This window comes from Arthrobacter sp. CAN_A6, assembly GCF_015751715.1.
In the GTDB taxonomy this organism is placed as follows: Bacteria; Actinomycetota; Actinomycetes; order Actinomycetales; family Micrococcaceae; genus Arthrobacter_D.
Window position 1 is genome coordinate 1 of sequence record NZ_JADOUV010000007.1, and the last position, 57671, is coordinate 57671.

Below are 57671 nucleotides of genomic sequence, written 5' to 3' on the forward strand. Positions count from 1 at the left end.
GTACTGCACCCGAGAGAGTGTGGGAGAGTAGGACACCGCCGGACAACCATTACAGGCCAGAGGCCCCACCACCGGTGGGGCCTCTGCCCCTTTAAACACCACACCGCGGCCCGCGATCTAACCTGCGTTCGGAATGAAATTGCATGACGAGCGGGCATCAGAAGGCCGGCTCTCGTGTGGTGGCCTCCGGGTTGCCGGCATCGGATTGCGTGGTACCCGCCGATCCGTAGAAGAATGACCCATAGAACAATAGTGAAGAGCAGGCGCACCACGCCCGCTGCCAATGAGAGGAACCGCGCCGCCATGGCTGAGCAGGATCGAAATTCCGAAACCGGTGACGAGGCTCAGAGGCCGGCACAGCAGGGCACAGGCTCGAGCGGCGGGCAGGGCGGGCGCCGACATTCCTGGGGATCGAAGAGCGTTACCTCTGTGCCGTCACGCGATCAACAGCGTTCCGCAGAAATCGCCGGCTCCGCGGAGGAAGGCTTCTCCAAGGAAGGCCGGGAGCGCAACGCCGCGCGCGAGACGAGGGAAGATCGCGGCGGAGAACGCGCCACCGGCAGTCCCGTCAGTGGGGGCGAACGCGTCGCCCGCAGCCCCGCCGGTGCTGACGACAGGCAAGATGATCGTGCCCCCCGGGACCGCGACGGCAGTAGTGGAAGGCCCGACCGTGACAGGGGTGCCCCCAGGGAGCGGGACAGGGCCGATCGCGACGGACGCGGAAGCGATAGGCGCGATCGTGACAGGGGCGCAGGCAGCAGGAGTGATGAGCGCGGTGATCGGCTCCGGGGCGCGGTTTCCCGCGGTGGATCCGCATCAGGATCGGACTCCGGACGTCCACGGACGGGCGGTGGAGCCCCGCGCAGCAGCACCAGCAGCACATCGGGCGACCGCCCCTGGAGTAAACGTCCGGCGGCAGGCGCAGGGTCGTCCAGTGAGCGTCGGTTCCCAGCCGCATCAACGAACGAGAAACGCTCAGGGGTCCGGGAAGACCGCACCAGGGACAACCGCCGTCCCGTCGACGGCGGGCGTGGCGACCGTCCCGAGCGAAGGGGCGAAGGAGCCGACAGCGGGGGTGCCCGGCCCCACAACGCCCGGGATCTGAGGAGCGCCAATCGGCCCGACAGGGAACGGTCACCCGAGATCGACGAGGACGTCAAGGGCGATGAGCTGGATCGGGTGACACGTGCCCAGATCAGGAACCTCGAAGAGCGAAGCGCGCTCTGGGTGGCAAAGCATCTGGTGATGGCGGGTCGTCTCATCGACGACGATCCGGAACTCGCATTCCAGCATGCGCTTGCGGCCAGCAGGCGCGGCGGACGTCTCGCAGCAGTACGTGAGGCGGTCGGCATTACTGCGTATGCGGCAGGGCACTATGGCGAGGCGCTGCGCGAGTTCCGAACGTTCCGTCGTATCAGCGGCTCGAATGTCCACCTCCCGGTGATGGCGGATTGTGAGCGTGGCCTGGGGAGACCCGACAGGGCCCTCGACCTTGCCCGGGGAGAGGAAGCAGAAACCCTCGATTCGGCAGGTAAAGCCGAGTTGGCCATGGTCGTGTCAGGTGCAAGGGCGGACCTCGGTCAGCTCGATGCTGCGGTCGCGGCGCTCGAGATCCCCCAGCTCGACCTTCACCGCGCTTTCTCATTCACGCCGAGGCTTTTCCGCGCGTATGGTGACGCGCTCGACGCGGTCGGCAGGACGGCGGAGTCCGGTACCTGGCGCAAGCAGGCCCGGGTGGCCGAGACCGCCCTGGGTCTGGACGACCCGACGGAGCCCGACATCATCGATCTCGGGGGCGATGAGGACGACGACGTCATACCGGTCCGTGTACCGAGGGTCTCCGAGGTGATCGGGAGCGCGAGCAACGGGGTCCCTGATGAACCTGAGTCCGAGTCCGAGACCGTAGTCGGGGCCTCAGACCCCGCTGCCGACCGGGCCGATGGAGCAGCGGAGCCGGGCGTCGCCCCGGCTCGGACGGGCACCGGAAGCGACGACTCCATGACGGGGGTCGAACCTGCCGCCGCCCATCAGACCGGCGGGGAGTCCGAAGGGCAGGAACCTGCTGCGCGACAGGTAGCTTCCGAACAGGCGGAAGAGGACCGTATTGATGACTGAGGGCCGGCTGATCGACGGGTTCGACGCAGTCCTGGCCGACCTCGATGGAGTGGTGTACGCGGGGCAGCATGCCATCCCGGGCGCAGCCGAAGCGCTTGAATCCCTGGCCGCATTGGACGTTGCCCTGGCCTATGTCACGAACAACGCGTCGCGGTCCGCGGACGTCGTGGCGGCGCATCTCCGAAGCCTCGGCGCTCCGGCGCGAGCTGACCAGGTTTTCGGCTCGGCGCTGGCAGGCGCCGAATTACTGGCGGCCCGGGTTCCCGAAGCTTCCCGGGTGCTGGTCGTCGGCAGCAGCACCCTTGCCGACCTGGTGCGGGCTCAGGGGCTTGAAGTCGTCCGGTCAGCGGAGGATTCCCCCGACGCCGTCATCCAGGGGTTCTCGCCCGAACTCGGCTGGAAGGATCTCGCGGAGGCCGCCTACGCGGTAGCCGCGGGCGCGGTCTGGGTGGCAACCAACACCGATATGTCGATCCCTCAGGCCCGGGGGATCGCGCCGGGCAACGGATCGCTCGTGGCAGCTGTTGCGGCAGCAACCGGCAAGCAGCCGGTGGTGGCAGGCAAGCCCGAAGCTGCCCTTTTCGAGACAGCGGCCCGCCACGTGGGAGCACGGAAAGCCCTCGTCGTCGGAGACCGGCTGGATACCGACATTCTGGGCGGGAACCGTGCAGGGATGAAGACCGCGCTGGTCCTCACCGGAGTGGATACGCTCCGGACTGCTCTCGCCGCGGTGCACGACGAGCGCCCGGACTACCTCATCCCGTCGCTCACTGCGTTCTATGAACCGTACCCGGTAGCCCGAGCGGTGAGCGGCGTGCACCACCGTGGGCAGGCGTCCGCCCGTGTAGACGGGGAATCCGTGTTGGTGGAGGGCGCGGAAACCGATCTCGATGCGTGGCGGGCGGCATGTTCTGCGTGGTGGACGGCGCATCCGCTGCAGGACAGGGTTTTCCTCCCGCGGCTGCAGTTCACCCCCGAGCGGCCTTGACTGCAGTAAGTGAAATACGAAGGACGAGACAGGCACGGAATGAAGGAAGCGACGACGCGGGAAGAGGGACGGCATGAGTGATGTGCGCGATCCCGACGAATCCTCCAGCGGCAGCGCCGGCGCCGGCTCGTCGTGGCCGTTCGATGAGTTCACGTCGGGAAATACCGACGTCGACGCCGTCCTGTCACGCCTTGCACTGCTCACCGACACGCCCGTTGCGGAGCAGCCGGAACTGTATTCGGACATTTCCGACAGCCTGCTCGCCGAGCTCAACCAGGGACGCCAGGTATGACGCGACTGGACCAGGAACTCGTGAAGCGCGGGCTCGCGCGCTCACGCTCCCATGCGGCGCAGCTCATCGTCTCCGGCAGGGTGCTCCTTGACGGCGCGCCCGCCGGCAAAGCGTCCCTGCAGGTGGCCGGTGACCGGCTCCTCGAGGTGGAAATGACGGGTGAGGATTACGTGAGCCGTGCCGGCCATAAACTAGCCGGTGCGCTCCGGTTCTTCCCGGCCCTTGCGGCGGACGGCCGGCGGTGCCTGGACGCCGGCGCTTCGACCGGAGGCTTCACCGAGGTTCTCCTGACGAGGGGAGCGCGGGAGGTGATCGCCGTCGACGTGGGACACGGACAGCTCGCCGGCAAGCTTCGGACCGATCCGCGGGTCTCCGTTTTCGAGGGCATGAACGTCCGCTACCTGCAACCCGGTGAGATCGGCGGGCAGGTCGACCTCACCGTCGCTGACCTGTCCTTCATCTCACTGCGGCTCGTGCTCGAAGCCCTCGCGCGGTCCACACGCCCCGGCGGGAACATGTTGCTGCTGATCAAGCCGCAGTTCGAAGTGGGCCGGAGCGGGCTCAACGGCCAGGGAGTGGTGAGCTCGGATGTGGTGCGGCGCCGTGGGGTCCATGGAGTGCTTCGGGAAGCACTGGTGCTCGGGCTGGAAATCGGCGGGCTCGCACCAAGCGACCTCCCCGGCCAGGACGGGAACCGCGAGTACTTCGTGTGGATAAAGGTGCCTGAATCGACATTGGTGCCTAGGATCGAGGGGGAACCGGATCTGCTGACACATCAGGTGCTCGACGCGAGCGGTGTGTTTGCGGAAGAGGCCGGTTCCTCGACTTTCGATGGAGCTTGATGACTAGACGAGTACTGGTGCTCGCCCACACGGGCCGCCACGACGCGATGGCTGCCGCCCAGGAGGCCTGCACGCGCCTCCATGCCCTGGGACTGACTCCGGTCATGCGGCCGGAGGAACTCGCCGACCTCCAGGATGAGTACGGGGGACTGACGGCGCCCACCGAGACGCTGGGCCAGGACATCCACCTCGACGGCGTGGAGCTCGTCATGGTGCTCGGCGGCGATGGGACGATCCTCCGCGCGGCGGAGCTCGTGCGGGGTACCGAGGTTCCCCTGCTCGGCGTCAACCTCGGTCACGTGGGTTTCCTCGCGGAGAGTGAACGCGCCGACCTCGAGGAAACGGTGCGGTGGGTTGCCGACAGGGACTACTCCGTCGAGGAACGCATGACGATCGAGGTAGCGGTGTGGCAACGGGATACCCTCCTGTCCCGCAACTGGGCGCTGAACGAGGCTGCCGTGGAGAAGGCTGACCGGGAGCGGATGATCGAGGTGGTGATGGAGGTCGACGGCCTGCCCGTCAGCGCCTTCGGGTGCGACGGCGTGGTACTGGCAACGCCCACGGGTTCCACCGCTTATGCCTTCTCGGCCAGCGGCCCGGTGGTGTGGCCCGAGGTCGAAGCACTGCTGATGGTCCCGATCAGTGCGCACGCCCTGTTCGCGAAACCGCTGGTGGTGGCGCCGTCGTCGGTCCTTGCCGTGGAACTGCTGTCCCGGACCGGCGCGAGGGGCGTGCTCTGGTGCGACGGCCGCCGGAGTGTCGACCTCCCCCCTGGCGCGCGCATCGAGGTGAGGCGTTCGCCGATCCCCGTGCGTCTCGCCCGCACCGCACAGACCCCGTTCTCCGAACGCCTCGTCCGAAAATTCGAGTTGCCCATCCAGGGCTGGCGCGGCCCCGTCGCAGCAATAGGGAGCCGGTCGAAATGATCGAGGAAATGCGCATCCGCGACCTCGGCGTCATCGCTGATGCCACCCTCACGCTGGGACCCGGCCTCACCGTCGTGACCGGGGAGACCGGCGCGGGAAAGACCATGGTGATCACCGCCCTCGGGCTGCTCCGCGGAGCGCGGTCCGACGCCGGAGCGGTGCGGCTGGGCGCGAAGTCCGCGTCCGCCGAGGCGATCCTCCGCCTTGAACCGAACAGCGCCGTCGCCGCTCGCGCAGCAGAGGCCGGGGCGGCCCTCGAGGAGTACGACGGCGCGGCCGAGCTCATCCTCGCCCGCACCGTCACCAGCGAGGGCCGCAGCAGGGCCTACGTGGGCGGCAGGTCCGCCCCGGTGGGAGTGCTCGCGGAGCTCGGCGAGCAGTTGGTGGTGGTGCATGGCCAGTCCGATCAGCTCCGGCTCAAGGGCGCGGCTGCCCAACGCGCGGCACTGGACAAATTCGGGGGAGCGCCGCTTGCCGCGGAGCTTGGAACCTACGGCGACGCGTACGGTCGCTGGAGGGACGCCCTGGCGGAGCGGGACCGCCTCCGCGCCGAAGCACGCGAGCGCGTGCGGGAAGCTGAGAGCCTCGAGGCGGCCTTGGCCGAGATCGAGGCCGTGGAGCCACAGCCCGGCGAGGACGCTGCGTTGAAGGCGGAATCGATGCGGCTCGGCAACGTGGAGGAGCTACGCACCGCCGCCGTCGTCGCGCATTCCGCGCTGGTCTCGGAGGATTTCGGCTCGAGCTCGGACGCCGTCTCGCTCGTCGATGAAGCCAAGAGGCAACTCGAAGCGGTGGCGGAGCATGATGCCGACCTCGAGTCGCTCGCAGGTCGCGTTGCCGAGGTGGGCTACCTCCTTGCGGACATCTCGGGTGAGCTTGCGGCCTACGGGGCGGCGCTGGACGGCGAAGGCCCGGGCCGCCTCGCGGAGGTGGAGTCGCGCCGTGCGGAACTCGCAGTACTCGTGCGCAAATACGCTCCCACCATCGACGAGGTACTCCAGTGGCGGGAGCAGGGTGCGCGGAGGCTCGAGGAGCTGAGCGGTGATTCGAGCAGGGTGGACGAACTGGGCGCGGTCATCGAGGAACTCGACCGCGAGGTGCACGAGCACGCGGAGCGCCTCTCGGAGCTCCGCCGCGCCGCGGCCGAGACCCTCGCCGGCCGGGTCAGCGAGGAGCTGAGTGCCCTGGCGATGCCCGATGCGAACCTGCTCATCGAGGTCACCGCAGCAGGGTCCCTCACGCCGCATGGCCAGGACGACATCTCCTTCAACCTCCAGCCCCACCCGGGATCAGCGCCGCGGCCGCTGGGCAAGGGTGCTTCGGGCGGTGAACTTTCCCGTGTGATGCTGGCCATCGAGGTGGTGCTTGCCGCCGTCGACCCTGTGCCGACCTTCGTGTTCGACGAGGTCGACGCCGGGGTGGGCGGAAAAGCCGCCGTCGAGATCGGAAGGCGGCTCGCCATGCTCGCTGAGCATGTCCAGGTCATCGTGGTGACCCACCTGCCCCAGGTGGCCGCTTTCGCGGAGCGCCACATCCGCGTCACCAAGAATGTTTCCCGCGCGCCGTCCTCGGACGACGACGGCGGATTCACCGCCAGCGACGTCGAGGTCCTCCCCGACGCCGAGCGCGTGCGCGAACTGGCCCGCATGCTTGCGGGCCAGGAAGACTCAGCATCCGCGCGGGCCCACGCCGAGGAACTCCTCGCCGATGCGGCGCGGACCTCCTCCAAGTGATAGGCTCCAACCCCGTGGTGCAGCAAATAAACTCCCGGTTCCAGAAGTCCGCCAAGACGACCAAACACATCTTCGTGACTGGTGGCGTCGCCTCCTCCCTCGGCAAGGGACTGACGGCCTCGAGCCTTGGTCACCTGCTCCGGGCACGCGGTCTCTCCGTCACGATGCAGAAGCTCGATCCCTACCTCAACGTCGATCCCGGCACCATGAACCCGTTCCAGCACGGGGAGGTCTTCGTCACCGAGGACGGCGCCGAGACCGATCTCGACATCGGCCACTACGAGCGGTTCCTCGACGAGAACCTCGATGGTTCAGCCAACGTCACCACGGGCCAGGTCTACTCCACCGTCATCGCGAAGGAGCGGCGCGGCGAGTACCTCGGCGACACCGTCCAGGTCATTCCACACATCACCGACGAGATCAAGCGGAGGATGCGGCTTCCCGCGGACCCGGCAGGTCCGAAGCGGGCGCCGGATGTCATCATCACCGAGATCGGCGGAACCGTCGGCGATATCGAGTCGCAGCCGTTCCTCGAATCGGCCCGGCAGGTCCGGCAGGACGTCGGCCGCAACAATGTCTTCTTCGTCCATGTCTCACTGGTCCCGTACATCGGCCCCTCGCAGGAGCTGAAGACCAAGCCGACACAGCACTCGGTGGCGATGCTGCGCTCGATCGGCATCCAGCCCGATGCGATCGTCATCCGCTCCGACCGCGAGGTGCCCCTGGCCATGCGGGAGAAGATCGGCCGCATGTGCGACGTCGACCTCGACGCCGTCGTCAACGCAGCCGATGCCGCGAGCATCTACGACATCCCCAAGGTCCTGCACGCGCAGGGGCTCGACGCGTATATCGTCCAGGCCCTCGACCTGAAGTTCAAGGACGTCAACTGGACCAAGTGGAACAAGCTCCTCGACGTCGTCCACAATCCCAAGCACCACGTCGAGGTGGCGCTGGTCGGCAAGTACATCGATCTGCCCGATGCCTACCTCTCGGTCACGGAGGCGCTGCGCGCCGGCGGATTCGCCAACAAGACGAAGGTGGACATCAAGTGGGTGCCGTCCGATGATTGCGAGACCCCCGAGGGCGCCCGCAACGCCCTCAGCGGCGTGGATGCCATCTGCGTGCCCGGCGGATTCGGGATCCGGGGCCTCGAGGGCAAGCTCGGCGCCCTGACGTATGCGAGGGAGAATCGGATTCCGACGCTGGGTCTATGCCTCGGCCTGCAGTGCATGGTCATCGAGTACGCGCGCAACGTCGTGGGACTCGAGGGCGCCTCCTCGAGCGAATTCGAGCCCGAAACCAAATACCCCGTGATCGCCACCATGGCGGAGCAGCTCCACATCGTGGCAGGAGAGGGCGACATGGGCGGTTCCATGCGGCTCGGCCTGTGGGAAGCGAAGCTCACCGAGGGGTCGGTGGTCGCAGCAACCTACGGGAAGACGACCGTTTCGGAGCGCCACCGCCACCGCTATGAGGTGAACAACGAGTTCCGCAAGCAGATCAGTGACAGCGGGCTCGTCTTCTCGGGCACGACGACGGACGGCGAGCTGGTGGAGTTCGCCGAGCTTCCCCGGGACGTGCACCCGTACTATGTCTCCACCCAGGCGCACCCCGAGCTCAGTTCACGGCCCACCCGCCCCCACCCGCTGTTCGCGGGGCTCGTTCGGGCAGCGCTTGACCGCCGTGGGGCCAAAGCATAGCCGTGGGTGAGCTGCCGGCACCCGGAGTGCACAGCCCTGCAGGATTCGGGGACGAGCAAAGCCCGAGGAGGCTGCACACCTCCGCCGCTGTGTATCAGGGGCGGATCTGGGATGTCGTGAGGGACGAGTTCTCGCTGACCGAGGGTGGCGAGCGTATCGCCCGTGACTATATCCGGCACCCGGGTGCAGTGGCGGTCCTCGTTCTGAACGAGAAGGACCAGGTGCTGCTCATCCGCCAGTACCGCCATCCGGTGCGGATGCTCCTCTGGGAGATCCCCGCCGGGCTGCTCGACGAGGAGGGCGAGGACTTCCTCGACGCCGCCGCGCGGGAACTCGCCGAGGAGGCCGACCTCACGGCGACCAGGTGGAACGTGCTCATCGACCTGTTCCTCTCACCGGGTTCCTCCTCCGAGGCGCTGCGCGTCTACCTGGCGCGCGGCATCGGCCCGGTGCCGGAGCACGAACTCCACCTCCGCACGCACGAGGAGGCCGAGATCGAACCGCTCTGGGTGGACCTCGACGACGCAGTGGCCGCCGTGCTCGAGGGGCGCATCCACAGTCCTTCCGCAGCCGCGGCGGTCCTGGCCGCCCGGGTCGCCCGCGAGCGGGGCTTCGACGGCCTCCGCCCTGCCTCGTCGCCCTGGCCCGAGCACCCGAGCAGGCACTCGACCTGGCCCAACGGTGCAGTATTGCGGGGCTGACCATGCCTGCCTCAGCGGGGAAGACGGTAACCGACGAGCTCCTGGAGTCCGGGCCGGGCCGTCTGATGACCGAGTACCTCCAGCACATGGCGGTGGAGCGCGGCCTGTCAGTGAACACTCTCTCGGCCTACCGCCGCGACCTCCTCCGCTACCACCGCTTCCTGATGGCCCGCGGGATCAGCGACGCCGCTGCCATCACTCGGCACGACGTCACTGCCTTCGCGCAGGCAGTGGCCACCGGATCCGACGGGCAGTCCCCGCTCAGCCCGCGCTCCACCGCACGCACGGTGGTGGCAGTGCGGGGGCTCCACCGTTTCTGGGCCCTGGAGGGAGTGACTTCCGCGGATCCGGCCCGGGACGTGCACCCGCCCCTGGCCGGGCAACGGCTGCCGAAGGCGATCTCGGTCGACGACGTGGTGCGGATCCTCGAGGCGGTGGACACCGAAACGCCGTCGGGTCAGCGGGACCGGGCCCTGCTCGAATTCCTGTACTCGACCGGGGCGCGGATCAGTGAAGCGGTGGGGCTCGACGTCGACGACGTCCTGGACCGGCACGGAACCGGCCCCGCGATCGTGCGGCTGTTCGGCAAGGGGTCGAAGGAGCGCCTCGTCCCGCTCGGTTCCTACGCGGCGAAGGCCATTGATTCCTATCTGGTGCGGGGCCGGCCGGTTCTGGCAGGAGGCGGCACGGGAAGCCCGGCGCTGTTCCTCAACATGCGGGGTGGGAGGCTCAGCCGTCAGAGCGCCTGGTCCATCCTCAAGTCGGCGGCCCAGAAAGCGGGGGTCACCCGGGAGGTCTCTCCGCACACCCTGCGGCACTCCTTCGCCACCCACCTCCTCGAGGGTGGAGCCGATGTTCGTGTGGTGCAGGAGCTGCTGGGCCACGCGTCGGTGACCACAACACAGGTATACACGCTCGTCACGGCCGACACTGTGCGGGAAGTGTATGCCGCGGCGCACCCCCGGGCACTCGGCTAGGGGCGGGCGACACGCCATGGCGTCGGACGGACTTCCCGAACCCAGCGGAGGCTTCTTCCGCCCGGTGGCCCTGTGCTTTCTTTTCGACTCTTTCCCCGCGGGCGCCCCCGGCGCTATCGGGCCCGACGCCCGACCCGTCCGCCGCGTGCTCCTGGGGCTCAAGAAGACGGGTTTCGGGACCGGGCGCATCGTCGCTCTGGGCGGGAAGCTGGAACCGGGCGAATCGGCCGCCCAGGCAGCCGCACGCGAGGTGTTCGAGGAAGCGGGCCTCCGTGTGGAAGGCGGGGACCTCACCTTCCTCGGCACGGTCACGTGGGACTTCCCCGCCCGCCCCGACTTCAACATGATCGGCTCCATCTTCACGGCGGAGCGCTACACGGGCACCCTTGATGCCAGCGACGAGGTGGACCCCGAGTGGTTCCCCGAGGACGCCCTGCCGTGGGATGGCATGTGGGAGGACGCCGCTTCCTGGGTGCCCCTCGTGGTGGAGGGCGAGCCCTTCACCGCCTCCATCACCCTGAGGGACGACAACGAGGGCGTGGAAACCGCCGTCGTGAGGACCAGCCGTTAGCTGAGGTGCCGCTCGTCCGGACCGTTGTAGGCACTCAGCGGGCGGATCAGGGAGTTCGACGCCACCTGCTCCATGATGTGGGCCGTCCAGCCGGTGATGCGTGCGGCAATGAACAGCGGCGTGAACATTTCCGTATCGAAACCCATGAGGTGATAGGTGGGGCCGGCGGGATAGTCGAGGTTCGGCTTGATGTTCTTCGCCTCGTCCATGGCGTGTTCCAGTCCGCTGTAGAGCCCGAGGATCTCGTCGCGGCCGTAATAGGCGATCATGGCGTCGAGGGCGGCCTTCATCGTGGGAACGCGTGAATCGCCGTTCTTGTACACGCGGTGTCCGAAGCCCATGACCTTCTTCTTCTGTGCGAGGGCGTCCTCCATCCACGCTTTGGCCCGGGCTGCGGCCTCTTCCTCGGACTCGTCCTTCCGGATGCCGATCTCCTCGAACGTGTGCATCACTGCCTCATTGGCCCCACCGTGCAGCGGGCCCTTCAGTGCTCCGATCGCGCCCGTCACGGCCGAGTGGAGGTCCGCGAGGGTGGAGGTGATGACGCGGGCAGTGAACGTCGAGGCATTGAAGGAGTGCTCCGCGTAGAGGATCATCGACACGTTGAAGGCGTCCACCACTTCCTCGGGGGCTTCCTCGCCGAAGGTCATCCACAGGAAGTTCGCGGCATAACCGAGATCTGCCCGCGGCTCGACGAGCGGCTGGTTCCGGCGGCGGCGCTGGTCGTAGGCGACGACGGCGGGAAAGGCGGCGAACAGCGAGGTCGCCTTCTCCAGGTTGGCCTCGACGGAGCTGTCGGAGGCCAGCGGGTGACAGGCGCCCATCACGGAGACCGCGGTCCGCCCGACGTCCATGGGGTGGCTGGTGAGCGGCAGCAGGTCGATGGCCGCGACAATGTTCTCCGGCAGGTTGCGGTGGCTGCGTTCGTACCCGGTGAACTCGGCGAGTTGGGCGGCGGTGGGCAGTTCACCGTTCCACAGCAGGTAGGCCACCTCCTCGAAGGAACACCGGGCAGCGAGTTCCTGCACGGGGTAACCCCGGTACAGCAGCGAGTTGCTGTCGGGGTTCACCTTGGAGACGGCCGTGTAGTCGACCGTCACGCCGGCAAGGCCCTTGTGGATCTGTGGTTCGGTCACGGGGAACTCCTTCGTGGTGCATTCGTCGCGAGGAAATACTCGGGTGGGCGAGCGGTGCCGGGCCTGGTGCTCAACGGCCGTCCGGCACCCGGAAGTTGAAGACCGAGGAGTCGAACCGGTTGTACGACTCGTAGTCCACCAGCTCGTAGAGGCGGGCCCTGGTCTGCATGTCGGGCACCGCGTGCTGCTGGGTTCCATTGGCTTTGATCGAGTCCAGCGTACGCTCCGCGGCGCCCATGGCGCTGCGGAGGAGGGTGACCGGGTAGATCACCACATTCACGCCGGCCTCCTGGAGCTGCCGGGTCGTGAACAGGCTGCTCTTTCCGAACTCGGTCATGTTGGCCAGGATCGGCACCGACACGGCGTCCCGCATGGCCTGGAATTCGGACAGATCGCGCATCGCCTCCGGGAATATCGCGTCGGCTCCGGCATCCACGAGCGCCCGGGCCCGGTCCTGTGCGGCTTCCAGGGAGTCGGTGCCGCGGATATCGGTGCGTGCCATGATGAGGAAGTTCGGGTCACGCCGGGCATCGGCCGCGGCGCGGATGCGCTTCACCGCCGTCTCCAGATCCACCACGTTCTTGCCGTCCAGGTGGCCGCAGCGCTTCGGATTGAACTGGTCCTCGATGTGGCACCCCGCGAGTCCGGCGTTCTCCAGTTCCTGGACGGACCGCGCGACGTTCATCGGCTCGCCGAAGCCGGTGTCGGCGTCGACTATCGCCGGGAGGTCGGTCATGCGGGCGATCTGCCCGGCGCGCTGCGCCACCTCCGTCAGCGTCGTCAGGCCGATGTCCGGAAGGCCCAGGTCATTGGCCAGCACCGCCCCCGAGATGTAGACGCCGTCGAAGCCCTTGTCCTCGATGAGACGGGCCGAGAGCGGGTTGAAGGCCCCGGGAAACTGCTGGAGGGTCCCGGACGCCAGGCCGTCGCGCAGTGCGATGCGCTTCTGTTCGGGTGGAATCGATGAGTACAGCATCCTGTTGCCTTCCTAGAAGAGCCCGAGCGGAGCCGCGGACGGGGTGATGTACCCGTCCCGGGCAGTGATGTTGAGCTGGTCGAGGCTTCCTGCCTCAAGTTCGGGAAGCCGCTCGACGGCGGCGAGGAACCGCTCGATTTCGGTGTCCTCGACGACGCCGTCCGCAAGCGTGCGCAGCTTCGCCACGTACTGTTCCCGGGTGAAGGGCCGGGCTCCGAGCGGGTGGGCGTCGGCCACGGCGATCTCGTCGGTGAGGACGGTGCCGTCTGCGAGGGTGATTTCCACCCGGCCCCCGAAGGCCTTCTCGGCGATGTCCAGTGAGTGGTAGCGGCGCGTCCACTCAGGATCCTCGACGGTGGTGACCTTCTGCCACAGGGCCACAGTATCGGGCCGTGCAGCCCTCTCGGGTGCGTAGGAGTCGACGTGGTGCCAGCGGCCATCCTGCAGCGCCACAGTGAAGATGTACGGAATCGAGTGGTCAAGGGTCTCGCGGGAGGCCGTCGGATCGTATTTCTGCGGATCGTTGGCGCCGGAGCCGATCACATAATGCGTGTGGTGCGAGGTGTGGATGACGATGCTCTGGACCTCGGAGGGATCGGTGAGCTCGGGGTGAGCGCCGTGCAGCCTGCGGGCGAGGTCGATCCACGCCTGGGCCTGGTATTCGGCGGAGTGCTCCTTGGTGTAGGTGTCGAGGATGGCGCGTTTGGGCTCATTCGCGGCGGGCAGCGGAACCTCGTAGCGTGCCTCGGGCCCGTCGAGCAGCCAGGCGATCACGCCGTCCTCGCCCTCGTAGATGGGCGTGGGGGACGTCTGGCCGCGCATCGCCCGGTCCACGGCCTCGACGGCCATCTTGCCGGCGAAGGCCGGCGCGTGCGCTTTCCAGGTCGAGATTTCACCCTTGCGCGACTGCCGGGTGGCCGTCGTCGTATGGAGGGCCTGTCCGACGGCGTGGAAGATGGTTTCCGGGGGCAGCCCCAGGAGGGTACCGATGCCGGCGGCCGCCGATGGCCCGAGGTGCGCCACATGGTCGATCTTGTGTTCGTGGAGGCAGATGGCTTTCACGAGGTCGACCTGGATCTCGTAGCCCGTCGCGATGCCGCGGATGAGGTCGCGCCCGGAACCGCCCGTGTGCTGGGCAACGGCGAGGATCGGGGGGATGTTGTCTCCGGGGTGGGAGTAATCTGCGGCGAGGAACGTGTCATGGTAGTCGAGTTCACGCACCGCGACGCCGTTGGCCCAGGCCGCCCATTCGGGCGAGGTGGGAGCTTCCACTCCGAAGACCGCCGCGCCGGATCCGTTGGCCGACACCGGATGGCTTCCCGCCTGTGCCCGTGCGGCGACGACCGGAGCGCGGTTGAGCGAGGCGAGCGCCACCGAGGCGTTGTCGATGATGCGGTTGATCACCATCTCCGTCACCTCCGGGGTGACCTCGACAGGATCGGTCGCCACCTCGGCGATCCGGTAGGCGAGTTGGCCGGCGCGGCCGAGATTCTCGTCACTGCGGTGGACACGGACGGGGTGGAGCTCAACCATGGTGTTCCTTTCGAAGGTGCGGCTGTTCGGCGCCGTCGGAATCGTTGTCGGTTCTTGCTGCCAGCAGGTGCTGGAGGCTGTTGTGCAGGTGCACCTGCATGGCCGCGGAGGCGAGCTCTCCATTACCGGCGCTGATCGCGGAGGCGATCTGCGCGTGCTCGCCTGCGGAGGCATGGAGCCGTTTCCGGTTGTCGCGGGCGAGGCGCCGGATCCGCACGAGCTGGGTTCGCAGGTGGCGCTGGGCCTGCAGGAGATAGGGATTGCCTGCTGCCTGGTCCACCGCCGCGTCGAGTTCGGCAACCAGCGCGTAGTAGCGGTCCCGGCCGGAATCGCCGGCATCGATCAGCGGTCCCGCCCGGGTGAAGCGTTCGCCGAGAAGAGTGAATGCCATCGGGTCGCTGTGCAGGGCGGCGAGCCGGACAGCGGTGCATTCAAGGGGAATCCGGACGGCGAAGAGATCGGCCACGAGTCCGAGGGAAATGTCGGTCACGACGACGCCGCGTCCGCTGGACGGAGCCGCCAGTCCTTCGGAGATGAGCCGCGACAGTGCCTCGCGCAGCGGCGTCCGTGAGACGCCCAGCCGCGCTGACTGTTCAACCTCCGCCAGGACGAAACCCGGCGGAAGCCGCCAGCCGATGATGTCGGAACGGAGGGACTCATAGGCGCGGTCGCTGGCCCGCATATCGTCCTCCTCCGCCGTCATTCTGAACGTCCTCGTGTCCAATGTATACATCGGTGGCGAAACGGGCAAGAAATTTAGGGAAAATGCCAACGCGAGCCGCGCTTCTGTATACACGGCGTTTAAATTGTGTCTGGAGGAATAGCATCGGGAGCCGTAGCATGAGCTGCATTCCATCCTCTCTCCGTAAGGATCGCCGTGGACTCCGGACAAAGCAGGCAGCCTCCTGGTACTCCTGATGTTTCGCCGTCCTTCGCGGGGGATCCGGCCGTGGAGGGGTACAGGGCCCTCCACCGGGAGAGTATCGAGGACCCGGCTGCTTTCTGGCTCAAGGCCGCCAAGGCCGTTTCGTGGACCACCGCGCCCGGGCAGGCGCTGGACAGCAGCCGTGCGCCGCTCTACCGGTGGTTTCCGGGAGCCCGGCTCAACACGTCCTTCAACGCCCTGGACCGCCATGTCCTGGCCGGACGAGGAGACACCACGGCGCTCGTCTACGACTCCGCGATGCTCGGCACCCAACAGCATTTCACCTACGCGCAGTTGCGGGACGAGGTGGCGCAGTTCGCCGGCGCGCTCCGCCACCAGGGCGTGACCAAGGGGGACCGGGTCCTCATCTACCTGCCCATGGTTCCCGAAGCCGTTATCGCCATGCTCGCCGTGGCACGGCTCGGAGCCGTGCACTCAGTGGTGTTCGGAGGATTCGCCCCGGCCGAGCTCGCCTCACGGATCCGGGATGCGGCTCCGAAGATCATCCTCACCGCGACCGGCGGCCTTGAACCGTCCCGGCGCGTCGAATACCTTCCGGCAGTAGCCGAGGCCCTGGACCTCGCCGGTGCCGGAGGTTGCCCGGTGATCGTCAAGCACCGCGACGGGTTCACCGCCGCAGCGGCGGACTACGACCAGCCCTCCCGCCGCTGGCTCGACTGGGACGAAGCCGCCGCCGGAGCCACGCCGTTGGACCCGGTGGACGTCGAAGCCACCGATCCCCTGTACATCCTCTACACCTCCGGAACCACGGGGTCACCCAAGGGCGTGGTCCGTGACAACGGCGGCCATGCCGTGGCGCTCACCTGGTCGATGAGGAACATCTTCGACGTCGGGCCGGGAGATGTGATGCTGACGGCGTCCGACGTCGGTTGGGTGGTGGGGCACTCCTACATCGTGTACGGCCCGCTGCTGGCGGGAGCCACGACGGTCCTGTACGAGGGCAAGCCGGTAGGAACGCCCGACGCCGGGGCGTTCTGGCGGCTGATCGAGGCCCACGGCGTCACCGTGATGTTCACCGCTCCCACGGCGCTGCGCGCCGTCCGCCGCGCTGATCCGACGGCTGCCGCCCTTGGTGGCTACGACATCTCGACCCTGCGCCTCCTGTTCTCGGCGGGAGAGCGACTGGACACCGGAACCTTCTCCTGGATCCGTGGCGTGCTCGGGGTTCCCGTCATCGACAACTGGTGGCAGACCGAGACGGGGTGGCCCATCTGTGCGAACCCCCGGGGCCTGGGCGGGGTGCCCGTCAAACCAGGTTCGCCGTCGTTGCCGTCACCGGGCTTCGACCTGGCGATCGTGGACGGCGAGGGTACGCCGGTGCCGACGGGAACCGAGGGCACCATCGCCCTCCGCCTGCCATTGCCGCCGGGGGCGCTGACGACGCTGTGGGGCAGCGACGAGCGCTACGAGCAGGCCTACCTCCGGGCACTCGAGGGGTACTACGTCAGCGGAGACTCGGGGTACGCCGATGACGACGGCTACCTCTTCGTCATGGGACGGACCGACGACGTGATCAATGTGGCAGGGCACCGGCTGTCCGCCGGAGCGATCGAGCAGGCCCTGGCCCAGCATCCTGCCGTTGCCGAGTGCGCGGTGATCGGATTGGAGGATGCGCTGAAGGGCCAGCGGGCCAGCGGCTACGTCGTGCTCAAGGCCGGGGAGACCATCGATCCCGCCGAGCTGCAACGTGAGCTGGTGGCCCTGGTCCGCAAACTGATCGGTCCGGTGGCGGGCTTCCGGGACGCAGTCGTGGTGGACGCGCTGCCGAAAACCCGGTCGGGGAAGATCCTCCGAAAAACGATGCGGCAGATTGCGGCCGGGGAGACGTACACAGTTCCCTCGACCATCGAGGATGCGGGTGTCCTCGACTCCCTTGTTCCCCTTCTTCGCGCCGGCGTTCCACCACCCGGACGGTGACGTTGCGTCAGCGGGCCCAGCGGTACTCGAATTCGGGCCTGCCCCGGGTGCCGTAGCGGGGGGTGCGCCGGGCTGACTCCTGCTCGGCAAGATATTCCAGGTAGCGGCGGGCAGTCACCCTCGAGAGGTTGAGGCTCTCGGCGATTTCGAGGGCTGACGTCGGCTCGGTCAATCCCTTGAGGTGCTGGACGACGGCGCGAAGGGTTTCTTCCGACAGCCCCTTCGGGAGGAACGCTCTGGATGCCGCGGGGCGGAGGGCGGCGAGGGCGTGGTCGACCTCCGACTGGGTGGTCGACGCGGCCTGACCTGTCAGGTTGTTCCGAAACCCCTCGTAGCTGGTGAGCTTCTCGGAGAAGGCGGAGTAGGTGAACGGCTTGATGAGGTACTGCACGATTCCCGAGGAAATCGCCGAGCGGACCACCTGGAGGTCCCGGACGGCCGTGATGGCTATGACATCGGTGGGAAGGCCCAGACCGCGGATCCTGCGGATGATGTCGAGTCCATGGGCGTCGGGCAGGTTCATGTCGAGCAGGACGAGGTCGACCCCGGCGGGGAAATCCGTCGGCGGGGAATCGACCGGCTTGCCCCCGCCGGCGGCTCCCCTGCTTCCGGGAGAGAGGAAGGCCATCGCCTCGGCGCCGGTCCGTGCCACCCCGGCAAGGGTGAACCCGTCGAGCCGCCGGACATATTCGGCATGGGCGTCGGCCGCGATCGGGTCGTCCTCCACCACGAGGACGCGGATCCCGGCCACTACAGGGGGCCCGCGGTGGGCAGGACTTCGGCCCGGGAGGGCAGGACGACGGCGAATGCGGCGCCACCGAGCTCCGACGTCGTCACTTCGAGGGTGCCGCCGTGCCGTTGGACCGCCTGCCGCACCAGGGCAAGGCCGATTCCGCGGCCGCGCCCGGAGTGCTCCTTGGTGGAGAAACCCAGATCGAAGGCCCTCCTCCGGTCACCGGCCAGGATGCCGGGACCGCTGTCCTCGACCACCAGGGTCAGACCGCGCCGCGGCCCTTCGGCGCCGCCGATGGCCAAATGGACGCGGCGCCTGTCCGATGCCGCCGCGGCATCGAAGGCGTTGTCGAGCAGGTTCCCGACGATGGTGACGAGATCACCCGCCTCGATGCCGGCGTCACCCACCGCCTCCTCCACCTCGATGGAGAGGTCGATGCCGCGTTCGTTGGCCTGTGCAGCCTTACCCACCAGGAGCGCGGCAACGAAAGGTTCGTCCACGGCGGCGACTACGCGATCGGTCAACTGCTGCGACTGCTGGAGATCCTTCGTCGCGAACTCGAGGGCGTCGGCGCGCCTGTCCAGTTCGATGAGGGACACGATGGTGTGCAGCCGATTGGCGTGCTCGTGTGTCTGCGCGCGCAGTGCCTCGGCGAGGGTACGCAGAGTCTGCAGTTCGCCGGACAGGGATTCGATCTCGGTGTGATCCCGGATGGTGGTCACTGTTCCGAGTGAACCGGTTTCGGAAGGACTCTTCCCGCCCGGCGTCGTTCCTCCGGTGTTGTTCCCTACCGGAGGCACCGCCGGTGCCTGGTTCAGCACGAGGACCCGGCTCTCCGTCAGGTGGACCTCGTCGAAAGCGTGTCGCCCGCTGGTCAGCAGCTCCGTGAGTGAGGCCGGCAGGCACAGGTCAGCTGCGCGGGCGGGCTGACCTGTGCGGTTCCCGTCAAGACCCAGGAGTCGTGCTGCCTGGTCGTTGTAGAGGATCAGGCGCCCCTCCGGGTCGGTGAGCAGAAGGCCCTCGCGCACCGAGTGGAGCACCGAGTCGTAGAAGACGAACATCCGTGCAAGCTCACCGGTCCCGAGGCCCAGCGTCGCCCTGCGGAGATGGCGGCTGAGGACGAAGGACGACAGCGCACCGAAACTGAGTGCCCCGAGCGCGATCAGCCCGACCAGCGGCAGTTGGGCATTGCGCGCGATCGCGGCCCGGTCCACAGTGATTCCCGCCGCCACCATGGCCACCACGGTGCCGGAGGAGTCCTTCACCGGCGCGATCGCGCGGATGGAGGGCCCCAGTGTCCCGGTGTAGGTTTCGATGTGCGGTCTCCCTGCCAGTGCTTCGGCAACCGAACCGATGTAGGGGAGGCCGATCTGTTCCGGATTGCGGTGCGTGTAACGGGTACGGTCCGGAGCCATGATGGTCACGAAGTCGACTCCGAGTCCGTCCATCACCGCCACTGCGTACGGCTGGAGTTCCGCCGCCGGGTCCGGCCCGCCCACCGCGTTCCGGACGAGCGGATCGAGGGCGATCGTGCCCGCTACGGACAACATACGCTCGGACGCAGCGTCGTAGGTGTTCTGTTCCGCGTCCAGGTACAGCACCCAGGAGATGCAGGAGGTCAACAGGAAGACGAAGACCAGCTGACCCGCGAAGAACTGGCGGGCAAGGCTCCATCGTTTCACGCAGTAACCGGTTTCCTCTCGAGTGCGTTCCAAGTCTAGCCGGGCACCCACGACCAGTATGAACGCAAGGGTGATCGGCGTCACCCCTGCTGGCAGGATGGCGAGCACAGAACATCACCTGACCAGCCCCCTGGCCATACCGCCCGCGAACCGAGAATGGGCTCGGTCCGCCGGTCCTGCCGGGCGGCACACAACATTGGAGCTCCTCATGGCTATGGCGCCATTTCGATCCCGCGGGGGATCAGCAACACCCCGCAAAAAAGTCGACAAGACCCACTACCTGTACATCGCAGTCATTGCGGCGGTGATCCTCGGCGCGATCCTCGGCCTTGTTGCGCCGGAGCTCGCCATCGCGCTCAAACCCCTCGGCACGGGCTTCATCGCCCTGATCAAGATGATGATCGCGCCGATCATCTTCTGCACCATCGTGCTGGGCATCGGTTCGATCGCCAAGGCCGCGACAGTCGGGAAGGTCGGTGGGCTTGCCCTCGGCTACTTCATGCTGATGTCGACCTTCGCGCTCGCCATCGGCCTCGTGGTCGGCAACCTCATCGACCCGGGAGAAGGCCTCGACATCGGTGCCTCCACCTACGAGGCTCCGGCGACCGACGAGGCCGCTGATGGAACCGTGGGCTTCCTGCTCGGCATCATCCCCACCACGCTGCTCTCGGCGCTGACCGGCCCGAGCATCCTGCAGACCCTCTTCGTGGCGCTGCTCGTCGGTTTCGCGCTGCAGAAGATGGGTACTGCCGGGCGTCCGATCCTCCGTGGCATCGGGCACATCCAGGCCCTCGTTTTCCGCATCCTCGTGATGATCATGTGGCTGGCACCCATTGGTGCCTTCGGGGCCATCGCCGCCGTTGTCGGAGAGACCGGCGTCCAGGCCATCGTGAGCATGTTCACGCTGATGATCGCCTTCTATGTGACCTGCGCCCTCTTCATCGTGGTGATCCTCGGCGGCCTGCTCAAGATCGTCACCGGGGTCAACATCTTCAAGCTGATGCGGTACCTCGGACGCGAGTACCTCCTGATCTTCTCCACCTCGTCCTCCGAGGCGGCGCTGCCGCGGCTCATCGCCAAGATGGAACACGTCGGTGTTTCCAAGCCCGTGGTCGGTGTGACGGTGCCCACCGGCTACTCGTTCAACCTCGACGGAACCGCGATCTACCTCACCATGGCGTCGCTTTTCGTTGCCAGTGCAATGGGCACGCCGCTCGCCCTGGGTGAGCAGATCTCGCTGCTGGTGTTCATGATCATCGCCTCCAAGGGTGCTGCCGGCGTCACCGGTGCCGGTCTTGCCACGCTGGCCGGCGGCCTGCAGTCGCACCGGCCGGACCTCGTGGAGGGTGTGGGCCTGATCGTCGGTATCGACCGGTTCATGTCCGAGGCCCGAGCGCTGACCAACTTCACGGGCAACGCTGTGGCCACCGTGCTGATCGGGACCTGGACCAAGGAAATCGATCGGGCCCGTGTCGATGAGGTCCTCGAGGGCCGCCTGCCGTTCGACGAGGAGACCATGAGTTCCGACCACAACCGGTTCGACGACGACGACGTCGAAGCCGGCGCTGAAGCCCGGACCGATATCGTCGCAGGAAGCGGCGCCCGGGTCAGCTAGGGGTCGACACTCCTGGCCAGTACCGGGTGCGTGGAAGGGCCGCTTCTCTGGGCCTTCCATGCACCCGGTACTTTTTCGTTAGGCTTATACCCGGCATGGACACCGCCGTACCGGCAACGTTCGACCTCAAGTTGAGGATCAAGGCTCGCGCCCATCCCGCGAACATTTGCCCGAGGGCCGCCGAAGGCGGTTGTACGGTTGAGGAAGAACAAGTGTGGCGGGTCGCTGGAAAACGGCATGCGGCCGGCCGGCAATACCAATGGAAGCGTGGAGAAATACGTGAGTAGCGAACAGGGTTTCACAACTCTGCAGAACGCAGCCGAAGCTGAAATTGGACCCACGGGCCGGCCGGTGACGGTATTCCCCGAACCGCCGGTCCTTGATTCCCACGGTCCTGCGCGCATCATCGCCATGGTGAACCAGAAGGGCGGGGTGGGAAAGACCACGTCCACGATCAACCTGGGCGCGGCGCTCGCCGAAGCCGGACGGCGGGTCCTCCTCGTGGATTTCGACCCCCAGGGCGCACTGTCAGCGGGACTGGGCACAAATCCCCACGAGCTCGATGTGACCGTGTACAACGTGCTGATGGACCGCAAGGTGGACATCCAGGATGCCATCCGGACCACCGCGATCGACAACATAGACCTCCTGCCGGCGAACATCGACCTGTCCGCGGCCGAAGTGCAGCTCGTCAACGAGGTGGCGCGTGAGCAGGTCCTTGACCGGGCGCTCCGCAGGGTCTCCGACAATTACGACGTCATCCTCATCGACTGTCAGCCATCCCTGGGACTCCTCACCGTCAATGCCCTCACCGCAGCGCACGGCGTCATCATCCCGCTGATCTGCGAGTTCTTCGCCCTGCGTGCCGTGGCGCTCCTGGTCGAGACCATCGAGAAGGTCCAGGACCGCCTCAACCCCGGGCTGCAGGTGGATGGCGTGCTTGCGACGATGTACGACGCGCGCACGCTTCACAGCAGGGAGGTCATCGCCCGCCTGGTCGAGGCCTTCGGGGACAAGGTCTTCGAAACCGTCATCAAGCGCACCATCAAGTTCGCCGACGCGACAGTTGCTGCCGAACCGATCACCTCCTATGCGGGCAACCATTCCGGGGCAGACGCCTACCGCAGGCTGGCCAAAGAGCTGATCGCGAGGGGTGGAGCGCCCTAGCGGGTGCAGGCCATGCCCGCTCCGGGGTTCCAGTCCGCGGCCTTTACAGCAGCAAAGCCGGCACCGCAGGAGATGAAGGCGGTCTTCGAACTGCACCTCTCCAACTTCACCGGCCCGTTCGAGGTTCTCCTGAACCTGATCTCCAAGCGTGAGCTGGACATCACCGAAGTGGCACTTGCCGAGGTGACCGACGAATTCCTCGCCCATATTCGCCGGATCCAGCTCTCCGAGGGGGAGTGGGACCTCGACGAGGCGAGTGAGTTCCTCGTCGTGGCGGCAACGCTCCTCGACCTCAAGGCCGCGAGGCTCCTGCCTTCGGGGGCGGTCGAGGATGATGAGGACATCGCACTGCTCGAGGCGCGGGACCTCCTCTTCGCGCGGCTGCTCCAGTACCGGGCCTTCAAGGAGATCGCGCGCCAGTTGGCCGGCAAACTCGACGAGGAGGTTGACCGGTACCCGCGCAAGGCACCGTTGGAGCCACTGTTCGCCGCGATGCTGCCCGAGTTGGTGTGGCAGTCCTCTCCGGAAGACTTCGCCGCCCTCGCCCGGAAGGTGCTTGCGCCACGGGAACCTGCGCGCAGCGAGGTGAGCCTCGGCCACCTCCACTTCCCACGGGTCAGCGTCCCGGGCCAGGCCGAGCTGATCGGGGTGTTGTTGAGAGGAGCTCCTTCGTTGTCCTTCGGTCAACTCACCGCCGACGCCGGACATCGGGCTGTCGTCGTCGCGCGTTTCCTGGCTCTGCTGGAACTGATCCGGGACGCAGTCGTCTCCTTCGAACAGGAAGCACCGCTGGGTGTGCTCCACTTCCGCTGGGTGGCGGAGACCGATGGGCCACGCCCGGAGGCCCGAACGGCAGATTCCGACGTCGGCGCAGCACCACTCGCCGTAACGACCGAGGGTAGGCCCGTCGGGAATGGCGGGAGCGGTGGGAGGGGGAATGGTTGAAAGAACTGATCGTCCCGACGGCGACGACGCATCCGGCGACGCCGGATACAGTCCCGCCGCATACGACCCCGCGGACCAGCCGGGCGGACTGAAGGGCGCGCTCGAGGCTGTCCTGATGGTGGTGGAGAAGCCGGTGACCGAGACCGAGCTGGCCCTGGTGCTGGGTGTGCCCGCCGGGCAGGTGGCGGAAATGCTCGTGGAACTGCAGCGTGAGTACGACGGTTATACTGGGGAAGGCCCGCAGAGCGTCGATGCTCCCCAACCGCGCGGTTTCGAGCTGCGCAGCATCGCCGGCGGATGGCGCATTTTCTCCCGGAACTGGTTTGCTCCAGTGGTGGCGGCGTTCGTCCTCGAAGGCCAGACGTCCCGCCTTTCACAGGCCGCACTCGAAACGCTTGCGGTGATCGCGTATCGGCAACCAGTCTCCCGTGCGCGGGTTTCAGCCATCCGCGGTGTCAACGTGGATTCGGTGGTCCGCACCCTCACGCAGCGCGGGCTCGTTGCCGAGGTGGAGACCGATCCGGAGACCGGGGCAATCCTTTATGGGACCACCCCGTATTTTCTGGAAAGATTGGGACTTGGCAGCGTGGCCGAGCTGCCGCGGCTCGCGCCTCACCTGCCCGGTCTGGAGAACCTCGGGGATTTCGACGATACGACGTACTAAGAATGCTAACCAGAAGGACGAATTGATGACACAGGCGCCAGGATCCGGCTCCGGACGGAATAACCCGCGCCGCGGCGCCGCCTCAGGCGGCAGGCCGTCGGACAGTTCAGGCGGCCGCGGACGGCCGACGGGCCGCGCCGGTGATGACCGTGCACGCGGGGGCCGTCCCGACAGTGATCGCACGCCCGGCCGCGCCGGTGATGACCGTGCGCGCGGGGGTCGTCCCGATGGTGACCGCGCGCGCGGGGGCCGTCCCGGTGATGACCGTGCGCGCGGGGGCCGTCCCGATGGTGACCGCACGCCCGGCCGCGCCGGTGATGACCGTGCGCGCGGGGGCCGTCCCGGTGATGACCGCGCAGCAGGGGCCGGCCGCGGAGCCGAGCGCCAGAGGCCCGGCTCGGGGTCCACGAGCAGGTTCGGCGCTGAGACCTCGGGGCGGCAGGGTTCCGGCGCAGGCTCATCCCGGGACGGGTTCTCCCGTAACGCCGCAGGCAGGCCCGACGAGGGAAGGAACAGCCCCTCAAGGGACGGCTCCTTCCGGGACGGCCCTTCCAGGAGCAGCGAGGGTGCCGGCCGGACCGGTGAGAGGAAGTTCGGTGCGGCACGTCCGTCCGGCGGCAGGCCTGGAGCGGCAAAACCGGGCCGCCCGACGCGTCAGAAACCGGCCGGACCCAAGGCGTTCGGGCGGGAGCGGTTCGGTAAGGACCTCGGGCCCGTCCGGCGTCCCAAGCCCGCGCGCTCCTCGCGTCCCGCCGACGAGGTCGATGTCCACGATCCGGAGGGTGTCCGGCTGCAGAAGGTCATGGCGCTGGCCGGCGTCGCGTCCCGGCGCGTATGCGAGGAGATGATCCTCGACGGACGGGTGGAGGTGGACGGCAGCGTGGTGACCGAACTCGGAGTTCGCGTGGACCCCGAGAAGGTTGCCATCCACGTCGACGGCATGCGTCTTCAGCTCAACGAGTCCCAGCGGTACTACGTGTTCAACAAGCCGCGTGGCGTGGTGTCCACCATGGAGGACCCCGAGGGCCGGCCCTGCATCGGCGATTTCCTCAAGAACAAGAACAAGAACGAAAGGCTCTTCCATGTGGGCCGGCTCGACGCCGAGACCGAGGGCCTGCTCCTGCTGACGAACGACGGCGAGCTGACGAACCGGCTCACCCACCCCTCGTACGAAGTGCCGAAGACCTACCTCGTCCAGGTCCGCGGACCCATGGCTCAGGGGATCGGCGCGCAGATGAAGGAGGGCATCGAGCTCGAGGACGGCGTTGCACGGGTTGATTCCTTCAAGCTCGTCGATTCCACTCCCGGCCACGTCCTCGTCGAGGTGGTGCTCCATTCAGGGCGCAACCGCGTGGTCCGCAGGCTCTTCGACGCAGTCGGCCACCCCGTCGAGCGGCTGGTCAGGACCCAGGTGGGACCCATCCGTGTCGGTGACCAGCGGCAGGGCAGCATCCGCGTCCTCGGGCGCCAGGAGGTAGGCCACCTCCTCGCATCGGTAGGTCTGTAGCGGATGCAGGCACAGGCGGACAACGGAACCCACCTGACCGGTCCCGTGCTGGTGATCGGCGCCGGGCTGCTCGGGGCGAGCATCGGCCTCGGGCTTCGGGCCCGCGGCGTCGACGTCGTGCTTTCCGACATCTCCCCGTCCACGCAGGCTGTGGCGCGGGACATCGGTGCAGGCCGCGTCCTTGAGCCGGCGGTAGCCGGCAAGTTCCTCGAACCGGAGCTCGTGGTCGTCGCCGTGCCACCCGATGTGACCGCCGCGATCGCCGCAGCCGCCCTGGGAGACTACCCCCGCGCCGTCGTCGTCGATATCTCCAGCGTGAAGTCCGCCGTCCTGCGGGAGCTCCGGGAACTGCTGCCCGGAGAGGCGGCGTTGTCGAGGTATGTGGGCACGCACCCCATGGCCGGCCGCGAGAGATCCGGCCCCGTGGCTGCGCGCGCCGAGTTGTTCACCGGCATGCCCTGGGTGCTGTGCCCCGGGGACCAGAGTTCAGCTGCAGCGGTGCGCTGCGCCGAAGCGCTGGCCGTTGACCTCGGCGCAGTTCCGGCACGCATGAGCGTGGACGACCACGACCAGGCCGTCGCCCTCATCTCGCACCTGCCACAGGTGGTGTCCTCCCTCGTGGCGAGCCGCCTGCAGGAAACCCCTGCCAACGCGCTGTCGCTCGCCGGCAACGGGCTCCGGGACGTCACGCGCATCGCGGCCAGCGATCCCGGCCTGTGGGTGCAGATCCTCTCCGCGAACGCCGATCGCCTCGTGCACATCCTGTACGGAGTGCGTGAGGACCTGAACCGCCTGATCGGAACCCTCGAAAACCCCGTCGCCGATGGCGCGCGGCTCGACATGGCGCAATTGATGTCCGAGGGTAACGCCGGCCAGGCACGGATCCCGGGCAAACACGGCACCCCACCGGGCTCCTTTGCCCGGCTGACGGTGCTGGTGGATGACACGCCCGGGCAGATCGCCCGGCTGCTGACCGAGATCGGCGATACCGGCATCAACCTCGAGGACCTGCGGCTCGAACACTCACCCGGACGCCAGCTGGGGATGGCCGAAATTTCGGTCCTGCCCGGGAAGCGGCAGAAATTGACGGAGTCCCTCACGCAGCGGGGCTGGAAGGTGATCCAGTGAACGAGAACCGCCCCCTGTCCCGCTTCCGGCTCGGCAAATCCCTCGTGGTAGCCATCGACGGGCCGTCGGGCTCCGGCAAGTCGAGCGTCAGCAGGGAAGTCGCCCGGCGACTGCACGCCGCCTATCTCGACACTGGCGCCATGTACCGTGCGGTCACCCTGCACTGCATGGTCGGGGGAGTGGACCTGCAGGACGCCGTCTCGGTCGAGCAGGCCGCCCGCAGCGTCGAGTTGTTCATCAGCACGGACCCGAACCGGGAATCTGTCACCCTGAAAGGGGAGGACGTCACGAACGCCATCCGGGAACCCTCCGTCTCGTCCGCGGTCAGCGCCGTGGCGACGACCATGGGAGCAAGGAGCGAACTGATCCGCCGCCAGCGTGCCCTGATCGCCGGGGCCGGGCACCGCATCGTGGCCGAGGGACGTGACATCACCACCGTCGTCGCTCCTGACGCCGAGGTGCGGATCCTCCTGACGGCGAGCGAGGAGGCCCGCCTCCGCCGGCGCGGGGACCAGTTGGGCGGTTCACAGAGCGAGGGCCAGCTCAAGCAGCAGGTGCTCGAGCGGGACGCCCGCGATTCCACAGTGGTGAACTTCCAGCAAGCCGCAGACGGCGTGGTCACCGTCGACTCCTCAACACTCGATTTCGAGCAGACCGTCTCGGCAGTTCTCGACGTCGTGCGCGCCGTCGCCCACTAGGCGCCGTACGGCCAACGCTCCGAACCCCTCTTTCGAGTCGATCGGAGTACAGCCAGGCGCCGCCCACCAGCCACGTACTAACGAAGGAATGCACTATGAGCGGAACGATTCCGCCCCAGGATCCCACCGGACCCGACGAGGAATTCGAGCCTGCGGGCGAGGACCGCATCGCCGAGCGGCTCGAGGTGCTCGACGACGCCGAGGCCGAGGTCCGTGCCGCTTCGCTGCGCGCCGGGCTCGAGGACTACGAGCTCGACGACGAGGACGCAGCGCTGCTTGCGCGCCAGGACGAGGACTACGACGACGACGCCGAACACCGGCTGAACCCGGTCCTCGCCATCGTGGGACGCCCCAACGTCGGCAAGTCGACCCTGGTCAACCGCATACTCGGCCGCCGTGAGGCCGTGGTCGAGGACACCCCCGGCGTCACGCGTGACCGGGTGTCCTACCCTGCGCAGTGGACCGGGCACAACTTCACGCTCGTCGATACCGGCGGGTGGGAGCAGGACGCGAAGGGCATCAACCGGCGCGTTGCCGACCAGGCCGAGATTGCCGTGGACATGGCCGACGCCGTGCTGCTGGTGGTCGACGCCACCGTCGGAGCCACCGCGACCGACGAGGCAGTGGTGCGGATGCTCCGGCGCAAGAAGAAGCCGGTGATCCTCGTGGCCAACAAGGTGGACGACATCCAGAACGAGGCCGACGCCGCCTTCCTGTGGGGCCTCGGCTTCGGCCAGCCCTGGCCGGTCTCGGCACTGCACGGCCGCGGCACCGCCGACATGCTGGACAAAGTGGTGGAAATCCTTCCCGAGTTCTCCGAGCACGGCGGCATCGAACGGTCGGGTGGACCCCGCCGCGTCGCGTTGATCGGGCGCCCCAACGTCGGCAAGTCCTCGCTGCTGAACAAGCTCGCCGGGACGGACCGCGTCGTCGTCGACCCGCTGGCGGGCACCACCCGGGATCCGGTGGACGAGATGCTCGAACTGGGCGGGCGCACCTGGCGCTTCGTCGACACCGCGGGCATCCGCCGGCGCGTACACATGCAGCAGGGCGCCGATTACTACGCCTCCCTCCGGACGCAATCCGCCCTCGAGAAGGCGGAGGTCGCCGTCGTGCTCCTCGCCGTCGACGAGGTGCTGAGCGAGCAGGACGTCCGGATCCTCAACATGGCCATCGAGTCTGGCCGTTCGATCGTGCTGGCCTTCAACAAGTGGGACCTGCTCGACGACGAGCGCAGGCGTTACCTCGAGCGCGAGATCGACCAGGACCTTGCGCACGTGGACTGGGCTCCACGCGTCAATATCTCGGCACTGACCGGCTGGCACAAGGACCGTCTGGTGCCGGCACTCGACATCGCCCTCGAGTCCTGGGACCGCCGGATTCCCACGGGCCGGCTCAACGCCTTCCTCGGGGAACTGGTGGCGGCGCACCCGCACCCGGTCCGGGGAGGCAAGCAGCCGCGGATCCTCTTCGGCACGCAGGCCTCAAGCCGCCCGCCGAAGTTCGTCCTGTTCACCACGGGCTTCCTCGATCCCGGTTACCGCCGCTTCATTACGCGCCGGTTGCGGGAAACCTTCGGTTTCGAGGGGACCCCCATCGAAGTGAGCATGCGCGTGAGGGAAAAGCGTAGCCGGAAGCGTTGATCGCCGGTCTTCGTGCGGTACGTCCGGCTTGATGCTGTAGAGTTATCGAGGTGGTTTGACCGGTAAGGGTCACACCGTTCGGGATGTGGCGCAGCTTGGTAGCGCACTTGACTGGGGGTCAAGGGGTCGCAGGTTCAAATCCTGTCATCCCGACGGACGGAACAGCAGTTAACGGGCCCGTTCCCACCTGTTGCAGGCAGCAGGTGGGAACGGGTTTTTCTGTGTCCGCCGGCCTGCCTGCCTCCCCTGGGCGGACCGGCGCACGGGTCGATGGGAACCATGCCTATACTCGATCCATACCGGACCGGGCGCAGCTGCCGTTTGGTCCTCATCCGGAATCACCAGCTGAAAGGCGATCATGAGCAACATTCCCGAAGGTCTCTACTACACGGCCGAGCACGAGTGGGTCAGCGAGCCGAATGCCGCCGGCGTGGTGCGCGTGGGGATCACCGATTTCGCGCAGGACGCGTTGGGTGACGTCGTGTACGTCCAGCTGCCGGACGCCGGCTCCACAGTGGGCGGCGCCGACGTCGTCGGCGAGGTCGAGTCGACCAAGAGCGTCAGCGATGTCTACGCCCCAGTCTCGGGCGAAGTCGTCTCCCGTAACGAGGCCCTCGACGATGATCCCTCGCTCATCAACTCCGACCCGTACGGCGAGGGCTGGCTCCTCGAAATCCGCGTCGAGAGCGCCGCCGTCGTCGAGGAACTGCTGAGTTCTTCGGAATACTCGCAGCAGGTAGGCTAGAGCTACCGGCTCTGGCAGTTGTCGCTACCCGGGATGGCGAGGCCATCGAGCTCAGGTCACGTAGGGTGGGGAGGAAACCAATGGTTGGCGACAACACCGCAGCCGCGAACGAAGGGGAACCGCAGATGGAGTCTTCGGAGACCACAACCATCGGTCTGCCCCCGCAGATCGAGACCACCGAAATCGAGCGGAACCTCACTCGTGAGGAGCAGAACTCCGTCTCGGCTCTTCCCGCCGGATCCGCACTGCTGATCGCGCACTCCGGTCCCAACGCGGGTGCCCGCTTCCTCCTCGACGAGGACGTGACGAAAGCCGGCCGCCACCCCAATGCGGATATCTTCCTCGACGATGTCACCGTGTCCCGTCAGCACGCCGAGTTCCGCCGCACGGAAACCGGCTTCCTGGTGGTCGACACACGGAGCCTGAACGGCACCTACGTCAACAACGACCGCGTGGACAGCATCGCGCTGCGCAACGGCAACGAGGTGCGGATCGGCAAGTTCCGCCTCACCTTCTACGCGGCGCGCACCGGTGCCGCGGGCCAGTCCTCGGCGCAGCACACCGCGCAGGCGTAGTCCGCTTCATGCCTTCAACTCCTTCCAGCCGGCGCAGCATAGGTGCGGTTCCGGCGCACCCGGGCTCCGGCGTCCGCAACATCGGTGAGGTCCTCCGCGAGCTCGCGGAGGATTTTCCGCAGGTCACCGCGTCGAAGATCCGGTTCCTCGAGGAGAAGGGACTGATCACCCCGCAGCGGACGCGCGCGGGCTACCGCAAGTACGCGGCCCACGACGTCGAACGCCTCCGCTTCGTCCTGGCGCTCCAGCGGGACCAGTACCTCCCCCTGAAAGTCATCAAGGACTATGTCGATGCCATCGATCGGGGAGAGCGGCCCGAATCGCTGCCCGGTGGGATGAGCCTCTCGCCGCGTATGGTGTCCGACCAACTGGCCCGGGAGCTGGGTTCCCACGCGCGCAGCCTGACCGCCGAGACGCTTGCCGCGGAAGCCGGTGCAACCCCTCGGCTCATGGCGGACCTCGTGAACTTCGGGTTGATAGCGCCTGCTGACGGCCGCTTCGACGAACACGCCCTGAAAATCACGAAGGCGTGCGTCCAGCTCGAAGGCCACGGCATCGAACCCCGGCACCTGCGCCCCTTCCGCGCCGCGGCCGACCGCGAATTGGGCCTCGTGGAACGGGTGATCGCTCCCGAAGCGTCCCGACGCGACGTCGCGTCCAAAGCCCGTGCTGCCGAGACGGCGCGTGAAATCAGCGAATTGTGCCTCGGGCTTCACAGCGCCCTGGTTTACGGCCACATCTCCAGGCTGGACAGTTAGGCGTCCTGCAATGATCGAAGTGGAAGTTGTCGGGGTGAGGATCGAATTGCCGTCGAACCAGCCCCTCGTGCTGCTCAAGGAGATCTCGGGGCCGAAGCACCTGCCCATCTGGATCGGAGCGCCGGAGGCGAGTGCTATAGCCTTCGTGCAGCAGGGCATCGTGCCGCCGCGCCCCATGACCCACGACCTGCTGGTCGACGTCGTGGCGGCTGCCGGACGGGCCATCACCGAGGTGCGGATTACCTCGGTGGAAGACACCGTGTATCACGCCGAACTGGTGCTCGACGACGGCACCACCGTCGAATCGCGCGCCTCCGACGCTTTGGCTGTCGCGCTGCGCGTGCCCTGTTCCATCTTCTGCGCGGACGAGGTATTGCTTGCGGCCGGGGTTGAGATCGCGGAGGCGGAGGATGACGGCGAGGACGGTGAAGCCTCCGATGAGAAGCAGGAAACCGCCGAGAAGGAACTCCGCCAGTTCCGGGAGTTCCTTGCCGATGTCGAGCCTGAGGACTTCGAGCGCTGATCCGGAGTCCGCTCCGAGGCAGCTCCGGGTCCTGATCCGGCCGGAGCCTTCCCGACACGGGAATTCTTTAGGTGCAGGGTCTTTGACCTTCGAACCGCAGCGATCTAACGTCGAAGAATAGTTCCCATTGCACCGAAGCCCGAGCCGGGGCACACTTGAGTTCAAATCCCCGGCCCTCAGGCCTCTTCGGCTACATTCCCGGGGACCCCGATGAGGAGGCAGCGCGTGAGTCCGAAGGGTGACGCCGGCGAGCTTGCGGGCCAGGCCGCAGCGGGTTCCGCCCTACCTGCAAGCGCCCAGGGCTTACTGTTCACCGAGGACCTCCCGGTTCTTGACGAGGACGCCGGTTACCGCGGCCCCATCGCCTGCAAGGCCGCGGGGATCACCTACCGCCAGCTCGACTACTGGGCCCGGACCGGACTTGTCGAGCCTGCAGTACGGGGAGCGACGGGTTCCGGCACGCAACGCCTCTATGGCTTCCGCGACATCCTCGTGCTGAAAGTCGTGAAGCGGCTGCTCGACACCGGCGTTTCGCTTCAACAGATCCGCAGCGCCGTGGAGCACCTGCGGGAGCGCGGAGTCGAGGATCTCGCGCAGATCACCCTGATGAGCGACGGCGCAAGCGTGTACGAGTGCACCTCCGCCGACGAGGTCATCGATCTCGTGCAGGGCGGTCAGGGCGTGTTCGGCATCGCCGTAGGGCGGGTCTGGCGCGAAGTCGAAGGCACCCTCGCGGCCCTTCCCAGCGAGCACGCGCCCGAGCAGGGCTTTCCGGGCGATGAGCTGAGCAAGCGCCGAACCACGGCACGCCGCATCGGCTAGCGTTCCGTCGACGTGCCGCTTCGAGGGGCACCTGCGCTACCAGAAAACGAGAAACGCCCCGGACACGTCCAGGGCGTTCGCCGTGTTCCGCGCGGTCCCGCCGCTTCTGGTCCTACCTGCGGGACGCACGGCTTCGAAGGCGGCCCGAATCGAACAGATTCCCCAGAAGCTCGTCGAAGTACCCCGCTGTCTGCCGCGCGGCGTCCCCTGGCCAGGAGTGCACCGAGTGGGCTGCACCCTGGATCTGCTGCCAGTTCGCCTGCTCCGGGATCGTCGGATCGAGCAGGAGGTCCCCGAACATCCGCCCCATCTCCTTCAACCGGAACGCGTGCTCGTTCGACGCCGGCCGTACCCGGTTCGCCACGATTCCCGCCGTCCGAAGGCCCGGCGCGAACTCCGAACGAAAAACCTCGAGCGCCCGCATGGCCCGCTCGGTTCCTGCCACGGAGAACAGCGCAGGCTCGGCGACCAGAAGCACCTGGTTACTGGCAGTCCAGGCCATGCGGGTAAGCCCGTTGAGCGAGGGCGGGCAGTCGATGAGGACCAGGCTATATCGATCGACCCTGGACAACAGTGTCGAAAGTCTCTTCAGGTCACGGGTGCCGAGGTCGGGCCGGTCGAAGGATGCCGAAGTACCGGAACCGACGGCCACATCCAACGCCGGGTCCTGCCGGCCGGCAGTCACAGCCCAGCCGCTCGGAGCCGTGTTGGCCGCCAGATCCCCGCGGCGGGAGTCCTTCAACAGCCGCCCGATGTCCAGCTGGCCGCCGCGGTCCACCCCCAACCCCCGAGTCGCATCCGCGTGGGGGTCGAGGTCGATCACGAGCGTCGGAATTCCCGCAGCAAGTGCCGCCGATGCAAGCCCCAGGGTGACCGAGGTCTTACCCACTCCGCCCTTGAGGCTGCTGATACTGACAACTTGCACGCGAGATACCCATCCCTAACCTGGTGTCCTGCGGCAGGTCTGCAGCAGGTAAGCGAAAATCCCCTGATCATTCTAAAGGGACGGGCAGAGGCTCCGGAACGTCGCCCACTGCCGTTACGTGTCGCTACAGGAGATGAACTCCCCACAGGAACCGAACTGTAGGATCGGAGGAACTTCCCAGCAAGCCGCAACCGACCCGCAAGGACGCAGGAGAGCGATGTTTTCGAAGATTCTGGTAGCTAATCGTGGTGAGATTGCCATTCGTGCGTTTCGTGCCGGGCATGAGGTGGGGTCCAAGACGGTGGCGGTGTTCCCTTATGAGGACCGTAACTCGATTCATCGGCAGAAGGCTGACGAGGCGTATCTGATCGGTGAGGAGGGCCACCCGGTGCGGGCGTACCTGGACATCGAGGAGATCGTGCGGGTCGCCAAGGAGTCGGGGTGTGATGCGATCTACCCGGGGTATGGTTTCCTGTCGGAGAACCCGGGCCTGGCGCGGGCCGCCGCGGATGCGGGAATCACCTTTGTGGGTCCGCCGGCTGATGTGCTGGAACTGGCCGGGAACAAGGTCAAGGCGTTGGACGCGGCGCGGGCTGCGGGTATTCCGGTGCTTGCCTCCTCCCGTCCGAGCGCCGATGTTACGGAGTTGATCGCGGCGGCGGAGGAGATCGGGTTTCCGGTGTTCGCCAAGGCCGTGGCCGGCGGTGGGGGCCGGGGGATGCGCCGGGTCGATACGCGGGAGGCGTTGCCGGAGGCGTTGGAAGCGGCGATGCGTGAGGCGGAGTCGGCGTTCGGGGATCCGACGATGTTCCTGGAGCAGGCGGTGTTGCGGCCGCGTCATATCGAGGTGCAGATCCTCGCTGATGCGCAAGGCAATGTGATGCATTTGTTCGAGCGGGATTGTTCGTTGCAGCGCCGGCATCAGAAGGTCATCGAGATCGCGCCGGCCCCGAACCTGGATGAGGGGATCCGGCAGGCGTTGCACCGGGACGCGGTGAAGTTCGCGACGGCCCTGGGGTATGTGAATGCCGGGACGGTGGAGTTCCTGGTGGACACGGTGGGGGAGCGGGCGGGTGAGCATGTGTTCATCGAGATGAATCCGCGCATCCAGGTCGAGCACACGGTGACCGAGGAAGTCACCGACGTGGATCTGGTGCAGGCGCAGTTGCGCATCGCCGCGGGGGAGTCGCTGGCGGATCTGGGCTTGTCGCAGGACACGGTGTATGTGCGGGGTGCTGCGTTGCAGTCGCGGATCACCACGGAGGATCCCGCGAACGGGTTCCGGCCCGACGTGGGACGTATTTCCGCGTATCGGTCGGCCGGTGGTGCCGGGGTGCGCCTGGATGGTGGGACGGTGTATGCGGGGGCGGAGATCAGCCCGCATTTCGATTCGCTGCTGGTCAAGCTCACCTGCCGGGGCCGGGACTATGCTTCCGCGGTCACGAGGGCCCGCCGTGCGCTGGCGGAGTTCAGGGTCCGCGGGGTGTCCACGAACATCAGCTTCCTGCAGGCGGTGCTGGATGATCCGGACTTTCTCGCCGGGAACGTCGCGACGTCCTTCATCGACGAGCGCCCGGAGCTGTTGACGGCCCGGGTGCCGGCGGACCGGGGCACGAAGCTGTTGACGTGGTTGGCGGAGGTGACGGTGAACAAGCCGCACGGGGAGCGCCCGGTGCACCTTGACCCGCAGGAGAAGCTCCCCCGGATCCCCCAGGAGGACCGTGAGGCTGCGTTGCCGGCCGGATCGCGCCAGCGATTGCTGGAACTGGGGCCTGAGGGCTTCGCTCAGGAGTTGCGGGCCCAGGTGGCGGTGGCGGTGACGGATACGACGTTCCGGGACGCGCACCAGTCGCTGCTGGCGACCCGGGTCCGCACCCGGGACCTGACCGCCGCGGCGGGCCCGGTGTCCCGTTTGACCCCGGAACTGTTCTCGGTGGAGGCCTGGGGTGGTGCGACCTATGATGTGGGTTTGCGGTTCCTGGGCGAGGATCCGTGGGACCGCCTGGATGCTTTGCGCCGGGAGATCCCGAATATTTGTTTGCAGATGCTGCTGCGCGGGCGCAACACGGTGGGCTACACCCCCTACCCCGAAGCCGTCACGGAAGCATTCGTCACCGAGGCTGCGGCGTCGGGGATCGATATTTTCCGGATCTTCGATGCCCTGAACGATGTGTCCCAGATGGAGCCGGCGATCCGGGCCGTCCGGGCGACCGGCACCGCCGTCGCGGAAGTGGCCCTGTGCTACACCGCGGACATGCTCGATCCGGCCGAAACCCTCTACACCCTGGAGTATTACCTCGACCTGGCCCAGCGCATCGTGGACGCGGGGGCGCATATCCTGGCGATCAAGGACATGGCCGGGCTGCTGCGCCCCGCCGCGGCGGCGAAACTCGTCACCGCGCTGCGGGAACGCTTCGAGCTACCGGTGCACCTGCACACCCACGACACCGCCGGGGGTCAGCTCGCGACCCTGCTGGCCGCGATCGAGGCAGGCGTGGACGCCGTGGACGTCGCCAGCGCACCCCTGGCCGGGACGACCAGCCAGCCCTCGGCCTCGGCGCTGGTCGCGGCCCTGGCCCACACCGAGCGCGAGACCGGGCTGGACCTGGACGCTGTGTGTGCCCTGGAGCCCTACTGGGAAGCGGTCCGCCGGATCTACTCGCCCTTCGAGTCCGGGCTGCCCGGGCCCACGGGCCGGGTCTACCGGCACGAGATCCCCGGCGGTCAGCTCTCCAACCTGAAGCAGCAAGCCATCGCCCTGGGGTTGGGGGAGCGCTTCGAGGCCATCGAGGACATGTACACCGCGGCCGATAAGATCCTGGGGCGCCTGGTGAAAGTCACCCCGTCCTCCAAGGTCGTGGGAGACCTGGCCCTGGCCCTGGTCGGCGCGAACGTGGATCCGGCGGAATTCGAAGCCAATCCGCAGGCCTATGACATCCCGGATTCGGTGATCGGGTTCCTCAACGGCGACCTCGGAGACCCGCCCGGCGGCTGGCCCGAGCCCTTCCGCACCAAAGCCCTCACCGGCCGCACCGTCAAACCCGCCACGGCTGAACTCGACCCCGAGGACGAGGTGAAACTCGCAGGGGACTCCCCGGAGCGCCGAACCACCCTGAACCGGCTGCTCTTCCCAGGACCCGCGAAGGACTACGCGGCCGTCCGCGACACCTACGGAGACGTCTCCGTGCTGGGCACCGCGGACTACCTCTACGGCCTGCAACAGGGCACCGAGCATGTCATCGAACTCGAAAAAGGCGTCCGGCTCATCGCCCGCCTCGAAGCCGTCTCCGACCCCGACGAGAAAGGCATGCGCACCGTGATGTGCGTGTTGAACGGCCAGATGCGCCCCGTCAGTGTCCGCGACAACTCCATCCACAGCGACGTCAAAACCGCAGAGAAAGCCGACACCACCCGGCCCGGCCACATCCCCGCGCCCTTCGCCGGCGCCGTCACCATCACCGTCCAAGAAGGCGACACCGTCACCGCCGGAGACACCGTAGCGACCATCGAAGCCATGAAAATGGAAGCCAACATCACCACACCGGTCACCGGCACCATCAAACGCATCACCGCCGGCGCCGCCCAAGCCCAAGGAGGCGACCTCCTCCTCGAGGTGACACCGGAGGAAGCATGACGCATTACGACCTCGCCATCATCGGCTCGGGCTCCGGCAACACCCTGATCACTCCGGAGTGGGACAACCGCCGGATCGCCCTGATCGACGGCGGGACGTTCGGCGGGACCTGCCTGAATGTCGGCTGCATCCCGACGAAGATGTATGTGTATCCAGCAGGGCTCGCGACCGCTGCGCGCGAGTCCTCGCGACTCGGCGTGGACCTCACCTTCGACGGAGCGAGGTGGGCCGACATCCGCGACCGCATCTTCACCCGTATCGACGCGATTTCCACCGGGGGACGCGAGTATCGGGCGGACGAACTGGAAAACGTCACCCTGTTCGAGGAGTACTTCCGCCTGACCGGCGAGAAATCGCTCGTCTCCGCAACAGGGCAGGAGATCACCGCCGACCAGGTGGTGATTGCGGCAGGATCGCGTGCAGTGCTGCCCGACATCCCGGGAATCACCCTTCCGCAGGTCCACACCTCCGACACCGTGATGCGGCTCGCGACGCAGCCCGCGCGTCTGCTGATCATCGGAGGCGGCTATATCGCAGCAGAATTCGCCCACGTCTTCGGAGCCCTCGGCACGGAGGTGACGATGGTGGTGCGCTCCGGTGGCCTGCTACGGGCTCTCGACGAGACGGTGTCGGCGCGCTTCACCGAGGAGGCCTCGAAGCAGTGGCAGGTCCGTCTCGACTCATCCGTTGCCTCGCTGAAGGAAAATTCCGACGGAACAGTACGCGCGGTGGTATCCGGCCCGGCGGGCGCCGAGGACCTCGACGTCGACGCGGTGCTCGTGGCGACCGGCAGGGTCGCCAATACCGACCGACTCGGTGCGGCCGAGGCAGGCTTCGATCTCGCCGCGAACGGCAGTCTCCATGTTGACGCCTACCAGCGTGTCCTGAGGGGAGGGCTGCCGGTTGAAGGTGTCTGGGCTCTGGGCGACGTCAGCAGTGCCCACCAGCTCAAGCATGTCGCCAATCATGAGGCGCGGGTGGTTTCCTACAACCTGCTGCATCCCGAGAACCTGCGCCTGAGCGACCACAGGTATGTACCAGCAGCGGTCTTCACCCACCCGCAGCTGGCCGCCGTCGGTATGACCGAGCAGGAGGCGCTTCGTCATGCCGAATCGACCGGCACCGAGATCGTGACCGCGGTCCAGCAATACGGCTCAACAGCCTACGGATGGGCGATGGAGGACACCGTCGGCTTCGTGAAGCTGCTGGCAGAGAGAGGCACAGGACGGCTCCTCGGAGCCCACGTCCTCGGACACGAAGCGTCGATGATCATCCAGCCCCTCATCCAGGCGATGTCATTCGGGCTTACCGCCCACGACATGGCGCAGGGACAGTACTGGATCCATCCGGCCCTGACCGAGGTGGTGGAGAACGCTCTGCTGTCGCTGGGAACCGGCTGACCAGCCGCAGGTGACCGGCAGTCAGCGCACTGATCGGTCGGCCGACCGATCAGGCGGTCAGACCTTGCTCGACGAGTAGATTCCCTCGACGACGCCGGAGTAGTCCTTCAGCACCTGGGCCCGCTTGATCTTGAGTGAGGGAGTGAGGTGGCCGCTGGTCTCAGTGAAATCCGTCGGCACGACCCGGAAGACCTTGATGGCCTCGGCCCGTGACACAGTCGTGTTCGCGCCGTCCACCAGATCCTGGATCTCGGCCAGCACCACGGGGTGCTCCGCGGCTTCCGCCATGGTGGTACCGGCCGGCAGTTGGTGCCGGTCGAGCCAGCCCGGCAGGGCTTCCTCGTCGAGCGTGATCAGCGCGGAGATGAAGGGGCGCTGGTCGCCGACGACCACGCACTGGGACACGAGCGCGTTGGCACGGATGGTGTCCTCCAGCATCGCCGGCACCACGTTCTTCCCGCTGGCCGTGACGATGATTTCCTTCTTACGGCCGGTGATGAACAGGAATCCGTCGTCGTCGAGCTGCCCGATATCGCCGGTGCGGAACCACCCGTCGGCAAAGGCCTCAGCGGTCAGGTCCGGACGGTTGAAGTAGCCCTTCAGCACGCAGACCCCTTTGGCGAGGATCTCGCCGTCGTCGGCGATCCGAACGGCGTTGCCGGGCAGGGGTGCGCCGACCGAGCCGATCTTGATGCGCTTGGGCGTGTTCACCGTGATGGGGGCCGTGGTCTCGGTCAGGCCGTAGCCCTCGAGCACCATGAGACCGATGCCGTGGAAGAAATGCCCCAGGCGGTCGCCCAGGGGGGCCCCGCCGGAGACTGCATGCTGGACGCGTCCGCCCATGGCGGTGCGGATCTTCCCGTAGAGGAGGCGATCGAAGACGGCATGTTTGGCCTTGAGCATCAGGGGGACCTTGCCCGCCTGGTCGGCTTTTGACCACGCGATGGCGACGTCGGCTCCTGCATGGAAGATCTTGCCCTTGCCGCCGTCCTCGGCCTTCAGCATCGAGTTGTTGTACACCTTCTCGAACACCCGGGGTACGGCGAGGATGAAGGTCGGCTTGTAGCTCTGGAGATCGGGGAGCAGGTTCTTGACGTCGGACGTGTGCGCCACGGTGGCTCCCGCCGAGACGCACAGTACGGAGATGAACCGCGCGAAGACGTGCGCCAGGGGAAGGAACATGATGGTCTGCGCGCCCTCATGGGCAACTTCCGGCAGCGCGGCGGCAGCATTGTCGGCGAGCTCGACGAAGTTCCCGTGCGTCAGCTCGCAACCCTTGGGCCGGCCCGTGGTGCCCGACGTGTAGATGACGGTGGCGACGTCGTCGAGCCCGGCCATCGCCCGGCGGGCAGCGATCGCCTGGTCCTCGACGCCCGCTCCCGCGGTGCGGAGGACATCGAGTCCGTTCCCGTCGAACTGCCACACGTGCTGCAGTGCACTGAGGTTCTCGGAGGCCGCTGCTTCCCGGACCACGTTCTCATGACGTGCTGCTTCGACGAAAGCACCCACGGCACCGGAATCGCTGAGGATCCAGGCCACCTGGGCGGGGGATGACGTCTCGTACACGGGAACCGACACGGCGCCCGCGAACCAGATGGCAAAATCCGCGAGCGACCACTCGTACCGTGTGCGAGCCATGATGGCGACCCGGTCACCGGCGTTGACGCCCGACGCGATCAGGCCTTTGGCTACTGCCTCCACCTGGCTGCGGAACTCGGTGGCGCTGATGTCCTGCCACTTGCCGTCGCCGTCCGGAACGGAGAAAAGGGCGGGGTTGGACGGTTTTTCCGCCTGCCGCACCACGAGGTCCGTGGTGTTGCTGTTGCGGGGTACGTCCACCAGGACGGGAACGCTGATTTCGCGCACGATAGCTCCTTCGATATCACCAATGCCTGTGGGATTTCCCTAGCCTACTGGTTTTCGCGCATAAATTACCGTCCAGTAATGTACGAATCAGTAACGGTCACGCGGAACCCCGCAGGCCTTCCCGCAACGGAGGGGAAATCCGATGGCATCCCAGCAGCACAGGGGTCTCTTCCGCTCCCGCCGCGCCGACACCCCATCGATGCCCCCCTGGCACAGCCGCGCACCGTTCGCGGCGCAGCGCCCGCGTGCCGGCCTCTCCTATCCCGCACGGCGCGGACTTGCAGTCGGCATCGATATCGGCGGCACGAAGGTCGCCGCCGGCGTCGTCGACGTGTACGGGCGGACCCTCGCCGAGGCCACGCGCGCCACGCCCGGCCAGGACGCACGCGAGGTGGAACGGGTGATCGCCGAACTGGTAGGAGAACTATCGCGCGACTTCCGCATCCGTTCCGTCGGAATCGGAGCGGCGGGCTGGATGGACCTGGCGAACGGGACAGTGCTCTTCAGCCCGCACCTCGCCTGGCGGAACGAGCCCCTGCGCCGCAACCTCGAGGTTCTGCTGCGGCGGCGGGTGACAGTGGTGAACGACGCCGACGCGGCGGCGTGGGCCGAGTGGCGGTTCGGTGCCGGACGCGACGAGCCGCGGCTCGTGTGCGTCACCCTGGGAACCGGCATCGGCGGGGCGATGATCCTGGACGGCAGGGTGGAGCGGGGCCGGTACGGTGTCGCCGGCGAGTTCGGGCACCAAATCATCGTGCCGCAGGGCCATCGTTGCGAGTGTGGGAACCGCGGGTGCTGGGAACAGTACGCGTCGGGCAACGCACTCGGCCGTGAGGCCCGGGAGCTCGCCGCAGCCAATTCCCCCGTGGCCCGGAACCTGCTCGACGCGGTGGACGGCGACGTCCCGGCGATCACGGGAGCCCTGGTCACCAGCCTCGCCATGGGAGGCGACCAGGCGTCGAGGGAGCTCGTCGACGACATCGGGCAGTGGCTCGGGCTCGGCCTGGCGAACCTCGCGGCGGCGCTCGATCCGGGAACCTTCGTGATCGGTGGCGGTCTCAGCAGTGCCGGGCAACTCCTTCTTGAACCCACCCGCCGGGCCTTCGCGCGAAATCTGACGGGCCGCGGATTCCGGCCGGCTGCGCGGATCGACCTCGCTGCCCTCGGGCCGGCCGCGGGACTCATCGGCGCCGCGGATCTCTCACGGCAGATGACGCGCGGCGGCGGCTGACACTCCGGGGGAACCGGACGTGCCGAACCTAGACCTCGGCGCCGTCGTCGAAATCGTCGCGGCTTCGGGGCAGCCGCGTCAGGAGGTAGCCCGCGCCGGCCACGAATGCGGCGAGAATTCCGAGCCACACGGAGAGGGGAGCATCTCGCCAGAACATGGCGATGACCAGGAGCAGCACAGGGCCGCCGGCGGCGGCCAGCCAGGAAAGCACCAGCAGAGGGTCGCCCACCCCCAGGGGAGGAGGTTCCGGCGGGACATAGCGGCCGTCGTCGTCGTCGTTCGTTTCAGTTGCCCCCTCATAGTCACGGGGGCCCATGGGGCGCAGCGGCTGGTTCTCGAAGACCGCGTCCACGCGCTCCCGATCGGTGAGGGGGATGTCGGTCCGCGCCGGCCCGGTCAGGAATTCGTCGGTCCTCGGACTGTTCTGCTCCGGATCCGCAGCAGTTCCCGCAGGATGCTCCTCGAGCCGTGCCACGATGTCCAGCCACACCGCATCGTCGGTTGACTCGTTGGGTTCCTGCCCTCGGGGGGTCATACGCTGCTACCTGCTGTTCCAGAACGGATGGGTCCCCCGGGCGGCCGAAGATCGACGGAGGTTATGATCCATCGTGGCCACCCGGCTGCGGTTCGTCAACTGCGTATCCACCCTTGCGTGGTCGGTCCAACGCCACCGTGCCCGGGCTCTTGGCCGGGAGCGACCATCAGCCGGCCCTCTGGTGCGGCGTGCAAGGCCCTTAGAGTAGGCTTCTGCAAGGTAAAAAGGACGGCGTACCGGTATCGAAGGCCGCCGTCCCTTCAGGGAGGCTGGCAGCGTGTTCTATTGGATTATGAAGAGGGTCATCGTTGGTCCCCTTCTGAATCTGCTCTTCCGTCCCTGGATCAAGGGTGTGGACAACATTCCGGTCTCAGGGCCCGCGGTGCTGGTCAGCAACCACCTGTCCTTCTCCGATTCGATCTTCCTGCCCATTGCGGTGCCGCGGCCCGTGGTGTTCCTCGCCAAATCCGAATATTTCACCGGCAAGGGACTCAAGGGGCGGATGACGGCGATGTTCTTCCGGTTGTCGAACCAGCTGCCGATGGACCGCTCAGGCGGTGCGGCGTCGTCGTCCTCGCTCACCGCCGGTATGGACATCCTCAACGAAGGGGGGCTGCTGGGCATCTACCCCGAGGGAACCCGCAGCCCGGACGGACGCCTGTACCGCGGCAAGACCGGCGTGGCGAAACTCGTCCTGGCGACCGGCGTTCCCGTCATCCCGGTTGCGATGATCGGCACCGACAAGGTGCAGCCGATCGGCCGGCGGATTCCGAACATCCGCAGGGTCGGCGTCATCATCGGTGAGCCGCTCGACTTCACCAGGTACGAGGGACTGGCTGATGACCGCTTCGTGCAGCGGTCGGTGACTGACGAGATCATGTACGAACTCATGAGGCTCTCGGGCCAGGAATACGTCGACGCCTACGCGAGTACGGTCAAGGACAAGCTCGCTGCAGAGAAGGCGGCGGGCAAGAAGACGCCGCGGCCCGGCGCCGATAATCGGCGTGCGGCGGTCCGGCTCAGCCCCGCTGAGCAGGCGGCAGCTCCCGCGCCGGGGGCCATTACCGAGATCGGGTCGAATTCCGTCGGGAATGATACCGCCGGGGGAAAAGCCGCCGGGACGGATCCTGTCGTGAAGAACACCGCCGGGGGAAAAGCCGCCGGGACGGATCCTGTCGCGAAGAACACCGGTAAGAAGAGAACCCTTGGGAAGAAAACCGCCGGCAGGAAGACCGCCGGGACGGATGCTGGCGGAGAAAGGATCGGTGGGCAGCCGGAAGCCAAGGGCACCCCGGTCGTTCCCGGCGAGCAGGACGAACCGGACGGCCGCACGGGTATGTGACTTCTCGGCATCTTCGCGTGACGCCGCAGGACAAGGCATGGTACTTGAGCGATTAGGCTTAACCGGTGACCGATTCAATTGCTCCCGTCCTCCCGCCAACTGTCCAACCCGCCACCGCCGGGCCCACCGCGGGTCTTGACCAGTGGCGATCCCTGCCGATCTCGCAGCAGCCCACCTGGCAGGACGGCGCGGTCTATTCGAATTCCGTCCGGGAACTTTCCTCACTTCCACCGCTCGTGTTCGCCGGCGAGGTGGATGTCCTGCGTGAGAGGCTTGCTGCCGCAGCCCAGGGCAAGGCTTTCCTCCTCCAGGGCGGCGACTGTGCGGAGACGTTCGAGGGCGCGACGGCGGATCGGATCAGCGCGCGGGTCAAGACCATCCTCCAGATGGCCGTCGTCCTCACCTACGGAGCGTCGCTGCCCGTCATCAAGATGGGACGGATGGCGGGGCAGTTCGCCAAGCCGAGGTCCTCCAATGACGAGACACGGGACGGTGTCACCCTTCCTGCCTACCGCGGTGACATGGTGAACGGCTACGCCTTCACGCCGGAGACCCGGAGCCACGATGCCGCGAGGATGGTGAAGGCGTACCATACGTCGGCGTCGACACTCAACCTGATCCGCGCGTTCACGCAGGGCGGGTTCGCCGACCTGCGGTTGGTGCACCACTGGAACAAGGGCTTTACCGCCAATCCCGCGCACTCGCGCTACGAGTCCCTTGCACGCGAGATCGATCGCGCCGTGCGATTCATGGACGCGTGCGGCGCGGATTTTGAAGCACTCAAGCGTGTGGAGTTCTTCGCGAGCCATGAGGCCCTGCTGCTCGACTACGAACGTGCACTCACCCGCATCGATTCACGTACGTCGCTCCCGTACGACACCTCCGCCCACTTCCTGTGGATCGGCGAGCGGACCAGGGATATCGACGGCGCGCACATCGACTTCCTTTCCCGGGTGCGCAACCCCATCGGGGTCAAGCTCGGGCCCTCGACGTCGGGCGATGACGCCCTCGCGCTTATCGACAAGCTCGACCCGAACCGTGAACCCGGACGCCTCACCTTCATCACGCGCATGGGCGCCGGGAACATCCGGGAAAAATTGCCCCAGCTCGTGGAGAAGGTGACGGCGTCGGGTGCCCAGGTGCTCTGGGTGACCGATCCGATGCACGGCAACACCGTCACCTCGCCCAACGGGTACAAGACCCGCAATTTCGACGACGTCATGGACGAGGTGCGCGGTTTCTTCGAGGTCCACCAGTCGCTGGGCACGTTCCCGGGCGGAATGCACGTCGAGATGACCGGCGACGACGTTGCCGAGTGCCTTGGCGGCGCCGACCCCGTGGACCAGGAGTCGTTCCTCGAGCGTTACGAGTCGGTGTGCGATCCACGCCTCAACCACATGCAGTCACTCGAGATGGCATTCCTGGTGGCCGGCGCACTTTCCAAGCGCTGACGGGTCGCTGTGCCCTCAGGTGACGGTGATCGTCACCACTGACCCCTCAGGCTGGTTGCCGGTCAGGTCCTGGTCTGCAACCAGCCCGAGGACGGGGCGTCCGAAGGTGTAGTCGACCTCCACCTGGAATCCCGCGGCCTCCAGTGCAGCCACCGCGGCCTCTTCGGAGTTCGAGAACACATTGGGAACCCGGAGGATCCGAGGACCTGCGGACAGCGTCAGCTCGACGACGGTTCCCCTCGCTGCCTGTCCGGTGGCCGGGGACTGCAGCGCCACAGCGCCTTCCGGAACTGAAACGCTGTTCACGGCGTCCCCGAGCACCTCGGGTGTCAGGCCCGCATCCTCGATCGCCTGGACGGCGGCCTCCCGAGGCAGGCCCGTGACCTCCGGAATCCGGATGGGCTCCGGCCCCCGCGACACCACGAGGTCGATCGCGGCGCCCGCACGCACCTCCGCGCCCGCCGCCGGGACCTGGCTCACGACCCGCCCCTGCTCGATTTCCTCGTCGAACTGCTCGGCGACGGTGCCCACACTGAGGTTTTCCTCGACGAGGGTCCCCGCAGCGCTGACCCGGTCCTCACCGGTCACATCGGGCACGACGAAGAGTTCGGGTCCTTTCGACACCAGGAGTTCGACGCGTTCGAACCGGCGCACCTCCGCCGCTGCCGCGGGCTCCGTTCCCACGACGAGCCCGGCGAGGACTACCTCGTGGAAGACCTCGTCAGTGGTGACCGAGGTGAGCCCCCGCTGGTCGAGAACCGAGCGCGCGTCCGCTACGGACCGATTGGCCACGTCGGGCACAGCTACGATCCCGCCCGGGCCGGCGCCGAAGAACCAGCCGGCGACGGCGGCGAGGATGCCGAGCAGCACCAGCAAAGCAACCAGGATTCCGGTACGACGACGCGCGGCCGGCCCCTGGAGAGATTTCTGCGGACGCTGAGCGTCCCTCAGCTGTTGCTTCTGCAGGTTCCTCGGGCTCTGGGAGGCGGTGGATCCCTTCGCGGGACCGGTACGGCCGGAGGAACCGGGCGGAGGGCCGGGGCGGCCGCGCGGCACCGCTCCGATGACTTGGGTATCGGAGGTGTCCCGTCGCAGAACCGTGGTGGGATGCTGGACAACCGACGGGACCACGTCCGTGGGTGAATCCCCCTCGCGGCCCGTCGTGGGGATGATCCCGGTGGCGCCCTCGACTCCAGGGTCGGGAGGCACGACGCCGTCGTCGGGTGAGAAATCGAGTTCGTCATCGGTGAGGGTGGTCCGGATGTGGCGCAGCTCGCCGAGCAGGGCGAGCCCGTTCACCGGCCGGTCCTCGGGGTCCGGGGCCGTGCACCACTGGACGAGCTCGTCGATGTCCGACGGAAGTCCGGGAAGGAGTGACGACGGAGCTGGAACTGTCGAGTGCGCGTGCTGGAAGGCGATCTGGATGGGGGCGTCCCCGGTGAACGGCTGCCGGCCGGTGAGCAGCTCGAAGAGCAGGATGCCCACTGAATAGATGTCGCTCTGGGCGTCGGCCGATGCGCCGGTCACGAGCTCGGGGGACAGGTATGCCACCGTACCGACGAGGGTTCCCGTCCCGGTGTTCGTGGACACCGCCCTCGCGAGCCCGAAATCGGCGATCTTGATCTGCCCGTCGCTGGCGAGCAGTACATTCTCGGGTTTCACGTCCCGATGCACCAGGCCTGCCGCGTGGGCAGCCCCGAGGCCCTCGACCACCGGGTCCAGTAGGGCAAGGGCCTGCCGCGGAGTGAGCCGGCCGCGCTCCCTCAGCAGGTCGCGGAGGGTCCGTCCCGGTACGTACTCCATCACCAGATAGGCGGTGCGGTGTTCGGGGCCGTCCTCCATGCCCTGGTCGAGCACTCCCACCACATGCGGGTGCGAAAGCCGGGCCGCTGATTTAGCCTCCTGCTCGAAGCGGCGGAGGAAGCTGGAGTCCTCGGCAAGGTGCGGATACAGCACCTTCAGGGCGACCTGGCGGTCCAGTCGCTGGTCGGTGGCGAGGTAGACCGTCGACATCCCGCCCCGCGCAAGCCGGGATTGCACCAGGTAACGCCCGTCGATGAGGGCGCCTGCCAAAGAGTCTTTCCGCGGTTCCTGCACCTACCGATAGTAAGCGCAGGCAGCGAAACGGGGCGGGACCAACACTCGATCCCGCCCCGCACCCCGCTGCTCACGCATCTCGGGGGGTTGTCCCCGGCGGCCCGGCAACGGCAGGCACCCGACTGGGCGGGGTCCCCTGAGGCCACGGGCGTTCCCCTGCGGGCGTACCCTGCGGGAGTACCTCCCGTGTGCCTGCCTCGGTGTGCCTGCTTCTACTTGAAGTTGACCTGGTGCGCCTTGATCGCCGCGACATAGGTCTTGGTGTCCTCGAACATGCCCCGGCTCTGCACCGAGTACTGACCCTGGTAGTAGGACGCGATGGCGATATCGAGCGACGGGCTCGTGCGGATGAGGGACCGAATGATCGCCACGCCCGCGGTTGCATTGTCATAGGGGTCGAGGAGATTGAGCTTCCGCCCGACGAGGTCGCTTGCCCATTCGCCCGAGGAGGGAATCACCTGCATGGCGCCGATGGCGTTGGCGGGGGAGACGGCGCGCTGGTTGAATCCGGACTCCTGGAAGGAGAAAGCGAGCGCGAGGCTCGGATCCACGCCCATCGCCGTCGCGGTGTCGGAGACGATCTTCCGCATTTCGGCCTGGCTCGGGGCCGGGAGTGAGTTGAGCAGCTGCTTGTTCGCGTTCGCGTCGGCCACCACCTTCACCGGGTAGGTGAAGCCGAGGAAGGACGACGGCACCAGGTCCACCGGAGCCGGTTCGGATACCGTTCCAGGCGTCGCGCCGGGCAGCCGGAGTGTTTTCCCGGGATGGATGACAGTGGCGGCGGTGATGCTGTTCGCTGTCAGCAGCGCCGAAAGGCTGACGTTGCTGCGGGCGGCGATCGCACTCAGGGTGTCTCCGGCCTTGATCGTGTACGTGCCGGCGGGAGCGGGAGCAGGAGCGGGAGCGGGCGTTGCTGGGGGCACGGCCTGGACGGAGATCGGCGATGTCCCGAGGTTCAGCTTCTGGCCGGGGTGGATGACCGAGCTCATGGCCAGGTTGTTCGCGGAGAGTAAGTTGCTGAGGCTCACGCCGTGCCGTGCCGCGATGGCCCCGAGGGTGTCACCGGATTTGATCGTGTAGGCAGCCGCGGGTGCAGGTGCCGGCTTCGTGTCCGGCGCGGGAGCCGGTTTCGTTTCCGGTGCCGGACTGACCGCTCCACCCAGAACGAGTTTCTGGCCCGGGTAGATGATCGAAGTCAGCGAGAGGTTGTTGGCCGAAAGGATACTCGGAAGGCTGACACCGTGGCGTGCCGCAATTGCACCGAGAGTGTCGCCGGACCGGACGGTGTAGGAGCCCTGCGGCGCCGTTGATCCGGGATTCTCCTCATCGGCTGGGGAGGTCGGGGGGACCGCTGCGCCGGTGAGCTTGATCTTCTGGCCCGGGTAGATGATGGTGCGCACGGTCATGCCGTTGAGGTCCAGGACGTCACTCATCGACAGGTCATGCCTGGCCGCGATGGCGCTGATGGTGTCGCCGGCCCGGACGGTGTAGCTCTCGGGGACTACAACAGCGGGCACACGGAGTGCCGGGACCTGGGCGGCGACGAGGGCAGCCGGGACGACGGCGTGGAGGCTGACCGGGGCTGCAGGGGTGAAGGCCAGCACCACTGAGGATGGCTGGGACTGGACAGCCGCAGCCGGCTGTGCAAGGGCGACGGAGGAGAGGAGAACGGCGGGAATGGCGGCCGTGGATACGGCGAGGCTGAGGCGTCTGGGCGGAGTGCGCACAGTGTCGGCCGCCGGGAATCCGGACGGCGATGCAGGAGGTCGCTGGGCAGTCATGTTCTGTTCCTCATCTGGAGGCGGTCCGGGAACCGCGCGTTGTGCGGACGCCGTGGAAGAGTTTCTGGCCAGGGCGCACCGGGAGTGCGAAGGTGTCACAAAAGGGTCACATGTGCTTTGTGGTGCCGCTGTGACTTATGTGAATCTACACGACTCCCCGCATATCACAAGAGCCACGGATGGGAGGGAAATCGCCCGGCGGCGTGTCAGGCCGGGCTGAGCCCCGAAGTGGTGGCTCCCGTGGACCTCATGGCACCCTTAGAGGGTGATGGAACTCGAAGAACTTGTACCTGGCTGGCTGAACCTGCCCGACGTCGCAGCTCTGCTGGACGTCTCGATTACTAAAGTCCACGGATTGCTCGACGACAGGGCACTGGTGTCGGTGAGGATCACCAACCGAAACATCCGGAGCATTCCTGCCGAATTCTTCCTCGAGAACGCCGTCCTCGAGAGCCTGCGCGGCACCGTGGTGGTGCTTGCCGACTCCGGATTCAAGGACGACGAGATCATCCGCTGGCTCTTCACCGACGACGCAACCCTTCCCGGGCGCCCCATCGACGCGCTGCGCGAGGGACGCAAGACGGAGATTCGGCGACGCGCACAGGCCGCCGCCTGGTAATCGCCGACACCGCGCAGCTCCAGGCGGGGGGACAGCCGGAAGGGCCGGGCGCCGTCAACGGGCGGTCCGTCAGAACGTTCGGGTGACAGCCGCCTCGGCAAGGGCGCGGAGCGCGGCAGCCGGGAGACCGTCGATGGCGAGGCTGTCCAACGCGCGGAAGGCATCGGCCGAGCGCCTGGCGATCAGCTTCTCAGTATGCGCGAGCGCGCCGCTGTCCACGATGGCGGCACGCAATTTCGCTACGTCGGCGTCCGACAGGTCGGGCCTTCCCAGGAGGCCGTTGATCGTGTCCCTGCCCCGGGCGTCACTGGCGCCGAGGGTCCGGGCGATCAGGTAGGTGCGTTTCCCTTCGCGCAGGTCGTCGCCCGCAGGCTTGCCCGTGACAGCAGGGTCACCGAAAACCCCGAGGACGTCATCGCGCAGCTGGAAGGCTTCCCCGAGCGGCAGGGCGAACGACGAAAAAGCCTCGAGCAGTTCCTGGTCCGCTCCTGCCAGTGCTCCTCCCAGCATGAGCGGCCGCTCCATCGAATACTTCGCCGACTTGAATCGGAGGATATTCAGCGCCCGCTCGGCCGCGGCGTCTGGCGTCTGGTCGGGACCCACAGCCTCCTCGAGAAGGTCGAGATATTGCCCCGCCATCACCTCCGTCCGCATCCGGTTGAAGATCGGCCTGGCACTGACACCATCCAGGCCCTCACAGGCGGAAGTGAACAATTCCTCGCTGAACGCCAGACATAGATCGCCGGCGAGGATCGCCGAGGACACGCCGAAGCGCTCCGGATCCAGATGCCACCGTGCGTTCCGGTGTTGGATGCTGAACCGGCGGTGGACGCTCGGCGCCCCCCTTCGGGTGTCCGATCTGTCGATGATGTCATCGTGGATGAGCGCAGCAGCCTGGAAGAATTCGAGGGCAACTCCGGCCGTAACGATGCCATGTTCGTCAGCGGCGCCGCCGGCGGCTCGCCATCCCCAGTAGCACAGGAGCGCGCGAAGGCGCTTCCCTCCATCGGTGAGCTGGCGTATCGCGTCGAGCAGGACAAGCGACTCAGACGAGATTTCGGCGAGGACCGCCGCCTGCTCACCCAGGAAGCGGTCGGATTCGCGTGTCATCGACGCCCGGAAGGCGTGCTGGTCGCGGCTGGTGATCCCGACAGCGGAACCGCCCTCGTTCGGACGCGGAATGGCGGACGGCATGGCTCTCCCGGTGCGGCTTGGGACGTGGAGCTCCTACTGTATCCGTCCATTGGAAGGCCGCGATGCCGATACTGCCGGTGCTGCAGGGAGGGCGGACTGCGCTCGGTACGATGGGGTTGTGCAGGATGCAGAAACGCGCCATGGCCTGGACGGCCTGGAGAACCCGGAGTGCTCGATCCTCCATATCGACATGGACGCCTTCTATGTCTCGGTCGAATTGCTGCAACGTCCGGAGCTCAAGGGGGTTCCGGTCATCGTGGGTTCTCCGTCGGGTCGGTCGGTGGTGCTCTCGGCGTCCTACGAGGCCCGGCGGTACGGTGTGCGTTCCGCCATGCCCATGGCCGTCGCACTGAGGCAGTGCCCCAGCGCCGTGATCCTTCCACCGCACCATGACCGCTACGCGGAGCTATCTTCGATGGTGATGGGCATCTTCCGCTCGGTGACCCCACTCGTCGAACAGTTGAGCGTCGACGAAGCGTTCCTCGACGTCGAGGGAGCCCTCCGCCGGCTCGGGAGTCCGCGGTCGATCGGCGAGCAGATCCGGGCGGAGATCAGTAGCACCCTGGGCATGACTGCAAGCGTGGGAGCAGCTACCACGAAGTTCGTCGCGAAGATTGCCTCCACGAGGGCGAAACCGGACGGGTTGCTCTTGATCCCCGGCGCCGGCACGGTCGCCTACCTGCATACCCTCCCGGTATCCGCCCTTTGGGGCGTGGGCGCGAAGACCCAGGAGACCCTCGCGCGCCTCGGCATCCGCACGGTGCAGGACGTGGCACATACGCCGGTGACCGCCCTCCGACGATTGCTCGGCACTTCCGGAGAGCATGTCCACCATCTGGCGTGGGGGCGCGATCCGAGGAGCGTGGTGGTGACCCGCAAGGAAAAGAGCATCGGCGCCGAGGAGACGTTCGAGCAGGACGTCTCCTCGGATACCGTCCTGCGGACCGAGCTGCTGAGGCTCGCTCATCGGACTGCGATCCGACTGCGGGCTTCCGGTCATCAGGCCGGGGGTATATCGCTCAAGCTGCGCTACGCGGATTTCTCCACCCTGACTCGGTCGAAGAAGCTTCCCGAACCGGTGAACAGCGCGCATGCAATCCATGCGGCGGCGATCGCCCTGCTCCTCGGGCTGGGTGATCGCCCCCAGCCGGTGCGGCTCATCGGCCTCCGGGCCGAGCATCTCGAGACAGGCGGTTCCGGTGCGCACCAGATGACCATCGATGGCAACGAGGACAGCTGGCGGGGCGCAGAGGCGGCGCTGGACGCAGTCAACAGGAAGTTCGGGTCCGCAAAAGTCGTGCCGGCCGGCCTGCTGAAGCTGCCGGCCGGATCCCGCCCGGCGGGGCGTCGGTCAGGCGGGGACCTTGGTGCCTAGCACCATACTTTCGGGACCAGCAAGGTACATTGTGACTTTCCAGCCGACCCGTAGCAAACTACTCTTTATACAAGTAATGCAAAGCGCGAATGCAGTAGCCGGCGTTCGTTCCTCCGGCCCGAATCGGTGGGAACCACAGAGGCGGCGGAGTCGTTCTTTGGATTAAGGAACGTTGGCACTGACAGCAAGGAGGCGATCATGGCACTCTCGGAACACGAGCAGAGGCTTCTTGATCAGCTCGAACAACAACTACACGCCGACGATCCCAAATTTGCGCACTCCATGGCGTCAAATACACGCGGGACGATGTCCACGCGGCGGGTGGTCATCGGTTCCCTGATAACGATCGCCGGAATCCTGGTTCTGCTTGCGGGGATCTCCCAGCAGATGATCATCCTGGGAGTTGCTGGTTTTCTGGTGATGGGGGCCGGCGTCTACTTCGCCACCACGAAGCCGAAATCGATCGAGGGTGGTCCCCCGACCGGCAGAACGGCGAAACCGGCTTCAGCAGGTAAGAGCGGGTTCATGACAACCCTCGAGGATAAATGGGACGAACGTAAACGGGACCAGCCCTAGGGCCCCAGTTACCGTGACTCCGGGGATCAGGCCGCAGCAAGGCCGATCCCGACGCAAAAGACCCGCTCCGGCGGGTCTTTCGCATTTAACGCCCCGGAGATATATCCCTCCACTACGCTCCCCGCCTCCTGGCCGCGGAATAGCAGGGGACTTTCCCTGATAGGGCGCGCCACGCCCTCTCAGCCGCGTTGACGGTGGTGCTTTGTGGAGTAAAGTGGGGAATATAAGAGCGAAGTGACGGCGCACACGAATTTCGGACAGGCGGTGGGGATGTTCCTGGGGACACACACACCTCGCCTCGATGAAAAAGGCAGGTTGATCCTGCCGGCAAAATTCCGCGACGAGTTGGCCTCAGGGCTTGTCCTCACCCGGGGGCAGGAGCGCTGTATCTACGTTTTTAGTGCAAGTGAATTCGAGAAGGTCCACGAGGAAATGCGGGCGGCTCCGATCTCATCCCGGCAGGCCAGGGACTACGTCCGCGTGTTCCTGTCAGGAGCTTCGGATGAACTCCCGGACAAGCAGGGGCGTATCACCATTCCACCGGTTCTGCGCGCCTACGCGGGGCTGGACCGTGAACTGGCGGTCATCGGAGCGGGAAGCCGTGCGGAGATCTGGGACGCGGGAGCCTGGGACCGCTACCTCGAGGAAAAGGAGGCGGCGTTCTCCGAAACGGATGAGGATGCCCTGCCGGGAATCATCTAGGCAGGACACGGACTGGACGTCTTGGATGAGATCTCCACCCGTCGGATGGATCGCACCACCTGGCTTCACTTCCCCGAAGCCAGGCGGCGGCTCGATCCGGCCGGATGGGGATCTGATCCAATAACTTCCAGCGAAATTCAGGGCCCCTTGAAAGGCTGTTCCGACAGTCAGGCATGTCAATCTACTGATGCAGGAAGGAGAAGGTGCGTGAGCGAAGATCGCCCGACCGGTGAGCGGCATGTACCGGTATTGCGCGATCGCTGCGTATCCCTCCTGGCGCCTGCTGTCGCCTCAGCGCGGGAAGCAGGCAGGCGTCCGGTCCTCGTCGACGCCACCCTGGGCATGGGCGGCCACGCCGAGGCCCTGCTCGCCGAATTCCCGACCATGCACCTGGTAGGTATCGATCGGGACACCGAGGCGTTGCGGCTCGCGGGGGAGCGGCTGGAACCTTCCGCCGATCGGACCGACCTCGTCCACGCCGTATATGACGAGATCGCCGACGTCCTGGCAGACCTCGGCATTCCGGCAGCCGACGGATTCCTCTTCGATCTTGGCGTCTCGTCGCTTCAACTCGACGAACGCGAGCGCGGTTTCGCCTACTCCTATGACGCACCCCTGGATATGCGCATGGATACAACCCGGGGAATCACAGCCGCCGACGTCGTCAATACCTACTCCAAGGAGGAGCTTCTTCGCATCATCCGCTCCTGGGGTGAGGAGAAGTTCGCAGGCCGGATTGCTTCAGCAATCGTTGCAGCGCGGAGTGAGACACCCCTGGAAACCACCGGACAGCTTGTCAAGGCCATCCGGGAGGTTGTCCCGGCAGCGGCGGCCCGCACGGGCGGTCATCCTGCCAAGAGGACATTCCAGGCCTTGCGCATCGAGGTCAACGAGGAACTCTCCGTGCTTTCACGGGCGGTTCCCGCGGCGATCGACGCGGTTCGGCTCGGAGGGCGGATCGTCGCCATGTCCTACCACTCGCTCGAGGACCGCATCGTGAAGACCGCCTTTGCGGCCGGAGCGAAATCCTCGGCCCCTCCCGGATTTCCCGTGGAGCTTGAGCAGCACAAGGCGTACCTCCGCTTACTCACCCGTGGTACCGAGGCACCATCGCAGCTGGAAGTCGAAGAGAATCCGAGGGCCGCGTCAGCGAAGCTCCGGGCAGTTGAACGAATCAAGGAACACCCCGTGGACAGGAATCGAAATTGAGCCAGGCACTGATCGCGGATACACGCAGCATTCACCACGAGCTGTCGGGAAGCAGTGCCCTCTCAGCGCCGCGGCCCTCCGGGCTTCGGCCGGGGGGTGGCGCAGCGCCCCGGACGCGCACCCCGCTTTCGGTCGTGCCGGCGCGCCCGGCGAAGCGCCGCGTCCCCTTCGTGGTGTTCAGTTTTGTTGCACTGGTGGCTGCGTTGGTCACGGTCCTCATGCTCAACATCTCAGTCTCGGGAACCCAGTACGAACTGGTCCAGCTCCGTGGCCAGCAGATCGCCCTGAGCCAGGAGAACCAGGCCCTCGAGCAGAAGATCGAGAACCGGGAGGCACCCCAGAACCTCGCTGCGGCAGCAACGAAACTCGGCATGGTCGGATCCCCGACGTTCGGCTCCATTGAGATAGATTCCTTGAAGGTGACGGGTAGCCCAGAGGCTGCCACGAAGACCGACGGACCCCTTGCGCTGATTCCGGCTCCGGACCTCGATATCCAGATGGAGCGGATGCCGGAGACGGTGGCTGCGACAGGAACCGAAGCGGCAGGAACCATCCCCGGCCCAGAGCAAGGTCCGGGGCAGGCCGAAACGGACAGGTAGTCCGCCCCCAACCTCAACTGCTCGGAATCGACTGACAAGGATATCCCCGTGGCGCACCCCATCACCGGCGGCCAGGACGCAATGCGTGTGGCCCTCGGGTCCAAGCGACTGCGGCTCGGCCTGGCTTTCGTCCTCGTGCTCCTTCTGGTGCTAGGCGTCCGGTTGTTCCAGCTGCAGGCCCTCGACCTGAACGGCATGGCTCAGGCCGGCCTCTCCAAACGCCTGACCACCACTGCCGTGCAACCAGTCCGGGGGTCGATCCTCGACACCAACGGAAAGCATTTCGCGCGAAGTGTCGAGCGGTTCGACATCGTGGTGGACCAGACGCTGAGTACCGGGACCACCTTCAGCCGCTACAACGCCGAGCTGGACGAGCGCGAGGTCGGAATTCCCCTCGAGCAGGGCCTTCGCGAACTGTCGGAAGTGCTGGGCATCGACGCAGCAACGCTCGAGGACGCCATCGTGGGAGACAAGATCTTCAACTATGTTGCACAGTCGGTGACCCCGGAGGTGAAGAACAAGGCACTGGCAGTCGGTATTCCAGGTGTTTATGCCGACCAGACCAGCGTGCGGACCTACCCTGCCGGGCAGGTGGCCGGCTCGATCGTCGGCTACGTCGGGCCGGATGGAGAGGCCCGGGAGGGTCTTGAGCTCGCACTGTCGGATCAGCTGGAGGGGGATCCCGGTAGCCGGACGTTCGAGATCGGCGGTGACGGTATCCGGATTCCCTACGCTACCAACGAGGACGTCCCCGCTGTCGACGGCCAGTCCGTGAAGTTGACGATCGACCAGGACCTCCAGTGGTTCGCACAGCAGACCATCGCTTCACAGGTCGAGGAATACGACGCGGAGTGGGGAAACATCGTGGTGGTCGAAGCGAAGACCGGCGCCATCCGCGCGATGGCCGAATCGACGACCCCTGATCCGAACTTCCCCGGCGCCACCTCTCCCGAGGACCGTCAGCCGCGCTCGGTCAGTGCTGCCTTCGAGCCCGGGTCCACGACCAAGCTCATCACCATGGCTGCGGCGCTCGAGGAGGGCATCATCGAGCCGACCTCGGAGTTCGAGCTGGACAACACCTACACGGTGGGGGGCCAGACCTTCAAGGACGCTTTCCAGCACGGCACCGAACACCGCACGGCCGCGGGAATCTTCGCGAAATCGATGAACACGGGAACCGTGATGATCGGGGAGCAGTTCACCAAGCAGGAGCGCTACGACTGGCTGAAGAAATTCGGTATCGGCGAGAAGCTCAACACCGGCCTCAGCCAGGAGTCCAGCGGCATTCTTGCGCCGCCCGAGGACTGGGACGACCGCCAGCAGTACACAGTGCTTTTCGGCCAGGGCCTTGCCCAGACCGCACTGCATACGGCAATGGTCTACCAGGCGATCGCCAACGACGGCGTGAAGCTGGAGCCGCGACTGGTGGACGCCTACATCGATCCGGACGGAACCGAGCACAAGGTTCCCGCGGACGAGGGTACCGAGGTGGTCTCCGAGGAGACCGCACTCCAGATGCAGAAGATGCTCGAAACGGTGACGGTCGACGGTTCGGGAAAGACCGGCGAACTCGAGCAGTACCGGGTAGGGTCCAAGACGGGCACGGCAGAAGCTCCCGGGGCCAACGGCGGGTACGACGGCTACACTCTCTCCTATGCCGGAATGGCCCCCATCGAAGACCCCGAATACGTGGTGGTGGTGACGCTCCAGCGGCCCCAGGGAGATCTCTACTACCTGGTTCCGGGCTATTCCTTCCAGAAGGTCATGAAGCAGGTCCTGAATTCGAACAGCATCGCACCCTCCACACGCAAGCCGGACACCTACCCGGTCGAGTACTGAGCCGGAGATCCAAGAAAATTGTCCAGGACATCGCCCAACCTTCCGACGCCCGGCGGCCCCGACGTAATGAGGCCGACCAGCGTTGAAACCGTCCAGTTGCTGCGCGTGCTGCAGCACCTGCCCTCGGGCCTGTCCTCGGTCCGGTACGGTTCCCTGCCGGCTGCCGAGTCCGAACGCGCGGAGGTCGCTGTGACGGGAGTGGCGCTCGACTCGCGCTCCGTCCGGCCGGGGGACCTTTATGCCGCGCTGCCGGGGTCTCGCCGCCACGGTGCCGAGTTCGCCGGCCTCGCCGTCGCCAGGGGCGCCTCCGCCGTCCTGACCGACGCAGCGGGTGCCACACTCATCGGAGCTGCCGAACTCGACGGCGTGCCGGTCTTCACTGCCGCCGATCCGCGCAGGCTGGTGGGACCGCTGTCCCGGCTGGTGTTCCGGAGCCAGCCCGACGGCGTCGAACGTCCAGCGCTGTACGGAGTCACCGGGACGAACGGCAAGACCACCACCACCTACTTCCTCAACTCCCTGCTTCGCGCGCTGGGCCGCACCACGGGGCTGATCGGGACGATCGAGATCCTTGCCGGTGAGGACCCCATTCCCAGCCTGCTCACCACCCCCGAATCCCCCCAGGTGCACTCGCTGCTGGCGCTGATGAGGGAGCGGAAGCTGACGGCGGCGTCCATGGAAGTGTCCTCGCATGCGCTCGAATTCGGACGCGTGGACGGGGTCGTCTTCGACGTCGCA

General features: G+C 66.8%; 50 protein-coding genes, 1 tRNA gene and 1 pseudogene (1 of these 52 running past the window's edge). 39 read left to right on the top strand and 13 right to left on the bottom strand.

Annotated elements, in window-relative coordinates:
- Positions 1-435 precede the first annotated feature (435 nt).
- A complete protein-coding gene (locus IWX75_RS12080; RefSeq protein WP_196822504.1) occupies positions 436-621 on the bottom strand; it encodes a hypothetical protein in 186 nt (61 codons plus the stop codon).
- Between the two features lies 1 nt (position 622).
- Here IWX75_RS12080 and IWX75_RS12085 point away from each other — a divergent pair, with 1 nt between their 5' ends.
- The 11 genes from IWX75_RS12085 (at position 623) to IWX75_RS12135 (ending at position 10845) form a co-directional block, all read left to right on the top strand.
- Entirely contained in the window at positions 623-1105 is a 483-nt protein-coding gene (locus IWX75_RS12085; RefSeq protein ID WP_334684305.1) for a hypothetical protein, read from the top strand.
- Positions 1106-1179: 74 nt separating this feature from the next.
- Entirely contained in the window at positions 1180-2115 is a 936-nt protein-coding gene (locus IWX75_RS12090; protein WP_334684306.1) for a hypothetical protein, read from the top strand.
- A complete protein-coding gene (locus IWX75_RS12095) occupies positions 2108-3103 on the top strand; it encodes an HAD-IIA family hydrolase (RefSeq protein WP_196822506.1) in 996 nt (331 codons plus the stop codon). The genes IWX75_RS12090 and IWX75_RS12095 overlap by 8 nt, the downstream gene beginning before the upstream one ends.
- Positions 3104-3176: 73 nt before the next feature.
- Positions 3177-3395 carry a hypothetical protein gene (locus tag IWX75_RS12100; protein ID WP_196822507.1) on the top strand — a complete coding sequence of 73 codons (219 nt, stop codon included), beginning with the start codon at positions 3177-3179 and terminating at the stop codon, positions 3393-3395.
- Positions 3392-4237, top strand: a complete 846-nt coding sequence (locus tag IWX75_RS12105; protein ID WP_196822508.1) for a TlyA family RNA methyltransferase — start codon at positions 3392-3394, stop codon at positions 4235-4237. Before IWX75_RS12100 ends, IWX75_RS12105 begins: the two co-directional genes overlap by 4 nt.
- The gene (locus IWX75_RS12110; RefSeq protein WP_196822509.1) at positions 4237-5163 is read left to right on the top strand and encodes an NAD kinase; all 927 of its coding nucleotides are present in this window, start codon (positions 4237-4239) and stop codon (positions 5161-5163) included. The genes IWX75_RS12105 and IWX75_RS12110 overlap by 1 nt, the downstream gene beginning before the upstream one ends.
- On the top strand, positions 5160-6896 hold the full coding sequence (gene recN, locus IWX75_RS12115; RefSeq protein ID WP_196822510.1) for a DNA repair protein RecN: 1737 nt from the start codon (positions 5160-5162) through the stop codon (positions 6894-6896). The genes IWX75_RS12110 and recN overlap by 4 nt, the downstream gene beginning before the upstream one ends.
- Positions 6893-8596: a CTP synthase gene (locus IWX75_RS12120; protein WP_196822511.1), complete on the top strand. Its 1704-nt coding sequence runs from the start codon at positions 6893-6895 to the stop codon at positions 8594-8596. Before recN ends, IWX75_RS12120 begins: the two co-directional genes overlap by 4 nt.
- 11 nt (positions 8597-8607) lie before the next feature.
- Complete coding sequence (locus IWX75_RS12125; RefSeq protein WP_334684334.1) at positions 8608-9297, top strand: NUDIX hydrolase; 690 nt, start codon at positions 8608-8610, stop codon at positions 9295-9297.
- 2 nt (positions 9298-9299) lie between these two features.
- Entirely contained in the window at positions 9300-10274 is a 975-nt protein-coding gene (xerD, locus tag IWX75_RS12130; protein ID WP_196822512.1) for a site-specific tyrosine recombinase XerD, read from the top strand.
- A 16-nt stretch (positions 10275-10290) separates the two neighbouring features.
- Positions 10291-10845 carry an 8-oxo-dGTP diphosphatase gene (locus IWX75_RS12135; protein WP_196822513.1) on the top strand — a complete coding sequence of 185 codons (555 nt, stop codon included), beginning with the start codon at positions 10291-10293 and terminating at the stop codon, positions 10843-10845.
- Here IWX75_RS12135 and IWX75_RS12140 read toward each other — a convergent pair.
- From IWX75_RS12140 to IWX75_RS12155, 4 genes are all read right to left on the bottom strand, one after another.
- Positions 10842-11981, bottom strand: a complete 1140-nt coding sequence (locus IWX75_RS12140) for a bifunctional 2-methylcitrate synthase/citrate synthase (protein WP_196822514.1) — start codon at positions 11979-11981, stop codon at positions 10842-10844. The two genes, IWX75_RS12135 and IWX75_RS12140, sit on opposite strands and share 4 nt — an antisense overlap.
- A gap of 70 nt (positions 11982-12051) precedes the next feature.
- On the bottom strand, positions 12052-12957 hold the full coding sequence (prpB, locus tag IWX75_RS12145; protein ID WP_196822515.1) for a methylisocitrate lyase: 906 nt from the start codon (positions 12955-12957) through the stop codon (positions 12052-12054).
- A gap of 12 nt (positions 12958-12969) precedes the next feature.
- A complete protein-coding gene (locus IWX75_RS12150) occupies positions 12970-14490 on the bottom strand; it encodes an MmgE/PrpD family protein (RefSeq protein ID WP_196822516.1) in 1521 nt (506 codons plus the stop codon).
- Positions 14483-15172 carry a GntR family transcriptional regulator gene (locus tag IWX75_RS12155; protein ID WP_196822681.1) on the bottom strand — a complete coding sequence of 230 codons (690 nt, stop codon included), beginning with the start codon at positions 15170-15172 and terminating at the stop codon, positions 14483-14485. The genes IWX75_RS12150 and IWX75_RS12155 overlap by 8 nt, the downstream gene beginning before the upstream one ends.
- Before the next feature lie 267 nt (positions 15173-15439).
- Here IWX75_RS12155 and IWX75_RS12160 point away from each other — a divergent pair, with 267 nt between their 5' ends.
- Positions 15440-17353, top strand: a complete 1914-nt coding sequence (locus IWX75_RS12160) for an AMP-binding protein (RefSeq protein ID WP_196822682.1) — start codon at positions 15440-15442, stop codon at positions 17351-17353.
- A 7-nt stretch (positions 17354-17360) separates the two neighbouring features.
- On the opposite strand, the gene IWX75_RS12165 is transcribed toward IWX75_RS12160, so the two are convergent.
- Entirely contained in the window at positions 17361-18104 is a 744-nt protein-coding gene (locus IWX75_RS12165; RefSeq protein ID WP_196822517.1) for a response regulator, read from the bottom strand.
- Positions 18104-19768: a sensor histidine kinase gene (locus tag IWX75_RS12170; RefSeq protein ID WP_196822518.1), complete on the bottom strand. Its 1665-nt coding sequence runs from the start codon at positions 19766-19768 to the stop codon at positions 18104-18106. The genes IWX75_RS12165 and IWX75_RS12170 overlap by 1 nt, the downstream gene beginning before the upstream one ends.
- 214 nt (positions 19769-19982) lie before the next feature.
- Here IWX75_RS12170 and IWX75_RS12175 point away from each other — a divergent pair, with 214 nt between their 5' ends.
- The 14 genes from IWX75_RS12175 to IWX75_RS12240 all read left to right on the top strand — a co-directional run bounded on the left by IWX75_RS12175 (position 19983) and on the right by IWX75_RS12240 (position 32558).
- A complete protein-coding gene (locus IWX75_RS12175) occupies positions 19983-21383 on the top strand; it encodes a cation:dicarboxylate symporter family transporter (RefSeq protein WP_196822683.1) in 1401 nt (466 codons plus the stop codon).
- A 279-nt stretch (positions 21384-21662) separates the two neighbouring features.
- The gene (locus tag IWX75_RS12180; protein ID WP_196822519.1) at positions 21663-22550 is read left to right on the top strand and encodes a ParA family protein; all 888 of its coding nucleotides are present in this window, start codon (positions 21663-21665) and stop codon (positions 22548-22550) included.
- 12 nt (positions 22551-22562) lie between these two features.
- The gene (locus tag IWX75_RS12185) at positions 22563-23495 is read left to right on the top strand and encodes a segregation and condensation protein A (RefSeq protein WP_196822520.1); all 933 of its coding nucleotides are present in this window, start codon (positions 22563-22565) and stop codon (positions 23493-23495) included.
- Positions 23488-24159 (top strand): SMC-Scp complex subunit ScpB, encoded by a 672-nt coding sequence (scpB, locus tag IWX75_RS12190; protein WP_196822521.1) that lies wholly within the window; start codon positions 23488-23490, stop codon positions 24157-24159. The genes IWX75_RS12185 and scpB overlap by 8 nt, the downstream gene beginning before the upstream one ends.
- A gap of 25 nt (positions 24160-24184) precedes the next feature.
- Positions 24185-25666 (top strand): pseudouridine synthase, encoded by a 1482-nt coding sequence (locus IWX75_RS12195; protein ID WP_196822522.1) that lies wholly within the window; start codon positions 24185-24187, stop codon positions 25664-25666.
- 3 nt (positions 25667-25669) lie between these two features.
- Positions 25670-26794: a prephenate dehydrogenase gene (locus IWX75_RS12200; RefSeq protein WP_196822523.1), complete on the top strand. Its 1125-nt coding sequence runs from the start codon at positions 25670-25672 to the stop codon at positions 26792-26794.
- Positions 26791-27492, top strand: coding sequence for a (d)CMP kinase (gene cmk / locus IWX75_RS12205; RefSeq protein WP_196822524.1), 702 nt, complete (start codon positions 26791-26793; stop codon positions 27490-27492). The genes IWX75_RS12200 and cmk overlap by 4 nt, the downstream gene beginning before the upstream one ends.
- Before the next feature lie 95 nt (positions 27493-27587).
- Positions 27588-29135: a ribosome biogenesis GTPase Der gene (der, locus tag IWX75_RS12210; protein ID WP_196822525.1), complete on the top strand. Its 1548-nt coding sequence runs from the start codon at positions 27588-27590 to the stop codon at positions 29133-29135.
- Between the two features lie 79 nt (positions 29136-29214).
- Positions 29215-29288: transfer RNA gene (locus IWX75_RS12215), tRNA-Pro, on the top strand.
- 205 nt (positions 29289-29493) lie between these two features.
- On the top strand, positions 29494-29880 hold the full coding sequence (gcvH, locus tag IWX75_RS12220) for a glycine cleavage system protein GcvH (protein ID WP_196822526.1): 387 nt from the start codon (positions 29494-29496) through the stop codon (positions 29878-29880).
- A gap of 80 nt (positions 29881-29960) precedes the next feature.
- Positions 29961-30455 carry an FHA domain-containing protein gene (locus IWX75_RS12225; protein ID WP_196822527.1) on the top strand — a complete coding sequence of 165 codons (495 nt, stop codon included), beginning with the start codon at positions 29961-29963 and terminating at the stop codon, positions 30453-30455.
- A gap of 8 nt (positions 30456-30463) precedes the next feature.
- Complete coding sequence (gene ftsR / locus IWX75_RS12230) at positions 30464-31213, top strand: transcriptional regulator FtsR (RefSeq protein ID WP_196822528.1); 750 nt, start codon at positions 30464-30466, stop codon at positions 31211-31213.
- 10 nt (positions 31214-31223) lie between these two features.
- Positions 31224-31736, top strand: coding sequence for a bifunctional nuclease family protein (locus tag IWX75_RS12235; protein ID WP_196822529.1), 513 nt, complete (start codon positions 31224-31226; stop codon positions 31734-31736).
- A 225-nt stretch (positions 31737-31961) separates the two neighbouring features.
- Positions 31962-32558 carry a MerR family transcriptional regulator gene (locus IWX75_RS12240; RefSeq protein ID WP_196822530.1) on the top strand — a complete coding sequence of 199 codons (597 nt, stop codon included), beginning with the start codon at positions 31962-31964 and terminating at the stop codon, positions 32556-32558.
- A gap of 112 nt (positions 32559-32670) precedes the next feature.
- Here the strand turns inward: IWX75_RS12240 and IWX75_RS12245 are convergent, their stop codons facing one another.
- A complete protein-coding gene (locus IWX75_RS12245; protein ID WP_196822531.1) occupies positions 32671-33483 on the bottom strand; it encodes a ParA family protein in 813 nt (270 codons plus the stop codon).
- A gap of 217 nt (positions 33484-33700) precedes the next feature.
- Here IWX75_RS12245 and IWX75_RS12250 point away from each other — a divergent pair, with 217 nt between their 5' ends.
- Positions 33701-37117: a pyruvate carboxylase gene (locus tag IWX75_RS12250; RefSeq protein ID WP_196822532.1), complete on the top strand. Its 3417-nt coding sequence runs from the start codon at positions 33701-33703 to the stop codon at positions 37115-37117.
- Positions 37114-38517: a mycothione reductase gene (locus IWX75_RS12255; protein WP_196822533.1), complete on the top strand. Its 1404-nt coding sequence runs from the start codon at positions 37114-37116 to the stop codon at positions 38515-38517. Before IWX75_RS12250 ends, IWX75_RS12255 begins: the two co-directional genes overlap by 4 nt.
- 57 nt (positions 38518-38574) lie before the next feature.
- Here IWX75_RS12255 and IWX75_RS12260 read toward each other — a convergent pair whose 3' ends face one another.
- Positions 38575-40383, bottom strand: a complete 1809-nt coding sequence (locus tag IWX75_RS12260; RefSeq protein WP_196822534.1) for an AMP-dependent synthetase/ligase — start codon at positions 40381-40383, stop codon at positions 38575-38577.
- A gap of 199 nt (positions 40384-40582) precedes the next feature.
- Here IWX75_RS12260 and IWX75_RS12265 point away from each other — a divergent pair, with 199 nt between their 5' ends.
- A complete protein-coding gene (locus IWX75_RS12265) occupies positions 40583-41614 on the top strand; it encodes an ROK family protein (protein WP_196822684.1) in 1032 nt (343 codons plus the stop codon).
- Between the two features lie 28 nt (positions 41615-41642).
- On the opposite strand, the gene IWX75_RS12270 is transcribed toward IWX75_RS12265, so the two are convergent.
- A complete protein-coding gene (locus IWX75_RS12270; protein WP_196822535.1) occupies positions 41643-42149 on the bottom strand; it encodes a hypothetical protein in 507 nt (168 codons plus the stop codon).
- Positions 42150-42426: 277 nt separating this feature from the next.
- On the opposite strand from IWX75_RS12270, the pseudogene IWX75_RS12275 reads away from it, so the two are divergent.
- Together IWX75_RS12275 and IWX75_RS12280 are read left to right on the top strand one after the other, a co-directional pair.
- Positions 42427-43107, top strand: a pseudogene (locus tag IWX75_RS12275) (lysophospholipid acyltransferase family protein); the annotation flags it as partial.
- 461 nt (positions 43108-43568) lie between these two features.
- A complete protein-coding gene (locus tag IWX75_RS12280; RefSeq protein WP_334684336.1) occupies positions 43569-44942 on the top strand; it encodes a class II 3-deoxy-7-phosphoheptulonate synthase in 1374 nt (457 codons plus the stop codon).
- 15 nt (positions 44943-44957) lie between these two features.
- Here the strand turns inward: IWX75_RS12280 and pknB are convergent, their stop codons facing one another.
- Positions 44958-47015, bottom strand: coding sequence for a Stk1 family PASTA domain-containing Ser/Thr kinase (gene pknB, locus IWX75_RS12285; RefSeq protein ID WP_334684308.1), 2058 nt, complete (start codon positions 47013-47015; stop codon positions 44958-44960).
- 236 nt (positions 47016-47251) lie between these two features.
- Entirely contained in the window at positions 47252-48820 is a 1569-nt protein-coding gene (locus tag IWX75_RS12290) for a LysM peptidoglycan-binding domain-containing protein (RefSeq protein WP_196822537.1), read from the bottom strand.
- A 268-nt stretch (positions 48821-49088) separates the two neighbouring features.
- Between IWX75_RS12290 and IWX75_RS12295 the strand changes: the two genes are divergently transcribed.
- Entirely contained in the window at positions 49089-49439 is a 351-nt protein-coding gene (locus IWX75_RS12295) for an Rv2175c family DNA-binding protein (RefSeq protein WP_442858978.1), read from the top strand.
- A 69-nt stretch (positions 49440-49508) separates the two neighbouring features.
- Here the strand turns inward: IWX75_RS12295 and IWX75_RS12300 are convergent, their stop codons facing one another.
- Positions 49509-50633 (bottom strand): polyprenyl synthetase family protein, encoded by a 1125-nt coding sequence (locus IWX75_RS12300; protein ID WP_442858979.1) that lies wholly within the window; start codon positions 50631-50633, stop codon positions 49509-49511.
- 118 nt (positions 50634-50751) lie between these two features.
- Between IWX75_RS12300 and dinB the strand changes: the two genes are divergently transcribed.
- The 7 genes from dinB to IWX75_RS12335 all read left to right on the top strand — a co-directional run.
- A complete protein-coding gene (gene dinB, locus IWX75_RS12305) occupies positions 50752-52008 on the top strand; it encodes a DNA polymerase IV (protein WP_334684309.1) in 1257 nt (418 codons plus the stop codon).
- Between the two features lie 198 nt (positions 52009-52206).
- Positions 52207-52584 (top strand): DUF3040 domain-containing protein, encoded by a 378-nt coding sequence (locus tag IWX75_RS12310; RefSeq protein WP_196822540.1) that lies wholly within the window; start codon positions 52207-52209, stop codon positions 52582-52584.
- Between the two features lie 270 nt (positions 52585-52854).
- Positions 52855-53286, top strand: a complete 432-nt coding sequence (gene mraZ, locus IWX75_RS12315; RefSeq protein WP_196822686.1) for a division/cell wall cluster transcriptional repressor MraZ — start codon at positions 52855-52857, stop codon at positions 53284-53286.
- 207 nt (positions 53287-53493) lie between these two features.
- Positions 53494-54495, top strand: a complete 1002-nt coding sequence (rsmH, locus tag IWX75_RS12320) for a 16S rRNA (cytosine(1402)-N(4))-methyltransferase RsmH (protein ID WP_334684310.1) — start codon at positions 53494-53496, stop codon at positions 54493-54495.
- Entirely contained in the window at positions 54492-55094 is a 603-nt protein-coding gene (locus IWX75_RS12325; RefSeq protein ID WP_196822541.1) for a hypothetical protein, read from the top strand. Before rsmH ends, IWX75_RS12325 begins: the two co-directional genes overlap by 4 nt.
- A gap of 48 nt (positions 55095-55142) precedes the next feature.
- Positions 55143-56933 carry a peptidoglycan D,D-transpeptidase FtsI family protein gene (locus IWX75_RS12330; RefSeq protein ID WP_334684311.1) on the top strand — a complete coding sequence of 597 codons (1791 nt, stop codon included), beginning with the start codon at positions 55143-55145 and terminating at the stop codon, positions 56931-56933.
- Between the two features lie 66 nt (positions 56934-56999).
- Positions 57000-57671: the 5' end (the start) of a UDP-N-acetylmuramoyl-L-alanyl-D-glutamate--2,6-diaminopimelate ligase gene (locus IWX75_RS12335; protein ID WP_196822542.1), read on the top strand. It continues 954 nt past the right edge of the window; 672 of the gene's 1626 nt are visible here — the first part of the coding sequence; its start codon is at positions 57000-57002; the stop codon falls past the right edge of the window.

Excerpts from the sequence above, each read along its gene's own strand:
- IWX75_RS12200 (WP_196822523.1), top strand. The coding sequence starts at position 25,670 with ATGCAGGCACAGGCGGACAACGGAACCCACCTGACCGGTCCCGTGCTG.
- IWX75_RS12105 (WP_196822508.1), top strand. The coding sequence starts at position 3,392 with ATGACGCGACTGGACCAGGAACTCGTGAAGCGCGGGCTCGCGCGCTCA.
- IWX75_RS12255 (WP_196822533.1), top strand. The coding sequence starts at position 37,114 with ATGACGCATTACGACCTCGCCATCATCGGCTCGGGCTCCGGCAACACC.
- IWX75_RS12100 (WP_196822507.1), top strand. The coding sequence starts at position 3,177 with ATGAGTGATGTGCGCGATCCCGACGAATCCTCCAGCGGCAGCGCCGGC.
- IWX75_RS12310 (WP_196822540.1), top strand. The coding sequence starts at position 52,207 with ATGGCACTCTCGGAACACGAGCAGAGGCTTCTTGATCAGCTCGAACAA.
- IWX75_RS12235 (WP_196822529.1), top strand. The coding sequence starts at position 31,224 with ATGATCGAAGTGGAAGTTGTCGGGGTGAGGATCGAATTGCCGTCGAAC.
- IWX75_RS12085 (WP_334684305.1), top strand. The coding sequence starts at position 623 with ATGATCGTGCCCCCCGGGACCGCGACGGCAGTAGTGGAAGGCCCGACC.
- IWX75_RS12150 (WP_196822516.1), bottom strand. The coding sequence starts at position 14,490 with ATGGTTGAGCTCCACCCCGTCCGTGTCCACCGCAGTGACGAGAATCTC.
- IWX75_RS12185 (WP_196822520.1), top strand. The coding sequence starts at position 22,563 with ATGCCCGCTCCGGGGTTCCAGTCCGCGGCCTTTACAGCAGCAAAGCCG.
- IWX75_RS12265 (WP_196822684.1), top strand. The coding sequence starts at position 40,583 with ATGCCCCCCTGGCACAGCCGCGCACCGTTCGCGGCGCAGCGCCCGCGT.
- IWX75_RS12270 (WP_196822535.1), bottom strand. The coding sequence starts at position 42,149 with ATGACCCCCCGAGGGCAGGAACCCAACGAGTCAACCGACGATGCGGTG.
- recN (WP_196822510.1), top strand. The coding sequence starts at position 5,160 with ATGATCGAGGAAATGCGCATCCGCGACCTCGGCGTCATCGCTGATGCC.
- IWX75_RS12295 (WP_442858978.1), top strand. The coding sequence starts at position 49,089 with ATGGAACTCGAAGAACTTGTACCTGGCTGGCTGAACCTGCCCGACGTC.
- IWX75_RS12175 (WP_196822683.1), top strand. The coding sequence starts at position 19,983 with ATGGCGCCATTTCGATCCCGCGGGGGATCAGCAACACCCCGCAAAAAA.
- IWX75_RS12290 (WP_196822537.1), bottom strand. The coding sequence starts at position 48,820 with ATGACTGCCCAGCGACCTCCTGCATCGCCGTCCGGATTCCCGGCGGCC.
- IWX75_RS12155 (WP_196822681.1), bottom strand. The coding sequence starts at position 15,172 with ATGCGGGCCAGCGACCGCGCCTATGAGTCCCTCCGTTCCGACATCATC.
- IWX75_RS12135 (WP_196822513.1), top strand. The coding sequence starts at position 10,291 with ATGGCGTCGGACGGACTTCCCGAACCCAGCGGAGGCTTCTTCCGCCCG.
- scpB (WP_196822521.1), top strand. The coding sequence starts at position 23,488 with ATGGTTGAAAGAACTGATCGTCCCGACGGCGACGACGCATCCGGCGAC.
- mraZ (WP_196822686.1), top strand. The coding sequence starts at position 52,855 with ATGTTCCTGGGGACACACACACCTCGCCTCGATGAAAAAGGCAGGTTG.
- ftsR (WP_196822528.1), top strand. The coding sequence starts at position 30,464 with ATGCCTTCAACTCCTTCCAGCCGGCGCAGCATAGGTGCGGTTCCGGCG.
- IWX75_RS12225 (WP_196822527.1), top strand. The coding sequence starts at position 29,961 with ATGGTTGGCGACAACACCGCAGCCGCGAACGAAGGGGAACCGCAGATG.
- IWX75_RS12300 (WP_442858979.1), bottom strand. The coding sequence starts at position 50,633 with ATGCCGTCCGCCATTCCGCGTCCGAACGAGGGCGGTTCCGCTGTCGGG.
- IWX75_RS12110 (WP_196822509.1), top strand. The coding sequence starts at position 4,237 with ATGACTAGACGAGTACTGGTGCTCGCCCACACGGGCCGCCACGACGCG.
- der (WP_196822525.1), top strand. The coding sequence starts at position 27,588 with ATGAGCGGAACGATTCCGCCCCAGGATCCCACCGGACCCGACGAGGAA.
- gcvH (WP_196822526.1), top strand. The coding sequence starts at position 29,494 with ATGAGCAACATTCCCGAAGGTCTCTACTACACGGCCGAGCACGAGTGG.
- IWX75_RS12250 (WP_196822532.1), top strand. The coding sequence starts at position 33,701 with ATGTTTTCGAAGATTCTGGTAGCTAATCGTGGTGAGATTGCCATTCGT.
- xerD (WP_196822512.1), top strand. The coding sequence starts at position 9,300 with ATGCCTGCCTCAGCGGGGAAGACGGTAACCGACGAGCTCCTGGAGTCC.
- IWX75_RS12095 (WP_196822506.1), top strand. The coding sequence starts at position 2,108 with ATGACTGAGGGCCGGCTGATCGACGGGTTCGACGCAGTCCTGGCCGAC.
- prpB (WP_196822515.1), bottom strand. The coding sequence starts at position 12,957 with ATGCTGTACTCATCGATTCCACCCGAACAGAAGCGCATCGCACTGCGC.
- IWX75_RS12195 (WP_196822522.1), top strand. The coding sequence starts at position 24,185 with ATGACACAGGCGCCAGGATCCGGCTCCGGACGGAATAACCCGCGCCGC.